Source organism: Nostoc sp. (genome assembly GCF_036919595.1).
Taxonomy (GTDB): Bacteria; Cyanobacteriota; Cyanobacteriia; order Cyanobacteriales; family Nostocaceae; genus Nostoc.
The window spans coordinates 1-40,557 of sequence record NZ_JBALCO010000180.1; the positions used below are offsets into that span (position 1 = coordinate 1).

General features: G+C 41.6%; 30 protein-coding genes and 1 tRNA gene. 12 read left to right on the forward strand and 19 right to left on the reverse strand.

Annotated elements, in window-relative coordinates:
- Positions 1-147 precede the first annotated feature (147 nt).
- The 8 genes from V7K21_RS27745 to V7K21_RS27780 form a co-directional block, all read right to left on the reverse strand.
- A complete protein-coding gene (locus tag V7K21_RS27745) occupies positions 148-807 on the reverse strand; it encodes a hypothetical protein (RefSeq protein WP_335178927.1) in 660 nt (219 codons plus the stop codon).
- A gap of 647 nt (positions 808-1,454) precedes the next feature.
- On the reverse strand, positions 1,455-2,189 hold the full coding sequence (locus V7K21_RS27750) for an amino acid ABC transporter ATP-binding protein (protein WP_335178929.1): 735 nt from the start codon (positions 2,187-2,189) through the stop codon (positions 1,455-1,457).
- Positions 2,182-3,672, reverse strand: coding sequence for an ABC transporter permease subunit (locus tag V7K21_RS27755; RefSeq protein ID WP_335178931.1), 1,491 nt, complete (start codon positions 3,670-3,672; stop codon positions 2,182-2,184). Before V7K21_RS27755 ends, V7K21_RS27750 begins: the two co-directional genes overlap by 8 nt.
- Before the next feature lie 37 nt (positions 3,673-3,709).
- A complete protein-coding gene (locus V7K21_RS27760; RefSeq protein WP_335178932.1) occupies positions 3,710-4,903 on the reverse strand; it encodes a Fic family protein in 1,194 nt (397 codons plus the stop codon).
- A 366-nt stretch (positions 4,904-5,269) separates the two neighbouring features.
- Positions 5,270-6,247, reverse strand: a complete 978-nt coding sequence (locus V7K21_RS27765; RefSeq protein WP_335178934.1) for a 2-dehydropantoate 2-reductase — start codon at positions 6,245-6,247, stop codon at positions 5,270-5,272.
- 50 nt (positions 6,248-6,297) lie between these two features.
- Positions 6,298-7,167, reverse strand: a complete 870-nt coding sequence (locus tag V7K21_RS27770) for an inositol monophosphatase family protein (RefSeq protein ID WP_335178936.1) — start codon at positions 7,165-7,167, stop codon at positions 6,298-6,300.
- A gap of 688 nt (positions 7,168-7,855) precedes the next feature.
- Positions 7,856-9,268 carry an N-6 DNA methylase gene (locus V7K21_RS27775; RefSeq protein WP_335178938.1) on the reverse strand — a complete coding sequence of 471 codons (1,413 nt, stop codon included), beginning with the start codon at positions 9,266-9,268 and terminating at the stop codon, positions 7,856-7,858.
- Between the two features lie 2 nt (positions 9,269-9,270).
- Complete coding sequence (locus V7K21_RS27780; RefSeq protein ID WP_335178940.1) at positions 9,271-9,852, reverse strand: restriction endonuclease subunit S; 582 nt, start codon at positions 9,850-9,852, stop codon at positions 9,271-9,273.
- Between the two features lie 262 nt (positions 9,853-10,114).
- On the opposite strand from V7K21_RS27780, the gene V7K21_RS27785 reads away from it, so the two are divergent.
- Positions 10,115-10,384: a hypothetical protein gene (locus V7K21_RS27785; protein ID WP_335178941.1), complete on the forward strand. Its 270-nt coding sequence runs from the start codon at positions 10,115-10,117 to the stop codon at positions 10,382-10,384.
- Positions 10,385-10,729: 345 nt separating this feature from the next.
- Here V7K21_RS27785 and V7K21_RS27790 read toward each other — a convergent pair.
- From V7K21_RS27790 to thrC (V7K21_RS27805), 4 genes are all read right to left on the reverse strand, one after another.
- Positions 10,730-10,800: transfer RNA gene (locus V7K21_RS27790), tRNA-Cys, on the reverse strand.
- Between the two features lie 476 nt (positions 10,801-11,276).
- Positions 11,277-11,867, reverse strand: coding sequence for a chromophore lyase CpcT/CpeT (locus V7K21_RS27795; RefSeq protein WP_273767557.1), 591 nt, complete (start codon positions 11,865-11,867; stop codon positions 11,277-11,279).
- A 29-nt stretch (positions 11,868-11,896) separates the two neighbouring features.
- Positions 11,897-12,028: a hypothetical protein gene (locus tag V7K21_RS27800; RefSeq protein WP_335178943.1), complete on the reverse strand. Its 132-nt coding sequence runs from the start codon at positions 12,026-12,028 to the stop codon at positions 11,897-11,899.
- A gap of 34 nt (positions 12,029-12,062) precedes the next feature.
- Positions 12,063-13,154, reverse strand: coding sequence for a threonine synthase (gene thrC / locus V7K21_RS27805; RefSeq protein WP_334871235.1), 1,092 nt, complete (start codon positions 13,152-13,154; stop codon positions 12,063-12,065).
- A gap of 851 nt (positions 13,155-14,005) precedes the next feature.
- Here thrC (V7K21_RS27805) and V7K21_RS27810 point away from each other — a divergent pair.
- Entirely contained in the window at positions 14,006-14,197 is a 192-nt protein-coding gene (locus V7K21_RS27810) for a hypothetical protein (RefSeq protein ID WP_335178945.1), read from the forward strand.
- Positions 14,198-14,276: 79 nt separating this feature from the next.
- Here V7K21_RS27810 and V7K21_RS27815 read toward each other — a convergent pair whose 3' ends face one another.
- Positions 14,277-16,637: a hypothetical protein gene (locus tag V7K21_RS27815; RefSeq protein ID WP_335178947.1), complete on the reverse strand. Its 2,361-nt coding sequence runs from the start codon at positions 16,635-16,637 to the stop codon at positions 14,277-14,279.
- A 334-nt stretch (positions 16,638-16,971) separates the two neighbouring features.
- Here V7K21_RS27815 and V7K21_RS27820 point away from each other — a divergent pair, with 334 nt between their 5' ends.
- Complete coding sequence (locus V7K21_RS27820) at positions 16,972-18,627, forward strand: iron uptake porin (RefSeq protein ID WP_335178949.1); 1,656 nt, start codon at positions 16,972-16,974, stop codon at positions 18,625-18,627.
- Positions 18,628-19,731: 1,104 nt separating this feature from the next.
- Positions 19,732-19,920: a hypothetical protein gene (locus V7K21_RS27825; RefSeq protein WP_335178951.1), complete on the forward strand. Its 189-nt coding sequence runs from the start codon at positions 19,732-19,734 to the stop codon at positions 19,918-19,920.
- 69 nt (positions 19,921-19,989) lie between these two features.
- On the opposite strand, the gene V7K21_RS27830 is transcribed toward V7K21_RS27825, so the two are convergent.
- Both V7K21_RS27830 and thrC (V7K21_RS27835) read right to left on the reverse strand, forming a co-directional pair.
- A complete protein-coding gene (locus V7K21_RS27830) occupies positions 19,990-20,265 on the reverse strand; it encodes a ubiquitin-like small modifier protein 1 (protein ID WP_298916355.1) in 276 nt (91 codons plus the stop codon).
- 88 nt (positions 20,266-20,353) lie between these two features.
- Positions 20,354-21,664: a threonine synthase gene (thrC, locus tag V7K21_RS27835; RefSeq protein WP_273767552.1), complete on the reverse strand. Its 1,311-nt coding sequence runs from the start codon at positions 21,662-21,664 to the stop codon at positions 20,354-20,356.
- Positions 21,665-22,467: 803 nt separating this feature from the next.
- Between thrC (V7K21_RS27835) and V7K21_RS27840 the strand changes: the two genes are divergently transcribed.
- From V7K21_RS27840 to V7K21_RS27865, 6 genes are all read left to right on the forward strand, one after another.
- The gene (locus V7K21_RS27840) at positions 22,468-24,942 is read left to right on the forward strand and encodes a beta strand repeat-containing protein (protein ID WP_335178953.1); all 2,475 of its coding nucleotides are present in this window, start codon (positions 22,468-22,470) and stop codon (positions 24,940-24,942) included.
- A gap of 172 nt (positions 24,943-25,114) precedes the next feature.
- Positions 25,115-25,678 (forward strand): hypothetical protein, encoded by a 564-nt coding sequence (locus V7K21_RS27845; RefSeq protein ID WP_335178955.1) that lies wholly within the window; start codon positions 25,115-25,117, stop codon positions 25,676-25,678.
- Positions 25,679-25,834: 156 nt separating this feature from the next.
- Positions 25,835-27,385 (forward strand): isopeptide-forming domain-containing fimbrial protein, encoded by a 1,551-nt coding sequence (locus V7K21_RS27850; protein ID WP_335178975.1) that lies wholly within the window; start codon positions 25,835-25,837, stop codon positions 27,383-27,385.
- Entirely contained in the window at positions 27,382-31,461 is a 4,080-nt protein-coding gene (locus tag V7K21_RS27855) for a TonB-dependent receptor (RefSeq protein WP_335178957.1), read from the forward strand. Before V7K21_RS27850 ends, V7K21_RS27855 begins: the two co-directional genes overlap by 4 nt.
- Before the next feature lie 67 nt (positions 31,462-31,528).
- Positions 31,529-31,699, forward strand: a complete 171-nt coding sequence (locus V7K21_RS27860; RefSeq protein ID WP_335178959.1) for a hypothetical protein — start codon at positions 31,529-31,531, stop codon at positions 31,697-31,699.
- A 10-nt stretch (positions 31,700-31,709) separates the two neighbouring features.
- Positions 31,710-34,646 (forward strand): lamin tail domain-containing protein, encoded by a 2,937-nt coding sequence (locus tag V7K21_RS27865; protein ID WP_335178961.1) that lies wholly within the window; start codon positions 31,710-31,712, stop codon positions 34,644-34,646.
- Between the two features lie 69 nt (positions 34,647-34,715).
- Here the strand turns inward: V7K21_RS27865 and miaB are convergent, their stop codons facing one another.
- The 3 genes from miaB to V7K21_RS27880 form a co-directional block, all read right to left on the reverse strand.
- Positions 34,716-36,080, reverse strand: coding sequence for a tRNA (N6-isopentenyl adenosine(37)-C2)-methylthiotransferase MiaB (gene miaB, locus V7K21_RS27870; RefSeq protein ID WP_335178963.1), 1,365 nt, complete (start codon positions 36,078-36,080; stop codon positions 34,716-34,718).
- A gap of 124 nt (positions 36,081-36,204) precedes the next feature.
- Positions 36,205-36,999, reverse strand: coding sequence for a Uma2 family endonuclease (locus V7K21_RS27875; RefSeq protein ID WP_335178965.1), 795 nt, complete (start codon positions 36,997-36,999; stop codon positions 36,205-36,207).
- Between the two features lie 430 nt (positions 37,000-37,429).
- Positions 37,430-38,866: a carotenoid oxygenase family protein gene (locus V7K21_RS27880; protein ID WP_335178967.1), complete on the reverse strand. Its 1,437-nt coding sequence runs from the start codon at positions 38,864-38,866 to the stop codon at positions 37,430-37,432.
- Between the two features lie 206 nt (positions 38,867-39,072).
- Between V7K21_RS27880 and V7K21_RS27885 the strand changes: the two genes are divergently transcribed.
- On the forward strand, positions 39,073-39,534 hold the full coding sequence (locus tag V7K21_RS27885) for a globin domain-containing protein (RefSeq protein ID WP_335178969.1): 462 nt from the start codon (positions 39,073-39,075) through the stop codon (positions 39,532-39,534).
- A gap of 91 nt (positions 39,535-39,625) precedes the next feature.
- Entirely contained in the window at positions 39,626-39,844 is a 219-nt protein-coding gene (locus tag V7K21_RS27890; protein WP_335178971.1) for a hypothetical protein, read from the forward strand.
- 453 nt (positions 39,845-40,297) lie between these two features.
- Here the strand turns inward: V7K21_RS27890 and V7K21_RS27895 are convergent, their stop codons facing one another.
- Positions 40,298-40,477 carry an NACHT C-terminal helical domain 2-containing protein gene (locus tag V7K21_RS27895; protein WP_335178973.1) on the reverse strand — a complete coding sequence of 60 codons (180 nt, stop codon included), beginning with the start codon at positions 40,475-40,477 and terminating at the stop codon, positions 40,298-40,300.
- Positions 40,478-40,557 lie beyond the last annotated feature (80 nt).

A 40,557-nucleotide genomic window follows, 5' to 3' on the forward strand; every position in this document is an offset into this window, starting at 1 on the left:
CATTGGGAGACCTCAAGCTTTGGTTTCGTTACCTTTATCTTGTGGTTTCCCTTTCTTTTTTGCTACCCCTTCTCACTCACATAAGGCGTATGATTGTACTTGATACTCATATTTGGGTTTGGTGGGTTCAGAACGATTTACGACTGACTAGATAACAGCAACATTGGTTGGGGGACAGTTTGATGCAGTCCTGTTATTCAACTTCCGTTTAAAAGCAAAACCAAAACCAAAAGCAGCAACTGCTAGCGAACTGATTACTGAAGAAGATTCAGGGACGGATATTGCCTTAATGCTAGTTGTGTCACCTAAGAAAGTAATATTTTCAGCAATTCTGTCATACAAAAATAGGTTGTAATTAGTGCTACCATCTGCAACAATGTTACCACTGGGATCAACGCTATTGGAGATGAAATAGTACGGATTCTGACTAGGTGTCTCGGTGCTAATATCTAATACTGGAAGGTTAGGAGTTAGAGAGTTATCGTAATCCAAACGTAAATACTTGTCATTTGAAATGCCGTTTATAACCGAACTACCACTTTGAAGAAGTGTATTGGTGGAGTCGAAAATGGATAGCGACTGAGATTCCAAAAATCGAGTTGAAAATGGACTATACCCTGGACTAATTTCTGAGAAAGAAGCCGGAGCATTAGTTTTAGTTGTAAACGAACCTTCGGCTGAATATCCATTAGTAAAATTCGCGCTGAATGCGAAATCAGCAGCCTGAGCGGATGAAACTGCAAACACAAAGGGAATGGATGAACAAGTCACCATTGCAAGCAATACAGGAAATATTTGAAGTTTCATGAATAAACCTTGAATTATTGAATGAATAAACGCGATTTTGCAAAAATTCTCCCGAATACCTATTCTTTCGTTAAATCCAGGAGTCAAAATCTAGGGCTTTTGATTTCTGAATTTATCGTAGTATCGGTTATGAACCTTAACAAACTTGATTAGCAATCCTTAGATAAGTAGTGACGCAAGCTTCCTCTAATCGTTTGAAAAGTTAAAGTGACAGAATAAATTTGAAAAATCTGTAAGCTCAATACAAATATGTTCTTTTATCCTTACTATTGGCTTGGTAAGAACCACTAAAAAAAACTTACCATAATCACATAAATATTTTATATAAATTTTTGATAAAGAAGTCGAGCAATGTACTAATAAAAATTCCCAAAACCTTTATTTTGTAATAACACAATACTTGTATGTTAAAAACATGATTTTTGGGAATTAAAAAGTTTCAGTTACACAATAAAAGTGGCTAATTTCAATTCTAGGACTTACGCATCATATATATGTACTATACGGGATTTGGGCTTTTGAACCATATCTAACACCCAACACAGTCAATCTGCGACCAAATCAGGGTTGTGTTCAGCGTTTGAAACGTTCATTTTGCATAAAACATATTATGGTTAATTTGTACAGTGCGTAAGTCCTAAATTCTTCTAAAGCATTTTTTCCAAGAATTGTTTAGCGCGATCGCACTTAGGATTTTGGAAAAATTCGCCAGGAGTAGTATCTTCTGCTAAACTTCCTTGGTCGAGGAACATAATCCGATTGGCAACTTCTCTTGCAAACCCCATTTCATGGGTAACGATCGCCATTGTCATTCCAGATAGCGCTAAAGCTTTCATCACTTCCAGCACATCCTTAACCATTTCTGGATCTAGCGCAGAGGTGGGTTCATCAAACAAAATCATCTCTGGTTGCATTGCCAATGCACGGGCGATCGCTACTCGCTGTTTTTGTCCCCCAGATAGTTTAGATGGATACACAGACACTTTTGATTCTAAACCTACCTTAGCAAGCAATTCTAAGCCATGTTGTTCTGCTTTTTGCTTGTTTATTCCTTTCACCTTTATGGGTGCGTAGGTGACATTTTGCAGCACACTCATGTGAGGAAACAAATTAAAATGTTGAAATACCATCACCAAATGCTGGCGTACCTTTGCAATGTTTGCTTTGGGTTTGGTAATTTCTTGGTCGTGAAAGTAGATTCTTCCTCTAGTGGGTTGTTCTAGTAAGTTTATACATCGCAGAAAGGTAGACTTCCCTGAACCAGAAGGGCCTAGTATCGCAACCACTTCCCCTTGGTAAAACTCAGCGGAAATATCTTTGAGTACGTCGAGTTTGCCAAAGGATTTAGATAAGAATTCCGTGCGAATTACTACATTATTCACTTTGCCGTAACCTCCTTTCTAAAGCGGATGCACCCAAGGTCATACCCATTACCAAAACATAGTAGATTAATCCTGCAAATAGCAGTGGTTCAAAATAAATATACTTGTTTGCACCAACGATTTGGGCGCTGCGTAATATTTCCACCACTCCAATCGTTGATACCAGCGCAGAATCTTTGAGCAATCCGATAGTTTCATTCACCAATGCTGGCAGAATGTTCTTCAATGCTTGAGGCAAAATCACATCCCACATCATCAACCAATATGGAACACCCATAGACATCGCCGCTTCACTTTGCCCTTTATCTACTGCTTGAATCCCACCCCTGATGGTTTCCGACATATAAGCACCAGAATTCAGGGTAAAAGTTAACACCCCTGCCTGCAATGCTGAAATGTCATAGCCTGTAAGCTGGGGTGTTGCGTAATAAAGCAACGCCAACTGTAATAACAAAGGTGTGCCTCGAAAAACAGAGGTGTAGGCGTTAGCAACCCAGGTAAGGGGCTTGATGCCGAGAATTTTTAATAGAGATAGGATTGTTCCCCAGATTAATCCCAAAGATACAGATAATAACGTAAACAACAAAGTTAAAGGGATTCCCCGAAGAATAAAGGGAATGTCTGGAAGAATTCTGGTGAAGTCGAGATTCAATCCGCCTTTGGCAGGAGTTGAGGATGCAGGATTGGCGGTAGTGTTCTGTGAAAACCACTTGGCTACAAGTTTATTCAATGTGCCATCGTCCTTCATTTGTTGAAGGACTTTGTTAAATGGTTCTACAAAAGAAGAACCTTTGGGAAAAGCGATCGCTGATCCACTTGCCTCCTCTGAGGGAATTATATTAAATTCTAAATCTGGGTTAGCTTGGGCGAATCCCTTGGCGACTGTATCCTCAACAATTGCTGCATCAATTCGCCCAGATTTGATTTCCTGAACTACTTCCGGCACTTTGTTGAGTTGCTTTAGCTGAATACCCGCAACTTTTTTCGCAATTTTCTGGGCATTCTGTTCTTGTATCGTTCCTAGTTGTACCCCAACCTTTTTTCCTGATAAGTCTTGGGGCTGCTTCAGGTTGCTACCTTTAGGTGCGACAATCGTATCTTTAGCTTCGTAATAAATAATTGAAAAATCAATATTTTTCTGACGTTCTGGAGTTGGAGTCATTCCAGCCATTACAAAGTCAGCGCGATTTGCTTGGAGTGCAGGAATTAATCCATTAAAATCGGATTCCATTATTTGAAGTTTAAACCCTAGCTTTTCAGCAAGGGTTTTGGCAATATCTATATCAAAGCCAACGATTTGGCGATCGCCTCCTTGAGTACCATAAAACTCATAAGGGGGATAATCTGGGGAAGTAATCATCGTCAGTGTGTCTTTACCTAAAGATGAGACAGCTTTTAGAGAATTGCTATGTCCTGTGATAATGCTGATTACTACTATTGATACAACCAGTATCCTTAATAGCCATACTTTCTTTTTCTTCATGGACTTGATAATTATATAACTTCAGCTAGCCAAAGAATTAAGACTCCTTGAAAATAGATAGGTATGGTTCATAAATAAAAGCTCGGTTACGTTTATTTCCAGTAATTTCTTCCACGATTCCTATATTACATAATTCTCTGACTAGAATGTTAGCGTTAGTGTATGATAATTGGGTAAATTCTTGAGCCATTTCTATATTAAAAACTGGCTTATAATAGAGTTTTTCGAGTAATGCTATAGCATTCCCTGCCTTACGATTTCCCATTTGTTCCATTACTGTTTTACGATGATCTTCTTTTAAATTAACTATTTGACGAGCAACAGTAAATGCTTCCTGGGAAACTTCATATACACCTTTTAAAAAAAACTTAAGCCAGCTTTCCCAGTCACCATTATCCCTGATAGATTGGAGATGATCGTAATATTGCAATCTGTATTTTTTGAAGTAATAAGATATATACAGTAGGGGACGTTTTAATATATTTTTTTCACATAATAAGAGAGTAATTAGTAAGCGTCCTGTTCTTCCATTACCGTCTTCAAAAGGGTGAATTGTCTCAAACTGAGCATGAGCTAATCCAATTTTAATTAAAGCTGGCATTGGAGCAGAGTCATGTAAAAACTTCTCAAAATTACTTAAAGCTTCTTGCATATCATGGGGTGGAGGTGGAACATAAGTAGCTTCCTTTAAATTACATCTTCCCTTACCAATCCAATTTTGGCTGCGGCGAAATTCTCCTGAACCCTTTTCAGAACCTCGACCTTCTCTCAATAATTCTTTATGAATTTCACGGATCAATCGCAATGATAAAGGAAAATTATTCTCTAATCTTTCGAGTCCGTGATTAATTGCTGCAATATAGTTGACAACTTCGGTTACATCTTGCGGGTTGTCTGGTTCCACTGTACGCGATTCAAACTCAAGGACATCTATTAAAGAAGCTTGTGTTCCTTCTATCTGACTTGACAACACTGCCTCTTTACGAACATACATAAACACGAATAAGTCGGGATTAGGTAAAGCGTCTGTTGATCCATCTAAACGACCTAATGCTCTATCTGCTTGTGATAAAAGTTCTAACATTTCATCATCAATGCATAATTTGGGTATAGGCGGTAAAGGATTAGGTATAAAAGCTTTGTATCCAGTAAGCTGTTCTATGTATCTACCTGCTCTACCGGTATCAATCATATTATCGATTTCATTCACAAGAGACAATTTTTCATCCATGTTATCAAATACCCTTAGTATCAGCAATAAGAGTTTTTTTATATTTTTACATGATATAATTAAAAACCTTATATCTTTAAACAAACAGCAAGTAAACTGCATGTTCCTTTTGTTTTAGTTCCCTGATCGGTCAAAACACTTGCTATAGATTTGCTATACTTATGTAAATATCAGTAATTATTGTAGTAAATAAAACATTAGTTTCGCTTCCATGTTCCATTTGTTTTAGTTTTAAATCTGTTAGAAATCGAAGAAAGTTAAACCTAAATAGGGATAGAATACAAAATATCCCATCCCTACTTCATTTTTTCATTAACTAACTTTCCGCTACTTTCCAGATGCTATCAAAAGTCAAGGAAAGTCAAATTAAACTTTTAATTTAGTCGCCTCCAGCAGCTTGACGCTGGCATAGATCGCATCAATATAAGGTGTGGAAATTTGAGTGAGTTTTCCCAATTCTGCCACCGCGCCAACAATCGCGTCTATCTCCGTGGAGCGTCCAGTTTCAATATCTTGTAACATTGAGGTTTTGTGGGCACCAACATTTTCTGCCCCATTAATTCGCTGTTCTAAAGTAATGCCAAACTTTATACCCAACTTTTGGGCGATCGCTTGAGTTTCACTCATCATTTGTCGCGCTAGTTCACGGGTGAGGGGATAGCGGCAAATATCCTCTACAGTAGCACCAGTCAGGGCACTGATGGGATTAAACGCGACATTACCCCACAATTTGATCCAAATTTCCGTGCGAATTTGATTGCGGATTGGTGCTTTGAATCCTGCCTGTTTGAGAGTTTGTGCCAATAATTGGATGCGTTCTGTTTTAGTGCCGTCGATTTCACCCAGAGTAAAGCGATCGCCTTCAATATGTTTGATCACACCTGGTTCAATTATCTCAGTTGCTGGGTAAACAACACAACCGATAGCGCGGTCAGCAGTGATACTAGCTTCAATAATCCCATCTGGATCAACAGATTGAATCCGCGTACCTTCATAGTCACCGCCATGCTTGTAGAAGTACCACCAAGGAACGCCATTTTGGGCTGTTACCACCATTGTATGAGGATTGTAGAGTGCCGGGAGAGAGGGTGCGATCGCAGCTACACTGTGAGCTTTAACAGTTAAAATTACTACATCTTGTGGCCCCGCTGACTGAATATCACTAGTTGCCATCGGAGTGGCAATTTGGCTAAAACCGTCTGCCATGAACAACTTCAGCCCATTTTTTTGAATCGCCTCCAAATGATAACCACGAGCGATTAGCGTCACCTCTTCACCTGCTAGTGCCAGTTTCGCCCCTAAATATCCACCAATCGCACCCGCGCCAACAATACAGATTTTCATTTTGTCAAAAGAATATGAGTCGTGGAAGACGGTATCTAGTTGCTTTTACATCAAACAGCTACGCTTTGCATCGCTTTCAGCAGGTCTTGATGAACAGATTTTGAGGCAGCTACTATCAATCCAGGCAGGCTATAGTTTTGACAAGTATGCAGTGGCGGTAAAGTAGAACCGTCTAGAGTAGTTACAATCCAGCCAGCCTCTTTCGCAATAAAAGCGAGTGCAGCACTATCAATAAATTTGCCCGATTTGATGACTGCTCCACTCAAGTCGCCACTGAGAATACCATTGAGATTGGGAATTTGAATATCACTAGAGTAATCAATCGCTATATCGATTACTTTATATTGATCTTTTAGGAAAGGTGCGACAGAATTCATTCCCCATCCCAACAAAATAGAAGGTTTGGCAGATGTTATGTGTAATGGGGCACAGGCTTCTAAGTTCATCTCCAGCGTCCCTTTAAAAGCACCTTCGCCTCTAAAAGCGTAAAAATAAACATTTTCGGCAGGGGAAATAGCGAGTACTGCTTCAAAGTCATCCGAATTTAGAATACTGAGAATAATTTGGTAATTAGAATGTCCATCCATATAAAACTTCGTGCCATCAATCGGGTCGAGTGTGACTAAGTAATCACCTTCTGAACCTAGTTCGGTAGCGCGAAAATACTTGGTGTTGTTAGAACTTTCATACTCTTCCCCAAAAAAGCGAATCTCTGGAAAAGTGGCCAGTAATACTACTTCTATTAGATTTTGAATAGCCACATCTGCATCAGTAAGGGCAGCAGCAAAAAAGTTTTTGCTTTGTTCTTTAGCCGGAAGTGCAGCAATTTTTGGTTGAAGAAAATTGGCATAAGCTGCTGCTACTTTGAGATGGGGAAGTAAAGTCTCCAAAATTAGTCGGGTAGTTGGTGTTGTGGACATTGCAGCAAACTCCTTTCAGAAATAATCTACCGCAGGGCGATAGAATTCTATATCTAGACAAAATTACGGTATCATTTGGATGCAATGATACCACCGTTGCTATATTATTCTAATCTGTGTGTCTCAAAGAGCCTATAGAGACATCGCCATTTTTATCAGAAGGTACGCACCTCATTTAGAGTGTTTACTCTGAATCCTGTATCCTAATACGGTTTAGTTAAGGCTGAAATAGTTGTAAATTAAGTATTGTTTCCAAAAATAGAAATCAAATACAGTGCATCTCAAGGAATTGTCATTGGTGTGTCACAAGATACGAATTACTGAGATATTCAAAGCAATAGAGACAGCTATCCCAGCTGCTTCAATCGAACAGGCGATAAGAGCAGCATTTCCCAAAGTGAGATTAGTCATTTTGGTAGAGGGACACATATAATTTTCGATGCATTAATGTGCGGAGCCGGAGACGCTCCACCTCCGACCCATATCGGATTGGAGAGCGAGTACGAGCCAGGAATAAATGATCGCAGTTTTCATTCCCCTAAAACTGGATGATGTATTGAAATTGAGCTAAAAAACTTGCAATATAACCTGGGAATGCTTGATATTTAATCGCTAACTAGGAAACTGCAATCGCAGATTATATTTTTGTATTTCTCTATGTTGCTACTCGACCACGCTGATGCCTAGTTTAAAGTTTGATTCCTAAAGCTTGTAAGTAGCCGTCTATTTTCCTTTCAAGTTCAGAGCGTTCAGCTTCTAAGCGATGAAGGTTACTAACTTCAGAGGGAATGTCAATTTTTTCATCAGCAGGAGGAGTGACGTAACGATTAACGCTGAGGTTATATTTGTTCTCAGCTATTTCTTCAAGGTGTGTTAGCCTCGCAAATCCGTCTTTATCTTTTAAGCTGCGATATGTACAGACAATATGATCAATATGCTCAGGGTGCAAAAAATTTTTTCCTCTTCCAGCTTCATATTCACAGCTTGCATCAATAAATAAAATTTGATTTTTGTGAGATTTGCTCCGATTGAAGATTATAATCACAACAGGGATTGAAACATTATCAAAGAGCTTCGGAGCAATTTCAATAACCGCTTCAATCAAGTCAGCTTCAATTATACTTTTGCGGATTTGTCCTTCATCTCCCTCACGAGAAAGAACTCCACGAGGTAGTATTACAGCTGCTTTTCCTTTGTCTCCAAGAGAAGAGAGAATATGCTGTATAAACAAATAATTTCCAACACCGTTACGAGGAATTCCGTAATCAAATCTTTTAGGATAATTAATTTTTTTTAATAATTCTGATTGGTATTTAATATTAAAAGGTGGATTGGCTAGTACTATATCAAATACTCTTGGCTTACCCTCTTCGAGAAAACAAGGTTCCGAGATAGCATTGCCTACGCGAATATCAAAGTTATAAATTCCATGAAGTGTTAAATTGATTTTAGTAGTTGCACATTCTTGACTATCGGCATCCTGACCATATAGGTTCAGTTGGGATAAATTTCCTCCAAGCTTCTTAATGAATTTTACAGATTCAGCTAGAAATTCACCAGAACCACAAACAGGATCATAAATACTTTTTTCTTGTTGCGGGTTCATTAGTTCAACCATTACCTTAGTAACTTGTTGTGGAGTATAGATTCTTCTTCTATATCCTTCAATAGATGCTCTTTTTTCAATTAATTCTTCAGATGCTTTACCTAGTTCACTCAAATCATCAAAATTTTCATCACTAATATCTAACTCAGAAATAAGCTTGATTATATGTCGTAGTGTTTCATCGTCAAACCTATTCCAGAAGTTAATCTCTGAATTAGTAAAAACTCCTTCTAGCTGGTAGTTAACTTTCTCTATAGCAGTTAAAGCTTCACTGAGTTTGTCAGCAAGATTATGCCCCTCTCCTTCTATAACAGACCAGCGTGCTTCTCTAGGAACAGAAAATTGTGTTCTTTTTTCCATACGCGATTGATCTGACAACCTCTTAAAGAGGAGCAACTTTAGCCCACAGTCTACACTTTCACCGAAAGCATACTTTCCACGCAAAACATCCATGACTTGCCAAAGTGTATATTCTATCTTGACTTTATCAATCATCTTTACATCTCTAATGCTTTAAAAAGAGCAACTTTGGATAGTCTGTAACGAGTTTCAATAGCTAATAATGTGATCTTTTTAGCCTGCTCAATAGATAGAAAAAGTTGAGCTATCTGATCTTGAGTGTGCAAATCAGGTAACGGGATTTCTAAGTTACGAAGGTCTGTAACTCTTATAGCTGGTAAGGTAGTAGTAGATTGTCTTTCTCTAAAGGATGGCAATTTCTCAAAATATTCTGAGCGCAGCAGCACAGCTAAGTATAAGGGGTTAACTTCCTTACACTTAGAGCGAAAAAACACTGTATTTTGGTTGGAGACATTTCCTTGTAGAGATGCTGTCACCACTGAAGATTTAAGAATTGTCCCTCGAATCGCTATTACCACATCATTTTCGAGTAGCTCGTACCGTTGAATATCGGGTACAGCAAGTTGAGTCTGTCCTTGGACATCTTCTACATACAGTTGTTCAAGATCGCTAACACTAACAACACGGTAAGTTTCCCCCTGATCGTTTGCATAACGACTAGGGGTAATTCCTTGGGAAATGTGACCCAATTCTTTGAGTTGGATGAATTGAGGTGCCATAGGCTAAAGCATACAAATTATATCTATACAGCACGAATAAGCTGTGCTATAACCTAAGTTATCACAAATTAACGCTATAAGGATGGTTATTGCAAAACGTGTATATCCTAAGTGTATCTTCCAAAAACAAGTCCCTTAGTACAACTTCTAGGTTTCTCCCACATATATCCCAATGCTAGATAAAAAAGCAGAGTCAGTCTGGTGTTTCTCAGGCTCCCAGACTGGCTCTCAAGTTCAAAAATATACAAGGGACTGACAAATTATGAAATCGAAAGCTCCATCAAATATTCAAGCCCAATCCCAAGTTAAACCAATGAAGGCAAAAAGAACAACCTTAAAAGAACCCTCTTGGAAAAAATTTCCAAAACCTATTATTAATGCAAGCGTTATTGGTTCTGTGATTTGTTTAACTATATACTTCTCGGCTTTGGGAGTGTTGGTAATATCCAACTGTGCGGAGCTGCGCGTCCAACTTCATCCTTTTGAGTTACAACTTATAAAAGGAAGCTGTAACAGACCACCTGACCAATAAAAGGGTCATTACTGAAATAGCGATCGCAGATCCTACTCTGGCATTTTTTCTATCCTGCGATCGCAGATCATACTCTGGTATTTCTCCTTAGTGCGATCGCACAGAACATATTCTGCCTGAAATCAAAAAAGGCGATCGCCCATTTTCTGTCTAAGGTGCCATCATCTTGCTGGTTTCTGCTCAATTTGGTAGCTCACAGAGTGGTAAATAATACACAAACTATCCTATGATGAGTATATTTGGTAATCTGATGTCTGACTATGGCTGCTAACACTACTGACCTAGAGAAACGTTTATGGGAAGCAGCGGATGAGTTACGCGCTAACTCCAAGCTAAATTTTTTAAAGGCGGCACCCGGATTTGAACCGGGGGTGGAGGTTTTGCAGACCTCTGCCTTACCACTTGGCTATGCCGCCATAGCAGGATTCCCTAAACTACTTTAATGTTCCTAAGCCATCTTAGTAGCCATTCAGTAGCCATAGGGCGCTAGTTAACCCATAATAGCATAGGATTCTGAGGTAGAGATAGTGGGTTAACTGGATGTTTCTGGTAGTCTTTAGGCGATCGCTAAGGAGGTTGACCATAGCACAACAACCCTTAGCAGATTAATGGAAGCTCTGGAGTCTGCCTGGATTTATGATGATGTATATTTATTTATCCATAAAAACAAATCACCAAGGTTATTTGTAATATCCTGGGTTGTTTTCGAGTTCTTCCTGAGCTTCCCTTAATAGCATTAATATGTCATAGCCGATACATAATATACACAAATAGCTATCAGCAAATAAAACCAAACTATGTGTATATTGACTAGGCTAAAATCCTCTTTCCTCCTACCTTATACCAACAACAAATGAGTTATAAGTTTTAATTCACTCCTCAAGGTCACTTGTTACACCTTCACTTCATCGGCAAAATTACCCCAGCGAACAAAGTGAAATGGCCCGGCGATAGAACCCCACAGACGTTCATCAGTGTCTAAATCCCTTCCCCGGTCGAGGCTAAAAAATTCTTTAGCGTCAATCTCAAATTCGTTATCCAGATAAGTATTTTTCCCGTCACGAACTACAATGCAGCCTTTACCAGGTTCAACCCTGCCTTTGAAGCTATGACCTGTCCACTCTACAACCATGTTGCAACCTGACATTTTTTCCAATTGGTCAAGGGATAAAACTTTTAAACGTTCCGGGTCACGAGATGCGCCATAAAATTTTTGTTCTTCTTTAACAGTGTAGTGTTCAATAACAATGTGGTTTTCTGCCGGAATCAACTTCATTACCCGCATCCGGTAGGGTTGATTGAGCATAAAATCGTAAGCTTGTTCGAGAAACAAACTTACCCCTGAGAACAATTCCAAGGGAAGGGGACGGATACACACGCGAATGTGGGCATAAAAAGGCGGATTTTCAAAAGCTTGTTCTTGATTGCTAAAGTCAGCTGCCATCAAGCGGGCTAAGGTGGCGATATCAGTAGAATGAGTCATTACAAGATGATCAAGTAGTTGCTTAAAAATTATCTAAGATTATTTTGACACTTACCAGACTGAAAAATCCTGGCTGCGATCGCTTCTGGTGCGTCCGCTAGGCCTAGCAATGGTATCCCGTAGGGAAGGGTACGGTAAGCTTTGTATAGGCAATTTTTCAATTAGATATTACGATCGCTTTTAGTTCCAGAGTGCTTAAAATCCCATTGCCTCCGCTACTGCGCCCAGTTTTGCTGCAATACCCTGTTTAAATTGACTGTGATTGTGTTTAATGGCTGTATCTGGGTCTTTTAGACCATTCCCTGTGAGGACACAAACCACTGTCGCCCCTGTTGGAATTTGGTCTTTCACCTGCAACAACCCGGCTACAGAAGCGGCGCTAGCAGGTTCGCAGAAGATGCCTTCTGATCCTGCCAAAAGTCGATAAGCGTCGAGAATTTCTGCATCGGTAACAGCGTGAAAATTTCCCTGACTTGCGGTTTGCGCTGCAACAGCTAACTCCCAACTAGCAGGGTTGCCAATGCGAATTGCTGTGGCTAGGGTTTCAGGATCTGCCACTGGCTGACCGTGTACCAAGGGGGCTGCACCTGCGGCTTGGAATCCCATCATCCGGGGTAGGCGATCGCACTTCCCATCTTGATGATATTGACAAAATCCCATCCAATATGCTGTTATATTTCCTGCATTGCCCACGGGGATACACAGCCAGTCTGGCGCATCACCCAGCACATCGACAATTTCAAAGGCTGCTGTTTTCTGCCCTTCTAGACGGTAAGGATTGACCGAATTTACCAAAGTCACTGGATAGCTTTCGGCCATCTCGCGGACAATTTCTAGGGCTTGGTCAAAATTACCTTTAATTGCCAATACTTCTGCACCGTACACTAATGCTTGGGCTAACTTGCCCAACGCCACATAACCGTCGGGAATTAGTACGAAGGTATTCATGCCCCCACGCCTTGCGTAAGCGGCGGCGGCGGCTGAGGTATTGCCGGTGCTGGCACAAATTACTGCTTTTGCCCCTGCTTCCTTGGCTTTGGAAATTGCCATAGTCATCCCCCGGTCTTTGAAGCTGCCGGTGGGATTCAGACCGTCATATTTTACAAAAACCCGCACTTGTCGACCAATACGTTCTGCGATCGCTGGCACTGGTATTAGGGGTGTGTTTCCCTCCAACAGAGTCACAATCGGTGTTTTTTCGCTGACAGGCAAGTATTCGCGATAGGCTTCTATCAGTCCGGGCCAGGGTTGGCGATGAGATTTAGCAACAGACAGGCTCAAAGTCACAGGATTTAATATTTCTTAATGTAAGGATTGGATATTTAGAGAGGATGGCATAGGGAAGGGCAGAATGGGGAAGAGGAAGAAAGTGAATTTTTCGTTGCCAGTTAAGAGTTAAGAGTCCTCTAATTCCAAGAGAATATGTAAAATATTATTTTTTGTGGTGCAGGCGTTTGACTTGCCATTTTTATCTTATTTTGAATGTCAGTTTATCATAGACCGCTACGGCGACTTTCGGTTTAACGAATTAGCTTGGGGATGCTGACGGGGTGAAAAATGATCGGCAAATGTATGAGACTTACGTTTGAAGTCTCTGAAATTATTATTCCTATGTGGGAGATGCTCCGCGAGCATGTCTATGTGTATTTTCCCATGCTATTCGCTCCAACTGCCGGGGAAAATACATAACAGGCTGCCTTTCCTTTGCAGTAGGCTTCTTTTTGCCTTCTCTAACAGAGGCTGCGGCAACGGGACGCTGTGTATAGCAAGCTTTAAGAGAAGGGGTATGGCAAGTACTGCACCTTACATATTTTCAGAATTTGGTCAATTCTTAATACAATCCACATCTAATTTATTACGTAAATTACCAGAAAACGGCGATAATAATTCATACAACCATAATTGAATTGACAGGTTATGAATTAAGTATTGCTAAGTACCGTCGAGTGCATGGAAGCTTTGCATACTTGGGGCAATGTTTTCTTTGGAACACAGCCATTATGATCACCGTCTCTTATGATTGAACCTAAAATCCATTAGAGTAATTGATTGAAAATATACAATATTGTAATAAAGCTTAAAAGAGGATTATTATAATATTTCTAATGGTGTGAGTTAAGTTGTGGATTTAATTAGTGATGCCTACTTGTTTATCTAGTGTTTCCGATCGCGAGTCTCAGACTAACTGGGTCAGTAAGTTAACCAAGTCTTATTATCAAGACGATCAGCAAGCTAAGTTGATGCATTTACAAGCAGAGGTAGACTCCCTTTTGCAGCAGTTGGAAAACCTGAAGCACCAACGTCTAGCCGACAATAACCAAAAAGAATAAGTCAGTCTAGTAGAAAAGCGATCGCTTTTCCCCTCTCTAATCTAAATTTGAGAAAGGGTAAATTTGAGTAACAGGCGTGCTATTCAAAGCGCTGATTTTTCTCTGACCAGCGTCTCAAACTGTAGTTATGAGCATTTTCTACTAATAAAGCTAAGGATTGCACGCCTGAAAGCTTGGCGATCGCAGAGAGCCTTTGGAAGTAATTTCCTGTAAAATCAGTGTAAATGACTTCATTGCGATCAGACAAAATTATAGTCCGGTCACGGTGTTGCTCTGTGTTTTCCCCCTGAATTCCAGATGTAGGCTGATTCAAGGATGCGATTTCTGCTGCTGAGATAGTCAGTATTATTTCTGGTCGAACATTATTTGTTAAATCAATCACTTGAACGGGCCAATCACCCAACTTTTCCTGCATCTGTTCAAAGCTAGGAATAGCACCAGCCGGAACTTCACCAGATTTTTGTAAAGATTGCCACAGACTTGACAACATTACCTTGACCCCTTGAGAATTTTGTTGATGCAGTTCTTGTAGAGTTATTGGAGATGGTTGCACCCATTCCAGTGCTGCATTTGTTAAGGCTAAAGGTTTGGGTTGAAGAACATTGTTTTGATTTTCTGGAGTTTTTGGGCCAGCAGCTAATAGGCACAAAACTTTACCCCGTAGTTGCACCGCTTTGATAGCGGCTATAGTAATTTGTTGTTCTCCATTTGGCAACCAGACCACAATCTGGATTTCAGGGTCAGAAGTGATTCCCAAAGTTTTCCAGAAAAATTTGGCGGCGTCAGTTTTGGGTGGGTTCAAATTCTCAAAGGGGGAATTTAGCCAGCGTTTCCCATCATGAAAAGCACTCACCTCCACCTGATACCAAACTTGGTTACCTGTGAGTTTCAGGTTTGCTGGGGAATTTGGTTGCAGCCATTCGGTGCTGGTAACTTGAGTAATTGGTTGCACTGTACCGACAATTTGACTAGGGTGAGTAGAGGATATTTGCGACTTTGTACCCTGATTATTGAGTCTTGCTAACAGACCTTGAATATAGGCAAGATTATCTTTTGTGATTTTTGGTTGCGCCTTTAACCAGGAATTAGCATGTTCTTCTCCCTGCTGAACTGCTAAAATCAAAGCGAACCAAGCTTGCACCTCTAGTCTATTTGGGTTTACCCGCAACGCCGCCGCTGTGCGATTCCACAACCGTTTTTTATCAGCTTTGAGTAGGGTAGCAATTTCTTGGGCATTATGTGGCGACGCTTCAAACACCTGTAAAGCTTTCCCCCAACGACCATCAATCAAATCTGCTAGCACTTCTTGACTAGGACTTGCCCAATTTTTATCAGCTTGGGTTTTAGTAAGTTGGGAATGCAAGCGAATCAAATCCATTTGCGCTTGCGCCGCTTCTGGCAAAACTCCTTTGCGTTGTTTTTTGATGAATTTCAACCATTCAAAGGCTGGTGTCCACAGTCCACTACGGGCAATTGACAAGGCATTTTGGTATGCAGAATCCTTGAGGGCTGGTGATTGGAGAGTAATTGCCTCCAATTGAATTGGTTTGAGGAATAACTTCAGAGGTTTGACTTGGTAAACCTGTAAGTAAGGTTCTAAACCTATAGTTTGATCAACAACTAACTCTTTTGTACCATCACCAGTTACCTGCTGCCATTTGGGCAATTGTCCGTTAGGACTAGTCCAAGACAACATTTGTAGTAAATTTGTGCGTTCTGGATTGTAGTATACGATGTCACCGTAGGCGAAAGCACCAGTTCCTTGTTGGCGTTGACCCCGCAAATTAAACCAAACCCCTGATAATGGTGTCCCACTGTCAAAGCGCTGCACTTTACTTAAAGGTAGGGGAATGCTGATATCTTGGGGTTCTGATGTCCCATCAAGTAAGGAAGAAATTACAAAGGATTCTTCTGGCCCAGTTACAGGTAATTGAGTTGCTAAGTAGTAGTAATTTTCTGATTGAGATTTAAACTCTAACTCTTCTGAGCGCTGGTAAACCCTGAGTTCCACAAGTTGTTTACAATCAGATTGACAATTAGCACGCTGTTGAAAGACTGGCAGTAAAAATGAGTTTTTCGCATCCTGATGTAAAGGCAGAGTTTCCCCAAATATTTTGTTTTCTTTACTCAAATTAAGTTGAATTTGTTTGAGAGTTTGAGGGTGTTCGTGCTTACTAAGGGGGATTTGTGCCCATGCGGGTAAAATTTTATTTAGCCAGCTTACCTGGTCTGGATTGAAGATGAAGAGAACGCTAATCCAGGCAAAAGCCATAATTAGACTAGTACTACTCAACAGAATTGCGATCGCTAGCATTGACAACAACCAACTTCCCCGTTTTAGCTTTTTCTGGGGTTTTTTGGCGATGCGTTTCATTGCACTTGCATGAGGTTTATTTAGTTTAGAGGCTTTTGGCGTCAGCTTGCGTGAGCGGTTTGCCATATTAGTTTTCAATCAATCAATCCAGTGGATATTTTTAGGCATTAGGTATTGGGTATTGGGCATGGGGCATTGGGTATTAGTTATTTCTCCCTCTATCCCCTCTCTCCCCTGCCCCCTCAGCCCCTCTGCCTCTTAAAAATCCCTAGTACTTAATACCCTGTTATACTCGTCCTTTCAGAAGTTGCCCAGAAGGATTAAGTCTAATTTTGGACAAAATCCGTAAATCTCCCCATGTGAACGCTAGATGATCACGAATACACTCTTCACTTAAGTATGTGAAGAGTGTAAAAAGTTGAAATGTAGACTTATTAACAGCAGTCATCGCAAAACCTGGATGCTCGCATGGTTACTAATTGCGGGAGTAAATGGAGTTGCCCAAAAAACATTAGCACAAGAGTACACAGACACAGAAACTACTCAGGCGCAGGAGAGTATAGATTCAAATTCTCTTCCCCTCTCCCCAGAAGATTCGATGGCGCAAGTTACATCGGTTTCTCAACTCAAGGACGTACAACCCAACGATTGGGCATTCCAAGCATTACAGTCTTTGGTAGAACGCTATGGTTGTATAGCCGGCTATCCAGATAGCAGCTATCGCGGTAATCGTGCCTTAAGTCGGTATGAATTTGCTGCGGGTGTGAATGCTTGTTTAGATAGAGTCAACGAATTACTTACTACACCCACCAGCGATTTAGTTACTCGCGAAGATTTAGCAATATTACAAAAATTGCAATCAGAATTTACCCCTGAATTGGCAACTTTGCGGGGTCGTGTCGATAGTTTAGAAGCCAAAACAGCCGAAATAAAAGCCAACCAATTCTCAACAACAACCAAACTCAGTGGACTACTAATAGTTGGCATTCAAGGACGGACTAGCAATCGTGGTGATGTGAATCCTAGAGATGGACAAAAAGATACAGATGATACAGCGACAAACACTAATGTTATATCCCTGGCGCAGCTGTATTTAACTAGTCAAATCACTCCCCGTAGTTACTTGTTTACAGGTCTTTTAGATGGTAAAGGAAAAAGTTCGCCTGGATTTACCAATAGTGTTTCTCGGAATAATGTTTTACTTGGCTACGAATTTCCTACAGATAGCTTGATTATAAGTGATCTCAATTTTCATTGGCTAGTGACAGATAAATTAGCAGTAATGGTGGGAACAGAAGGCGTAAGTATGCCAGCTGCTTTCCGAGGCCCCAATCGAGTAGAAAGTGCTGCAACCGGGTCGCTGTCTTATTTTGCCCAAAGAAACCCAATTTTAAATATCGGATACGGTCACGGCGGTATAGCTATTGATTGGCAATTTGCTAAACGCGCTAGTTTGCAGGCAATTTATACTAGTTATCAACCAGGAAATCCCGGTAAAGCTAGCGGTTTATTTGATGGAACCACCACTACGGCTGTGCAATTGCTGTTAACACCAACCGATACTCTAGATTTAAGTCTGTATTATGTTAACAATTACTCTTCGGATGGTTGTTTACTAACCTTTGTTGGTGATGAATGTTTAACTACAGTTAATACCGCTACTGGAAAATCAGCACCTCTGCAAACTAACGCTGTGGGTGCGACTGTAACTTGGCAAATTTCCCCCCACATTAGTGCAGGTGCATGGGGTGGTTATACTAAATCTTACATTCCTGGGCGCTCGGGAAATGTAGAAACGACGAATTATATGGTGTTTCTAAATTTCCCTGATTTATTTGCTAAAGGAAATTTGGGCGGAATTTACATCGGTCAACCTCCTAAAATTACCAGTAGCAACTTACCTGTAGGGAATAATGTCCCTGATTTTATCAATACTGGTTTAGGACGTGCAGGTGGACAACCAGGAACGACCACTCAAATTGAGGCATTTTATCGTTTCCAGCTAACAGATAACATCAGCATTACACCAGGAATAATTCATATCATAGAGCCTGGTAACACACCAGATAGTGACTCAATTACTATCGGCATTCTGCGGAGTACTTTTAGTTTTTAATTCTGCTTGCACATAAATATTATAAAACTTAAGTATTGATCCAATAATTATTAATTATGTTGACAGGCGCTTATACCCAATTGGGCGCAACAAACAATGAAAATCTCTTTTCCAATCCCTCATGCCTGATTTTCAAAAGATATAAAAAAAGGTTTGGCGGTGAGCCAAACCTCTATATAAATCCAATGCATAACACAATACGCTTGGGTTTTCTAATTTCCTCTTTTTTAAGGAGGGTTAGGGAGGATTAAGTTTTAAGCCAACCGTATTGGTGCATAACAACATCCCGAATTAATTTACTTATTATTATATTCATAGGGCATCTTCCTATAGGATGTGTGCAAATATCCTGAAACCTGATGAAACATTACGCCAGTATCCCCGAACAGCTAAAATAGAAAATTAATCTGTCATAGCTTATGGCAGATTAATTTAGATGTTAAAGATATAACAATCTTGAATCAAACGTGCAGAAACAAGATCCCCGACTAGTTTTACGAAGTCGGGGATCTGCGGGTTGCAATTCTCACAAATCAAATAGGATTGCTATATATGATAGTTTGGTTGTAATATAATGCCAAAATGCCAAATAATCAGCAGCAAAAAAGACGGGGGTTAGCCCGTCCTCTGTATAATAAGTAAAAACATCTTGGTAATTTCTGCAATATATCAAAAGACTCTAATCACAATCTGCCAAATTGCCAAATACTTACCAATAAGACACAAATATTAATTTCTCTGTAATTTGATATTCTTATCAGCTATAAATTTTACTATTAGCACGAATTAATGGTTACTCAAAAGGTCTAGTTATGAATTACAGCAAAAAAATTTAGTTTTATATTGTCGTTAATTAATATTGCATAAGGTGTACCACTTTGGGACATCAAAAAAGCCTGTGTAGGCGTAGCCCATCGTAGACATCGTACCATGAATTGGATATACTTACGGTTTCTCTATATTGAATAATATTTCAGTGTTTCAAAAATATTTTAACAATACTAGTGAATCATTTTGCCACTTGCCAAGCTCCAGCAAATACTGATTATGATACAACTTTTGTAGGTAATAGTAGAAAAAAAATTATTAGCAACAAAGTTGATCATGAACCTAAGTATAGTTGATGATAAATTGCAGATAGAATTTATGTTTAAAGAGCAACTGCTAGCTGTTCGCTTGAATAAACTTTGGCAAATATCACTAGCTCATATTGAACAAGTTACAACAGCCGAACCCGAAAGTAGTTGGCGAGAATTGCGTCCCCCTGGTAGCTTTAGACCATTCCCAGTGTGAGACTGGGAACGAGGCAATTTTTCAAAGGTTTGTCTAGTCAGCCTTCTACTTTATTTGGTGTTCTCTGTATTAACCACCAGCGACAGCGGGGACAATACTTACTTCATCCCCATCTTTCAGGGGTGTATTTATCCCTTCCAAATGGCGGATATCTTCACTATCGACGTAAAAATTTACAAACCGACGTAGCTTGCCTTCTTCATCGCACAACCGGGATTTAATACCAGGAAAGCTTTGTTCTAAGGAGTCCAACAATTCAGCAATGGTGCTACCGCTGGATTCTAGACTAGCTTGATTATTAGTCAAATTCTGAAGAGTAGTAGGAACTAAAACTGTTACAGCCATACAAGTACAAAGTTAAGAGTGAAGAGTGAGGAATATAGTTAAGAGTTAGGAGTCATGAATAAAAAAACTTATAACTCCTAAATCCTAACTAAACGAGGACTTGTTGCCATTCCAAGCGATCCAGAGTACGCGATCGCTCTAGCGCCCGTTCAAAACTATCGAGTTTGGCATCAATAGTCAAGGGTTCGCCAACGTACCCTTGTAATGCTTCTTGAGTTTTCAGACCATTACCAGTGATGTAAAGCACGGTAGTTTCATCTGGATCAATTTTGCCAGCTTCTACTAGTTTTTTCAGCACAGCCACGGTTGTACCACCAGCAGTTTCTGTGAAGATGCCTTCGGTTTCTGCCAGCAGCTTAATGCCATCAATAATTTCTGCATCATTGACTGATTCAATGTTACCACCAGTTTTCTGGGCTAACTCCACAGCATAAATGCCATCTGCTGGATTGCCGATCGCCAGCGACTTAGCAATTGTGTTCGGTTTCACTGGCTTAATAAAGTCGCGCCCTTCTTTGAAGGCTTGGGCGATGGGTGAACAACCTTCAGCTTGAGCGCCACTGAAACGAACATTCTTACCTTCTACTAAACCAACTTCTACAAATTCTTGGAACCCTTTATAAATTTTTGTAAATAGTGAACCAGAAGCTAGGGGAGCAACAACATGGTCAGGTAGTTCCCAACCCAGTTGTTCTGCGACTTCAAAGCCTAACGTCTTGGAACCTTCAGAGTAATAAGGGCGCAGATTAATATTAACAAAACCCCAGCCATGTGTATTAGCCACTTCCGAACAGAGACGATTTACTTGATCGTAGTTGCCCTTGACGGCCATCAGGGTAGGACTGTAAATCAGACTACCCAGAATTTTCCCGGCTTCTAAATCTGCGGGGATGAACACACAACAGTCTAAACCGGCGTGAGCTGCGATCGCAGCTGTAGAATTTGCCAAATTACCAGTGCTAGCGCAAGAAACAGTAGTAAAACCCAATTCCCGCGCTCTGGAGAGGGCAACTGACACCACCCGATCCTTAAAACTCAGGGTGGGCATATTTACGGCATCATTTTTTATATAAAGCTTATTTAGACCTAGGCGACGGGCAAGACGGTGGGAACGAACCAAGGGAGTCATACCCGTTCCCACATCTATAACATTGTCAGTTGCGACAGGCAAAAAGGGACGATAGCGCCAAATTGAATTGGGCCCGGCTTGAATTGTTTCACGAGTGACAGTTAGACGTAGGGCGCTGTAGTCATACTTGACTTCTAACGGTCCAAAACATAACTCACAAACATTACTGGCTTTGAGTTCATATTCTGCACCACATTCCTTACACTTCAAGGCTTGAAAGTAGGCAGTGCTGGTTTGAGTTTGGGTTTGGGTTTTGATTGCCTGAGTCATAAACTAGCTTTCCCTGTTTATCTGTCGCCTGATAGTAACACGAGCAAAAATACCAGTCAAACATACCCGACAATTTTTGTCGGGTATGTTTGGTATTGAAAGGAATGATTATTGTAAAACTTTGATATCAGTAATGGCTTGCTTTACTTAGTATTTGCACTTCTGTTTTCCATCTCATAAAAACTCAGTTTTAACACTGAAGAGCAATATGATTAAATTGCATTGTAGTTATGATGAATTTGCATTTATTTCAATCACTATCCCATCAAGTGATCTGAATCACTTAGTTAAGCTTCTATTTTTATTTTTTATCTAAATGACTCCACAGGGTAGTATGCATATATGACGGCAAAAGCTCAAAAGCATTTGCCTATATAAGTTGTAGCATTTTTAGCGTCTGATTAAATCACTAAAATTGTGATGTGTATTGCCAAAATAAAGTTAATTTGTCAGCTTTAATGCACTCATTCACAGCTATAGAAGTTACTTATTTATACGGAGGACTTTATTAGCTGTAAAAGTTACATTTCTACTTACATGGATAATTCACATAAAGTTACTCCTATTTGTGGTTGCCAGCCTTGATAATCAATGGTGTGCGTAAAACAAGTAGGCAATAAATTTTCTGCGTATTGTCTCAATATAGTTTTTCAGGAGTGTCAATAAGTTAACTCCTCAAATACGCACTTCCCGAAGTACTAAGGTTTTGGGCAGGTCTAATCGGTAATTCTTTAAGGAATTGCCGAACTTTATCCTGTCTCAAAACCCAAGATACAAGTTCAGCAAATAAACAAACTGTTTCTATGGTAAACCGAAAGAAATCTGTCAACAAGCAGCGTCAGCCTTACCAATCTCTAGTAGCAACAGCATTATTAACTGGTAGCCTTTTCCAATTTATTGCACCTGTACTAGCTGACGGTACAGCTGGTGGTCAAGCTATAAGTAACACAGCAACAGCGACCTACGAAGATCCCAACGCGCCAGGGACAACTATAAATGCCACATCTAACACTGTAACTGTAACTGTGGCAGAAGTTGCTGGTATCACGGTCACCGCGTCGGGTGTTACAGATGTCAATGGTGGCTCTGTTGCAGTTAACGATTTACTAATCTACACTTACACTCTAACGAACGTCGGTAACGACCCAACCAAATTCCACATTCCTAACCAAGCTACAACAACTGGGCCTGGTACAGTTTCTGGCACATTACCAAATGGTGGTACACCTAATAACCTGCAATATAGTACTGATGGTGGTGCAACTTGGACAAACGTAACAGCCGGTGGTGTAGATACACCCTCAATTCCGGTTAGTGGTACTGTGTTAGTGCGTGTGCCAGTGACTGTACAGACTGGCGCTCAATCGGGTGACGTAATCAAAGTTACCCTTGGTAATACTCCTGGTGATGCCCAAAACCAACTGCGGAGTCCCGATGGTGGTGACGTTTATACTGTAGATAATCCTGATAACGCAGGTGCTGGGGAAGTTGCTGGCGCACCAATTAACGGTACACGAGAAGCTAGTATTACCCAGCAAATTCAAGTGGGCAACACTGTTAAAACCGTTGCTCTAGCCACAATACTCAAAACTCGGACAGCCTACAACCCTGGTAATGCTTCCGTACTCAATGATGATGTGCTGACTTATGGTTTAAGCTTACGAGTTGAGAGCAATGACGTAACCAATAATGGGCTAACACCCGCAGCTTTAGCTGGTACAAGTATCAATGTAGATGGTAGTCCAGTTACTCGCATCTTAGTTTCTGATGCACTTCCAGCATCCACAACTCTTAATGGGACTCCAACCGCTCCTCCTGGGTGGATAGTGGTTTACGCTGGCGAAGATCCTGCAACTACAACTGCTGACCAGGCTCTGTGGAAAACTAACCCAACTCAAGTAACAGGCGGTACAGTGAAACGGGTTGGTTTTATTAATAATCCTAGCTCTATCTCTACAGTTGCCACTGGGACAACCGTTACAGGCTTTACAGTCCAAGTAAAGACCACTGGAATCACAGGAACGACAGCGACAAATGTTAACAACATCGCTCAAGTGTTCGGTAAAACTGCTGGTGATCCAGCTAGTCCCCTACTCTTCGACGATTCAGGTGACCAAAACCCAGATAATATCAACCGTACTACTGGAGCCTTTCCTACTACACCTGACTCTGGCTATTATCCTGGAACAGTTACCACCGCTCAAACTGACACAGGCAATAACAACCAAGGTGCTAATTCTGTAACAGGAGATGTCAACGTTTATACTGTTTCAGTCGCCACGGCAAACTCAATTTTAAATGGGCCGAATAATGCACCTGATGCTACTGGGCCATCGGGGAACAACGATGACTTCACCAACAAATCTGCCTTTGTTCCTCCCAACACAGCGCCTGGTAGTACACTTGACCCGCAATCAGTTGGCTTCACTAACACAATTAAGAATAATGGTACTGCGCCTAACGATATTACAATAGTGCCAACTGCACCAGCTACAGCTACAGATTTGCCAACTGGTACAAAGGTGACTGTTAGCTATAACAATCAATCTGCTGTTTATACCTACAATAGTGGTACTGGTATTTTTACCATAGCAGCCAGTAATACACCAATTAAAATCTCTGGTGTTGCTGCTGGTGCCAGTGTTAATTATGGTGTAGAAGTTGACTTACCAGCTGGTACGCAACTCTCGACTGATATCAACAAAGGTTTCCCAGTACCCATTACTGCGTTCATTGACACTAATAATGATGGTGTAGTTAATAACGGTGAAGTCAACAACATCTCCATTGATCGCGTCTACACTGGCTTCTTGAAAATGGTGAAAACGTCACGAGTTCTACAAGGAACTGGCCCAGCAGTGCAAGGGACTGATGGCACATTGAGTATCGCTCCAAAGAACCCTGCACCAGGAAACATTATTGAGTACCAAATTCAATACACAAATATTTCTGATGCTCAAGCTGGAACTGGTAACGTGATTTTGAATGCTAACAAAGTTGTGATTACTGAAGACGGTACAGTAGGGGCACCGGGCAACAACTGGGCGCTAGACAACGACAATAACACTCAAATTGATACTAGCAACATTGTTGGTTCAGCTAAGGATTCTGGAGCTTCAACTATCCAATTCTTCAATGGTAATCCAGCTACTAATTCTGGCATCGACCAAACTGGAACCACGGTTAACACTGATATCACCAAGTATGTAGATACTGCCACCGGACAGGTTGCACCAGGTATTCAAAGAACATTTACCTTCCAACGCAAGGTTAACTAGGTAGTTTGACCTCACCCCTCTTTGCAAACAAAGAGAGGTGTAACAGCTCCTATGTATTTGTAGTTGGCGATTTAGGGCTGAAGCGCTAACTACAAACTGATTATTCCCTAGCCAAAACAGGGAAAGATAAATCAACAATCAACATTCTGAAAGTGTTTTTGAGGTTATTGATATGGAGCGTCTTTCTTTTGCAAGTTTAGGAGCGATCGCACTCATTGCTACAGTTCCATTTGTCAGTCAAGTACCGGGAGTAGCTTCTCTATGGCATTCTACAAGTGCGAACGCTCAAAATGTCAAAACTCAAGGGCAAATACAATTGCGCTTAGAAGCTGAGAAGCAAGTGGTAGCACAGGATCAACAAGGTAAGCAAAGCAAGACATGGCAACCTTTGAAAGGTCAAGTTGTGGTGCGACCAGGAGATGTGTTGCGATATACCTTGATTGGCGAAAATAAGAGCGATCGCCCAGTGAAGAATTTGATTCTCAATCAACCTATTCCTCAAGGAATGGTGTACGTACTCAAATCTGCCAATGTTACTAATAATGCCAAAGTTATTTACAGCATTGATGGCGGACGCAGCTTTGTCGAAAATCCCACTGTTAAAGTTACTCTTCCTGACGGTAAAGTCGAAACCAAACCAGCACCAGCGAATCTTTATACCCATATCCGTTTGCAAGTGCCATTAGTTGCAGCAAAGACAACAGTCAAAGCGACTTATCAAACCCAAGTGCGTTGATTTAATAAGATACAAAAACTCCGAAGATTAGTAATTTGTAATTGTAATTTTCATTATAAATTACTAATTGCCTTCTGTGCAAAATACCGTTCGCCAGTTGTGAATTTATCCCAAGAATTAATTGCTTTTATTAATAAAATTTGCATCCCAGAGGAAATGTATTCAGTGAGCCATCCTCAAAAACAAAAGCAAATTACTTATAACAATATCTGGTGTAAAAGATTAACAGCAACCGTTATTTTGGTAAGTTTTTTGCATACTACTATATCTATACCAGCCAGAGCGCAAGCGACTAACAATCTGGCTGCGTCTTTGCCAATAACTAATCAAGCTACTTATACTTATACAGATTCTGTTAGTAATTATGAATATCAAGGAAGTTCTAATCAGCTTAAGGTTAACTCTAATCCATTAATTGACCCCTTAGGGCGAATATTAGGTTGTGCAGGCGCTATTGTACCTGATTATACAGGTTTTTCAGTTGGCGTATACGAACTTAACCCTAGTGACCCAACGGGGACAGAATTGGGCAGCTTGCTTGCTTTGACTCGAACAGAGTTACCGGATATTTCTAATAACAACGTTATTGGCGGTAAACCGCCAAATACCGAGAATAGTAACCCATATTTCATTACAAATAACCCTGCGGGTTTCTACAATTTTCTACTCGACCCGAATAAAGGTCAAACTGCTCCAGGTAAAACTTACATTTTTGTAGTCAATCCACCGCCAAATTCTATTTACAAACAACGGCGCATCAAAATTGAAATCCTTGATAGCACAGGCACACCAGGTAATAATGTGGTGCGATATGTCGCTACTTCTTTAGATGGTCAACCAATCAATATTACAGGTGAGACTAGGCTAGAGCAAAAAGTTGTCTTAGTTCCTAGTGCAGAAACAGTGGGACTAGACTTATTAGCCTTTGAATTCACTACAAATATGTGTCAAGCCAATCAGTTGCAGATTATCAAAACAGGCGATCGCGCTGCTGCTGAACCTGGAGATACAGTAATCTACCGTCTCTCAGTAAAAAATCTAGCTGATGCTGGTTTGAATAATATAGTTGTCACCGACAACTTACCTTTAGGATTCCAGTTCTTACCTAAATCTGTGCGGGGAGAGTTGGATGGTCAAGCAATTACTATCACCTCAGAACGTAATGGAAACACAATTACATTCCGCACAGACGTCACAATTACTACAGAAAAAACCCTGAATATTGCCTATGCGGCTCAACTAACAGCTGATGCTCTGCGTGGTAACGGTCGCAACAGTGCGATCGTTAATGCCCAACGGGCTGATAACCGTTTTAGCACCAAGGATGGCCCTGCAACACACCAGTTAGAAATTCGTCCAGGAATCGTTTCCGACTGTGGCACTATTATTGGTCGCGTGTTTATTGATAAAAACTTTGACGGGGAACAACAAGCTGGTGAGCCTGGAATCCCCAATGCAGTGATTTTTCTGGAGGACGGAAACCGCATCACCACAGATCCCAATGGTTTGTTTTCCTTAGCCAATGCCTTACCAGGAAACCATACGGGTGTACTAGACCTCAGCAGTGTACCCGGTTACACTCTAGCTCCCAACAAAAAATTCCGCGAACGGAATAGCCAATCTCGTCTAGTGCGTTTAGAGCCTGGTGGCTTGGTACGTATGAACTTCGCAGTTACCCCCGCCTTCCAGGAGCCAGTCAAGAAATGAAGCCCAGACTGCACCATGCAACTATATTTCACCTGAATATGATCGGGGTGATGCCAGTAGCTCTCAGCCTCGTTTTGTATCCTGCCATCGTCAAAGCGGAGCCTGCAAGTGAAAATCTCTTTTTCCCCGATTCGCCTTTGCAAGCAGACAAGGGTGTCGAAGATCCTGACTTTTCAGGGAATCTGGAAAACCTCTCCCCTCTTAGAGGAGAGGCTTTGAATTCTTCCCCTTCCGTGCAAGGGAAGGGAGCTAGGGGGTTAGGTTTCGCTTTAGTTTTTCCAGATCATGTGAAAAGTCAGGTCGAAGATCAAGCGGATCGGAATAAAGTTGCTGAAAAAAGTACGGATTCAAATTCTCCCCTTCTTTTAGGAAGTTCAGACAAGCAACTTTCACCCCCCGAACTTCCCTCAACTTCTTCAGCACCAGTTACTGATACTTCAATTCTAGATGTTCAGCCAAGTGGAACAGAAATACAACCATTTCAACCAGCAACTTCTATTGATTTACCCAGAGGCTTACGCAAAATAGCCGGAATCAAGAACGACGGGCGCAGAGACAATAAAACACAGTTTCATGCTTCTCCAACAGAAATACAACCATTTCAACCAGCAACTTCTATTGATTTGCCTAGAGGCTTACGCAAAATAGCAGGAGTAGCTGAGGATGCAAAGGCGCAAGGACGCGGGAACATGGAGATACAGGGACAAGGGAAAAATCTTCCTGTGTCTCCTACTCCACCCATCTCCACGGCAATCAAAATTTTGGCTCCAACGCCTGACACCGTAGTAGATGTACCAGCTACTACGGTGATTGTGCAATTTCCCGCTGGTAGTCAAGTGGAATTGCGGGTGAATGGCGCGTTGGTAGACCCCTCCTTAGTTGGACGGACGGAAACTGATACCACTGCAAACTTGGTAACGCAGACATGGTATGGTGTCTCGTTAAAAGAAGGTAATAACACCATCTCTGCACAAGTTATCGGAGGAACAGAACCCGTTGTAACACTGCAAGTCGCAGTCCGGGGAGCGCCACAGCAACTAACCTTAGAAACTGTTGAGTCTCGGATTCCAGCAGATGGACGTTCTACGGCTACAATCCGGGGTCAACTGCTCGATGGAAGTGGCAATCGCTCTAACCGTGATGCTGTTGTCACTTTGATACCCACAGCTGGGGAGTTTGTTGGCAAAGACTTCAAACCCGATGAACCCGGATTTCAAGTAGAGGCGAAAGCGGGGCAATTTACAGCTACTTTGCGATCGCAACTGAATGCTCAAACTGTGAGAATTCGTGCGATCGCAAATGATTTAGAAGCATTTACCCAACTGCAATTTGAAACAGCACTACGTCCGAGTTTGGTGACTGGGGTAATAGATTTACGTTTGGGCGCTAGAGGTACAGATTATTACGGCAGTTTCCGTGATTTCCTCCCTCCAGACAAAAATAACGGAACGCAATTAGATTTTCATTCAGCGATATTTGCCACTGGTGCGATCGGGGAATGGTTGTTTACAGGCGCATATAATAGTTCTCGTAGCCTCAATGAAGATTGCAACTGCGATAATCGCCTATTTAAAACTTACCAATTCAGTGAGCAAAACTATCCTGTCTACGGCGATAGCTCGACATTTGATGCCACCGCTCCTTCTATAGACAGCTTCTTTCTACGTTTTGAGCGTTCAACTCGTATCCCCGGATCTGATCCTGATTATGCCATGTGGGGTGACTACAATACAGAAGAATTTGCGCGGCGATCGCAGCAATTTACTTCTATCACCCGTCAACTTCACGGCTTTAAAGCTAACTACAACTTGGGCAACTTACAAATTACAGGTTTGTATGGCAACCACTTAGAAGGGTTTCAACGGGATACTATTCCTCCTGATGGCACTAGTGGCTATTACTTCCTCTCTCGCAGACTACTACAACCAGGTAGTGAAAATGTCTTTATCGAGTTAGAAGAACTCAATCGTCCTGGGACTGTACTAGAACGCAAGCAGCTTAATCGAGGCCCAGACTACGAAATCGACTACGATCGCGGTACCTTATTATTCCGCGAACCCATTCTTCGCACTGATATTGATCAAACTGGACAAGTCTTGGTACGCCGGATTGTTGTTAGCTATCAATATGACAGCCAAGACTCTGATGGCAATATTTTTGCAGGTCGCCTGCAATATAACCTTTCCCGCAAACTCAATCAGGAAAGTTGGATCGGTGCAACTTACGTCCAAGAAAATCACGGGGTGCGTGACTTTCAACTCTACGGCGCAGATGCACTGATTGCTTTGGGTGATCAAGGTAAGTTAATCGCAGAATATGCCCATTCCAGTAATGATTCTGATGTGGTGGGAAAAGTCAGGGGTGATGCGTATCGGTTAGAAGCTGAGGGACAAATTGCCAATGGGATTCTAGGTCGTGCTTATTATCGCTTTGCTGATACAGGTTTTGCTAATAATTCCACTATCAGCTTTGTCCCAGGACAAACCCGTTATGGAGCGCAGGTTACAGCTAAACTCACCTCAAGTACCAACGTCAGGGCGCAATATGACCACGAAGACAACTTTGGGATTGCTCCCCAACCCCTAGACACCTTTGAAGAACTGTTTGCACCCCGTTCTGAGGCCATACCTGGGAGCAATGTTGATAATTCACTGACGACGATTTCTGCTGGGATTCAACAACGCTTGGGTAACGCTACCCTTGATGTGGATTGGATTCATCGTCATCGGGAAGACCGCATCCCCGACAGTGCCCTAAGTGGTAATTCTGATCAATTGCGATCGCGTTTTTCAGTTCCCATCGCTAAGAATCTGACTTTCCAAGCCCAAAATGAACTGAGTTTATCTTCCCAAAAAGATACTGTTTACCCAGACCGTACCATCTTAGGGTTGAATTGGGCAGCAATTCCTGGTGTCAATATCAGTTTGGCCCAACAGTTTTACACTAGCGGTCAATATTCGGGTAATTCCATCACCAGCTTGAGTGTCAATGGTGAACACAAACTCGGACCAAATACTACCTTGACAGGTCGTTACTCAATTTTGGGTGGTGCTAACGAAATGACTACCCAAGGGGCGATTGGTCTAAATAATCGCTGGACTATTGTTTCTGGATTGCGGCTGAACGTTGCTTACGAACACGTATTTGGCAACTTCTTCGGACGGACTGCGGCGGGTCAACAATATGCTCAACCCTTTGCTTTTGGTCAATCAGCATCTGCGATCGGATTTGATGGTGGCGATAGTTATAGTGTGGGGCTGGAATACTCTGATAATCCGCAGTTTCAAGCCAGCGCTCGTTACGAACATCGCTCTTCTTCTGGTGGTAGTAATACAGTAATTACCGCAGGTGTTACGGGTAAAATTTCTCCGGCTCTTACAGCCTTGGTACGTTATCAACAAGCTGGTTCTTCCAATCAAAAACTTTCAGGATTGGGAGATACCGCTAACCTGAAGCTAGGTTTAGCCTACCGCGACCCCAATAGCGATAAATTTAATGCTTTATTGCGTTATGAATATCGCCAAAATCCGGCAACTATTCCTGACACCATCCTCCTAGGGAGTGGTACGGGTTCCCAAGACCATACCTTTGCTTTAGAAGCTATTTATGCCCCTAACTGGCAATGGGAATTCTACGGCAAATATGCCTTGCGTAACAGCACCTCTTACATAGCTAGCGATTTAGCTGGTACGAGTACAGTAAATCTAGCCCAATTCCGGGCAACCTATCGTTTGGGATATAGCTGGGACTTGGTGGGTGAGGCTCGTGTAATTAGTCAGTCTAGCTACAGCGAAACAGGGTTTGTCATAGAAACAGGCTACTACCTCACGCCTAACCTGCGCGTTTCAGCTGGATATGTGTTTGGTAAAGTTGATGATCGGGATTTCTCAGGAACACGTTCCGCAGGCGGTGCATATTTGGGTATAAACGTCAAGCTCAACGAATTATTTGATGGCTTTGGACAGCAAAAGCCTGTAGCGCGTCAGCAACAAAAATCTCCCGTGCAAACCCTGGTAGAGAAATTACGCCAACAAGGAAGCACAGGAGCAAGAGTACAAACAGATCCATCAATTTAAACGTGTAGATACGTTGCAATGTAACCTATCTACAACTGATTTCCATAATGATACGCAGATAGTAAATATGAAATTTTTATTTAAGAATTTAAAAGCGATCGCCACAGTGAATATGAATCAAGATGGTAGATTCTCTTACACAATGGGAAACCTAAAAGCGGCGCACCACCAGCGTGGAACCTCTGAATCAGCCATGAATGCAATAGATCGCACTCATCCAATTAAAATCAGGAGCTAGTAAAGCATAAATGAGTCTACTTTTAAAACATTTTTTAGCGCTCAACAATAGACTCCCCAAACGCTATAAAAGACTACTAAGTAGTCTTGCTCTATCACTGTGCGCCCTGAATTGCTGGACACAAGTCGCTCAGGCTGAAGGTAGTCGCACACTATATCCCAGTAGCGCCACAGCCAGCAGTAGCAGAGCTAACCTGGAATGGCGTACCAACACTTATGGCAATCTTGTGCTGCGACGAACCTTACTTAAGGTCTACGCCAACAAAGATGAGTACATTCTTTTGGGTTCCAGCGCAGTTGGGATAAGTAATGGTGATATCCGCGTTTATAATCCTGGTAGTGTCACCGGAAATATTGGTAGTGAAACGATTCCCAACACAGGATATTTTTCGTGTTCTACTCAACAAGCTGGACGAGGGGTTATCTCAACTCGCCAACAGGAGTTAAATGGGCCCCGTGCTATTTCTGGTGGAGGCAATCCCAATGGCTATATTCCATGCTACTACCAAGCTCCATCCACTGGAGTTTATGATATCGTTTTTTACGGACCTTTGGGCGGCAACTCCTCAAGTGAAATTACTCCAACTGGTGAAATTAATTTGGCCAACGCGAACAACTTTAATGCTCAACAAGGAAGTAGTGTTGCAGCTTGGGATGTAACACTACGTAGTAACGACCAAACTTCAACAACTGACTTAAACGGACGCTTATTCAGCTATTATCTGGCTTTATTTACTGGCGGTAACGGTCGATATCTCAACTTCCCTGTCTATCCTGTAACCCTAGATGGATTTAAGTATAAAGTAGAACTCCGAGGTACAGACCCGAATGGATTCGTTCTCTATGGTAATCAGGCTGGCTTTTTTGATAGTGATGGTAAAACGCCTCTCTATCATGACCTACTAGGGGCGGATGGTCAGCTGGCTAATCCCCAAGGTGGCGTTAGTTTGGCTCGTCCCCAATATCCTACCTTTTTCAACTCCATCGACGCCAGCGCACTTTCATACATTGAACGTTACAAATCAGATGGCACCTCAGACGGAACTGGCATTCCCCTTAGCCCAATTATTCCTGTTATCAGTAACTTACAATTCAACGGCACAGTTACAGGAAATAATAGTTCTTACGGTACAGGCGGTACTTTTAACTTTGGCAGCAATGTCACAGGTAATTATGAACTCATTATCAGCCGAGACGGTAGTAATTTTGATCCAACCAACTCACAAAACCGTCTTTTGCGAGGGATTATGACCACAACGGGACAGCAAGCGGTTAGTTGGGATGGTAAAGATAACAGTGGTAATTTTTTTCCAGTTAGCAGTAATTATAAAGTCAATGTCAGAACCTTTGGAGGTGAATATCACTTTCCCTTGCTAGATGCGGAAAACAACTTTACTGGCGGCCCTACCATTACAATGCTGAATGCCACTAATCCACTCGGCAATACCAGAGGATTTTATGACGATCGCGGTTATAAAACTCTCAATGGTACTCAAGTCCAGACCTCTGGTCAGGTAATCTGTGGTATTGGTCCACCAAACCCAGCCTTTAGCGACACGATTAACGGTTTTGACACCGCGAGCAATGACCGGAAATTTGGTCAGTCTGGTAGCGCTGGTAATACTAATGTATCATGCTCTGGCTCTTTTGGAGATGCTAAAGGGCTGGATTTATGGACTTATTATCCTGGTCAAACTCAACCAACTCCATTTAATATTATTGATGCAGTTTCACCCAACGTTGGTAAAGTCATAATAAATGAAGTTTTATATAGCGAAACGGGTACTACTACTAACACTAACGATGAGTTTATTGAACTTTATAATGCTTCCTCATCAGCTGTAGATTTAAGCGGTTTTAAGTTAGCAGATGGACACTTAACTGCTAATGATAATGATGGTACTAACGGGTTTACTTATACATTTACTAACGGCACAACCTTACAACCAGGGAAATATGCTGTGATTTGGATTGGGGATAACAACGCCAATCATCAAGCAACAGGAGCAGCTTTTCAAGCTTGGTTAGGACAAACTCCCAAACTCAACAACTCTGGTGATGATATTTGGTTGTACGATAACCAGGATAAAATTATTGACTATATCGCATACGGCGGTGGTAGTGAGGTTAATACACCTCCTTCAAGTGTTCTTAATCTCTGGGACAATACTTATCAGTCTTCTTTAGTTGGCGCTAGCACTGGACAATCTATCAGCTTAACTCCCAATGGCCAAGATACAAATGCTAGTGCTTGCTGGGAAGCAACTACTAGTGGGAACGCGAAAACGCGGTGTCCCAACTACTTACCAACGATAAACACTGATGCTACAAATAGTCGCATTACCAGCGTTGGCAAGAACAATAACGGTGTTGGTCCTAAACTGCTGCTAGTAAAACGCATCACCCGCATCAATAACCAAGATTTAACCGATATTGTGGATGGTCGTAGCGATGTTGCTATTACTGCGACCAATTATGTCCCAGAACCCTATGCTTCTGATGATAACGATACAAAATGGCCTGCTAGCTACCTGCGGGGATTGATTAATGGTGGCACTGTCAAGCCAGGAGATGAGTTGGAATACACTATCTACTTCCTTTCTAAGGGACCAAGTGATGCTACTAATGTTAAATTCTGCGATTTGGTTCCTACTAATACTACTTTTATTCCCACTGCCTTTAATGGTAGTACTCCTCGTGATGGCGGTCTAGCAGGAGCAGATCAAGGTATAGCTCTTGCTATTGGTTCTAGCAGTCCCACAGTTTACCTCAGCAATGTAGAGGATGCAGATCGCGGCCGCTTTTATGCTGCTAACGAGGTAGCCCCATCATACTGCGGTGCTAACACCAATGGAGCGGTGTTGGTAAATATTACGCGGAGTCCAGATTTACCCAATCTCGTCAAAGATTTTTACGGCTTTGTTCGCTTTCGCACTAAAGTGAAGTAGTTTTGAGAAAGAAAAAAGGTTAAATTATCAGATTCCCTTTCCCCTAACCTTTTCCTTTTACCCCTCTTTTTATACTGCTACAGCTTGTCTCACTTCAATTGGTTCACCCGTCAAGCTAAAAGGACGAACTTCGGTAATTTTTACCTTCACTAACTGCCCTTTCAGTTCTTTGATGTCGCCATTGAAGAATGTCAGACGATTACCGTCAGTGCGTCCCATAACTTGAGTTTGATCTTTGGGGTTTTGGTCTTCTACTAAAACGGATTCAATGCGTCCAAAGTAACGTTGCGATCGCTCTGCTACTTTCAAGTTTCCTAAATGATTGAGCCGTTGCAGGCGATCGCTTTTAATTTCTTCACTGAGTTGATTGTCCCACAAAGCGGCAGGTGTCCCTGGACGCGGTGAATATGCTGCTGTATTCAACATATCAAAGCCAATATCTTCCACCAGTTTCAGGGTATTTTCAAACTGTGCTTCTGTCTCCCCAGGAAAACCGACAATCACATCAGCACTAATCGAAGCATCTGGCATATACCGCCGAATGGTATCGATGATCCGGCGATATTTTTCATGGGTATAACCCCGCGCCATCGCCTTTAAAAGTTCATTATCCCCAGATTGGAAGGGAATGTGGAAGTGTTTGCACACTTTGGGCAACTCAGCACAAGCCTTAATTAATCTCTCTGTAAAATAACGGGGATGACTAGTAGCAAATCTTAACCTTTCAATCCCCGATACATCATGGACATAATAAAGTAAATCTGTGAAGTTGTGCAGATGCCGTCCTTCTGCTGTTGTTCCTGGCAAATCTCTGCCGTAAGCGTCAATATTTTGACCGAGTAGAGTTATTTCCTTATAACCTTGGCGTCCTAATTCTTCCATCTCAGACCGGATAGCTGACGGTGTGCGAGATTGTTCTATACCACGCACATTAGGAACCACGCAATAGGTGCAGCGTTCGTTACAGCCGTAAATTACATTTACCCAAGCTGTCACTTTACTATCCCGTCGCGGCTGGGTGATATCTTCAATAATATGAACCGACTCGGTTGCTACAACTTGGTTACCGTCAAACACCGACTCCAGCAAATCTTTGAGGCGGTTGGCGTGTTGTGGCCCCATTACCAAGTCTAATTCTGGGACTCGCCGCAACAGCGCTTCACCTTCTTGCTGGGCAACACAACCTGCAACGATGAGGGTTAAATCAGGCTGCTCATGTTTGCGCTTCGCCTGTCTGCCGAGGTAGGAGTATACTTTTTGCTCGGCATTATCCCTTATTGTGCAGGTATTGTAGAGAATCACATCTGCATTATTCGGGTCTTCTGACCATTCAAAGCCCATGTCTTCCAAAACGCCAGCCATGCGCTCTGAGTCAGCTTTATTCATCTGACAACCGAAGGTAGTAATGTGGTAGTGGCGTTTAGAGGAGGTCATGGGCAATTATGCTTAATCAGCGTAATGTATATAAGGTTTATTTTTATTCTATGTGCGTTACGTTGTCACTAACGCACCCTACGAAAACAAAATCTTGGAGTTATTAGTAACTTTTTACTTTCTACTAGAACGGAGGCAAATTATTCGGGTCAATGCCCTGAGATTGCAAATAAGCAATCAGTTGTTCTTTTTGCAGACGTTCTTGTTCAGCGCGTTGACGTTCTTGTTCAGCACGTTGACGTTCTTGTTCAGCGCGTTGACGTTCTTGTTCAATTTGTTCCACAGCCCAAGGTAACAAATTACCAGCTTCATTCCACCAGCGCAACCAATAACCAGTTCGAGCTTCTTTTGTTCCTTGCCAAGTTCCCAAAAATAAGCCCATTGTCTCAATCCAATGACGACCATTTTCGTCAGGTTGCTTTAACTCATAGCGTCTATTTTCTAGTTGATAAAATTCTAATAAACCGCTATCTGGTTCAAAAATCACGTAGATGGGAACTTGCAAAATTTGCTCGTAGAAAAACCATTTTCCTGGTGGATAAGTTCGCTTTACCGAATATTCCCCACCCTCAGTGTCGGATAGGAATTCTATAACAATCGCCGGGATATCACCTTTTAAATTGGGTGTATAACTTTTGCGATTACTTACAACTTCATTAACCGACGGCACATAAACCCAATCAGGTGCTTTCGCAATAAATTGCCCGTTAACAGTCGCACAAAGACCAAAATTCGAGGCTATTAACATCTGGGGTTGAATGAATCCACTGATTTCTAGACTTTCACGCAAAGCACCAGCCAAAATTGGCTGACCCGTATTCTCCACTGGTTCATCCTCTAGTTGAAAGTCGTCGGGCAACGCTTCCCAAGATATTACCAGTTCTGTTGGTGATTTGGCTTTGCTGAGTTGGGTTGCCATAAACACAGCATGAATGTAAGTTTATTTTTTATTTTATCGTTTCCAGCATAGGGATGGGGGAGTATCCCAATTTTGCCAAAATACTTATCTTTAGATAATTTTGAAGAGATTGTATATACATCTTTGCTAATTGCTAAGTACAGTTTTGCATAATAATCGTAGCGTTTTTAAATGCAGAGGGATACATTAACATTGCAGAGGGATACATTGGCATTGCAGAGGGATACAATGGCATTGTAGGGGGATGCATTGCCATTGTAGAGAGACGCATTGGCATTGTAGAGAGACGCATTGGCATTGCAGAGGAACGCATTGCCATTGCCAAATTTAATTTTAGGACTTCCGCAATAACTCTCTGAAACTCTTGTTCTTTTATGAGTTAAAAGTAAGTATTGAATTTTTCACTTATAACTCATAACTTATAACTTTTTTATGCTGGGTTCCAAGTGCCGTGAAAGCTGTGGGGAATGACGCTGGGTAATCCTAGTTTGCAAACGGGTTCGGCATCCAGGCGATCGCTATCAAATACCCAAACTTCGCTACTATCAGAATTACCATCGTAGACAACAGTTAGCACCCAACCTTGTTCAGGGTTTTGAGTGTCTTGGGCGTGAATGGGTTCTGAAGGATAACGATTTTCTCCTAAGTCTGCTTCGGTGAGGGTTTCGGTTTTATAGTCAAAACGAGCGATCACACTAAACGATTCTTCGCCTGTATCTGTACCTTGAGGCATTAATGATACATAAGTATAACGCCAAGGTTGCCCAACTTGCGATCGCTGCACTACGGGAAACTCACACCTGCGGTTGATAACTTCTTGCGTTGCTGTGACTTTAGCTGTTTGGGGATTGAGACGCACTTGCCATAATCTTCCTTTAGGAAGTGTGTGTGTCTCACCAGTTGCGAATTCTCTAAGATATTCATTAGTTTGTTGAAAATCTGAATATCGCACCATGTCTAAAATCACAGAACCGTCTTCATCTTCATAGCCATTGCCAAAATGCCAATTAAACCAGGGATCGGTTTCGTTACGACTAACTAAGGATAAGTTTTCGCGGTCAAAAATTAACACCTGGGTTCCTAACTGAGGTTCCCACAACAGAGACTCACTAAAGGTAGTCAAACCTAGCATAGCTGACAGCATTTTCATCTGTATCGGTGGCATGAAAAACACCAGATACCTTTGAGTTAAAACAAAATCATGCATTATTGAGTAGCGATCTAGCTTAAAAGCAGCTTTTTGGATAATTTTGCCAGTAGCATCGCTTTTGTAGAGATTCAGTTGTACAGAACTTCCGATACTGATTCCAAAGTTAAAAATCTCGCCTGTGTCTGGATCACGCTTGTAATGAGCAGAATAAGGTAAGTTATTGTCTAAAGCACCTAAATCATCTAATCCCTTTGTTTCTAAAGTTTCTAAGTCAAGGGCATAGGGATTGGTTGCTTCCCATAAAGCCAACAGTTTATCAGGTAAAGCCAAGACTGAAGTATTCGCTGCATTCTTGATTTTTTGGCCCCAGCGCTTCCAGATCGGCCCTGGGGTGTGCATACCATAAACACCATAGAGGAACCTATCTGCTTTAGTTTCAGCTTGGTATTCTACTGTTTGCACATAGCGATAGACTCCGGTGACTCCTGCATCAGTGAAATGGACGCCGAGAATTGCCCCATCTCCATCAAACCAGTGTCCCACACCATCGCCACCGCGTTTTAGCCGTGCCGGGCCATTGCGATAAAGTGTGCCACGCAAGCCATCTGGGATTTTGCCAGAAATGATTGGCAATTGGGTAGAGGGAAATTCTTTTGCTGGTTCTGCGATCGCACCTGCCCAGGCTTTTGTTGTTGACTTTCTTTCAATGGTATGCATGTAAAATTCTCACTTGATAAATTATCGATGTACATAACTGCATTCTGACATTTTTATCTTTGTTGCAATTTTTTAACAATGCCTCTAGCTGTGGATGTATAGAGGCTTTGACATGATATTACTCGTTAACTGAGCTAGCTCATAGTAACGAATGGGAATAACCACTAAATTGAAGTCAATCAACATTCCAAGTGGTTCAGAAAACTATGATTAGCCAACAAACAATAGATATCGTCAAATCTACAGCACCTATTTTAAAAAAGAACGGTGAGCAAATCACAACTCGGATGTATGAAATTATGTTTCAAAACCATCCAGAAATCAAAGAACAATTTGATATGTCTGCTCAAGCAAATGGTTCTCAGCCTGCGAGGTTGGCTACAGCAGTTTATGGCTATGCTAACCAAATTGATAATTTGCCTGCTTTAAAATCGATGGTGGAAAAGATTGCTCATCGCCATGTGCAGACCCATGTTACACCAGAACAATATCCTATTGTCGGAGAAAGTTTACTGCAAGCAATGAAAGATGTTTTGGGGGAAGCAGCTATAGAAGAAGTGATGGCAGCTTGGAGTGAAGCTTATCAAGTATTGTCTGAGGTATTTATCAACAGAGAAGATGAAATATATGTGGGTGAAGAGAAAAAACCACAGCTTGTGCATTCCTAACTACAGGACTTAGTGTCATAACGGCAAGAACTTATTACAGCATTTCATTAATTCGTAGCAAATTAAATTTGGCGAGCCTCTCACAATGCCAATGCATTCCGATACAATGTTAATGCGTCTTGATGCAATGCCAATGTATCCCGATACAATGTTAATGCGTCTTGATGCAATGCCAATGCGTCTCGATACAATGCCAATGTATCCTGATGCAATGCCAATGCGTCCCGATACAATGTTAATGCGTCCTGATGCAATGCCAATGTATCCCAATGCATTCAAAACGCTACGCTTTTATGCAAAACTGTACTAAGGAACAAGAATTAAATAACATACAATTTATATCCCTAGCTTACCTCACCCTCAATCCCTCTCCTTATAAAGGAGAGGGAAGCTAGATACAGGATGAAGTTTTGCATTTTATTTAATCCACGTTCTAAGCGTTCCAGAACACTAATAACTTCAGAAGCTTGAACTCTTGGTAGCTTAGGCCCTGGTTATCTCAAATGTGGTTAGCAAGTGACAAGGTGCTATCTCAAGAAGTGGGAACTCTTCTAAATACAGTTCCGTTGCTTCCCGCAAATTAGCATCGCTTCTTCTATCGTCTCTCCTTGGCTGGCGGTTCCTACTTATGGACATTCAGCTATATATACATCCTCTTCCTAATGCAAGATTGCTGCAAAGGTTCGAGTTTTTGTATCTTTAGCCTGTTGTAATGAACTCATGGAGCGTTTATCTGGCTATCTTTTCATTTTCCTATTGTTGCTTAACTACCTGGAACCAACAACATCCGCGCCTCAATTGCTTCCCAGGTTTGGGGCGATACTCGCACTGCTGCTTGTTTGCATTGGATAATGAGATAATTGGTGTAGAGATAATCGCCGAGTGCTTTCGCTTCTTCCTCAGATAAGTTGACCATTTCTTGAGTGAGATTAGGGACTTCCAAAGAATAAATTAATCAACAAAAAACAAGAATTCACGCTTTGATAATAATGATAATCATTTTAAGGGGGAGAAAGCGGTTGC

Excerpts from the sequence above, each read along its gene's own strand:
- V7K21_RS27745 (WP_335178927.1), bottom strand. The coding sequence starts at position 807 with ATGAAACTTCAAATATTTCCTGTATTGCTTGCAATGGTGACTTGTTCA.
- V7K21_RS27755 (WP_335178931.1), bottom strand. The coding sequence starts at position 3,672 with ATGAAGAAAAAGAAAGTATGGCTATTAAGGATACTGGTTGTATCAATA.
- V7K21_RS27760 (WP_335178932.1), bottom strand. The coding sequence starts at position 4,903 with ATGGATGAAAAATTGTCTCTTGTGAATGAAATCGATAATATGATTGAT.
- V7K21_RS27765 (WP_335178934.1), bottom strand. The coding sequence starts at position 6,247 with ATGAAAATCTGTATTGTTGGCGCGGGTGCGATTGGTGGATATTTAGGG.
- V7K21_RS27770 (WP_335178936.1), bottom strand. The coding sequence starts at position 7,167 with ATGTCCACAACACCAACTACCCGACTAATTTTGGAGACTTTACTTCCC.
- V7K21_RS27775 (WP_335178938.1), bottom strand. The coding sequence starts at position 9,268 with ATGATTGATAAAGTCAAGATAGAATATACACTTTGGCAAGTCATGGAT.
- V7K21_RS27780 (WP_335178940.1), bottom strand. The coding sequence starts at position 9,852 with ATGGCACCTCAATTCATCCAACTCAAAGAATTGGGTCACATTTCCCAA.
- V7K21_RS27785 (WP_335178941.1), top strand. The coding sequence starts at position 10,115 with ATGAAATCGAAAGCTCCATCAAATATTCAAGCCCAATCCCAAGTTAAA.
- V7K21_RS27795 (WP_273767557.1), bottom strand. The coding sequence starts at position 11,867 with ATGACTCATTCTACTGATATCGCCACCTTAGCCCGCTTGATGGCAGCT.
- V7K21_RS27810 (WP_335178945.1), top strand. The coding sequence starts at position 14,006 with ATGCCTACTTGTTTATCTAGTGTTTCCGATCGCGAGTCTCAGACTAAC.
- V7K21_RS27815 (WP_335178947.1), bottom strand. The coding sequence starts at position 16,637 with ATGGCAAACCGCTCACGCAAGCTGACGCCAAAAGCCTCTAAACTAAAT.
- V7K21_RS27820 (WP_335178949.1), top strand. The coding sequence starts at position 16,972 with ATGCTCGCATGGTTACTAATTGCGGGAGTAAATGGAGTTGCCCAAAAA.
- V7K21_RS27825 (WP_335178951.1), top strand. The coding sequence starts at position 19,732 with ATGAACCTAAGTATAGTTGATGATAAATTGCAGATAGAATTTATGTTT.
- V7K21_RS27830 (WP_298916355.1), bottom strand. The coding sequence starts at position 20,265 with ATGGCTGTAACAGTTTTAGTTCCTACTACTCTTCAGAATTTGACTAAT.
- thrC (WP_273767552.1), bottom strand. The coding sequence starts at position 21,664 with ATGACTCAGGCAATCAAAACCCAAACCCAAACTCAAACCAGCACTGCC.
- V7K21_RS27840 (WP_335178953.1), top strand. The coding sequence starts at position 22,468 with ATGGTAAACCGAAAGAAATCTGTCAACAAGCAGCGTCAGCCTTACCAA.
- V7K21_RS27845 (WP_335178955.1), top strand. The coding sequence starts at position 25,115 with ATGGAGCGTCTTTCTTTTGCAAGTTTAGGAGCGATCGCACTCATTGCT.
- V7K21_RS27850 (WP_335178975.1), top strand. The coding sequence starts at position 25,835 with ATGTATTCAGTGAGCCATCCTCAAAAACAAAAGCAAATTACTTATAAC.
- V7K21_RS27855 (WP_335178957.1), top strand. The coding sequence starts at position 27,382 with ATGAAGCCCAGACTGCACCATGCAACTATATTTCACCTGAATATGATC.
- V7K21_RS27860 (WP_335178959.1), top strand. The coding sequence starts at position 31,529 with ATGAAATTTTTATTTAAGAATTTAAAAGCGATCGCCACAGTGAATATG.
- V7K21_RS27865 (WP_335178961.1), top strand. The coding sequence starts at position 31,710 with ATGAGTCTACTTTTAAAACATTTTTTAGCGCTCAACAATAGACTCCCC.
- miaB (WP_335178963.1), bottom strand. The coding sequence starts at position 36,080 with ATGACCTCCTCTAAACGCCACTACCACATTACTACCTTCGGTTGTCAG.
- V7K21_RS27875 (WP_335178965.1), bottom strand. The coding sequence starts at position 36,999 with ATGGCAACCCAACTCAGCAAAGCCAAATCACCAACAGAACTGGTAATA.
- V7K21_RS27880 (WP_335178967.1), bottom strand. The coding sequence starts at position 38,866 with ATGCATACCATTGAAAGAAAGTCAACAACAAAAGCCTGGGCAGGTGCG.
- V7K21_RS27885 (WP_335178969.1), top strand. The coding sequence starts at position 39,073 with ATGATTAGCCAACAAACAATAGATATCGTCAAATCTACAGCACCTATT.
- V7K21_RS27890 (WP_335178971.1), top strand. The coding sequence starts at position 39,626 with ATGCATTCCGATACAATGTTAATGCGTCTTGATGCAATGCCAATGTAT.